The following is a 56043-nucleotide window of genomic DNA, read 5'->3' as shown; positions in this document are numbered from 1 at the left end:
GACCGACATTCCCGTGCTCGAAGAGCATGGCTCCGGCCGACTGGCGGCCTGCTACCACCCCGAAAGCTGGCCGAACCTGCGAACCGTCGCTGCAGCGAGCTAAAAACCTCGACCTTGGATAGTTTCTCGCGGCCGCGGGCCTGCCAATTTCACATGGAGAATACAATGCGTGTCGCCATTGCCGGCGCGGGAGGCATCGCCTTTGCCGCTGCAGCCTTTCTCAGCGAGAACGGCCATGACCCGATCCTCTGGTCGCCATCGGGGCAGCGAACGGGAGAACTGGCCGCCGGGCAGGCCCTGACAGCAACCGGTGCGGTTTCCGGCACCTATCGCCCGAAGGTGGCCTCCTCGGCTTCGGAGTTGGTCTCCGGCGCCGATGCAGTCCTGATCGCGCTTCCTGCCTATGGCCATCGTACGGTCATGGACGCCATCGCACCCCATGTGACAGGCGAGCAGGTTGTGATCATCAGCTCTCACGCATCGTTCGGAGCGCTCTACCTGTCCAAGAAGCTCGCCGAGCTGGGGACGAAGGCACCCATCGTGGCGTGGGGAACGACTGTCACCACAGGACGGCAGAAGAGTGGAACCGAGGTTCATGTTTCCACAGTGCGAAGCAAGGTCGATATGGCGACTGTGCCTCTCTCGGCCAGTGAGCGGGGGCTGGCCATGTGCCGCGCGCTGTTCGGTGATCGCTTCAATGAAAAGGACGATCTGCTCGCCATTGCGCTGAGCAACCTGAATCCGCAGAATCATATGGGCATCGCGCTGTGCAACCTGACGCGCATGGAGCGAGGCGAGACCTGGGGTCAGCACCAGAACGTGACAACGGCCGTCGGGCGCCTCTTCGAGGCCCTTGACGAGGAACGTCTGAACATTGCCCAAAGCTTCGGCCTATCGGTACGGACGGTTCGCGAGCACTATCATTTCTCCTACGGAGTCCCTGTGGGGCCGGTCGGTGAAATGGCCCAGGTCCTGGCGGAGCGAGGCGGCGGCCCCATGGGCCCCACCACTCTCGATACCCGCTATGTGACGGAGGATGCACCCTTCCGTCTTCTGCCGACAGTGCTGCTCGGCAAATTGACCAATACGCCCGCCACGCTTCACGAGGCTGGCTTGAACGTTTTCTCGGCCCTTTACGGCCGTGACTTCCGCAGGGAGAACGATCTTCTGCCAGAACTTGGTCTGGAGAACCTGTCGAAATCCGAGCTCCAGCGTCTTGCTCGTGAGGGGTGGACAGGCGCCACATGAGGCAAAGAGGCCTCATGCCCTTGCACGAAACCGTATCCATAGCGTTTAAGACGACGAGACATTGAAGGGTTGATGACGATGCCTATCGAAACGACGCCCTATGCTCTGATCGACTTGCGGAGCGATACGGTGACACGTCCGACGCGCCGCATGCTCGAGGCGATGAGCGCCGCGCCGGTTGGGGATGATGTCTGGGGCGATGATCCCACTGTTAGCAAGCTACAGCAGGTGGTAGCGGAGCAGGCAGGCAAGGAGGCGGCGGTCTTCTTTCCATCCGGGACACAGAGCAATCTCGCGGCTCTGATGGCCCATTGTCAGCGCGGCGACGAATACATCGTCGGACAGGACGCCCACACATACCGGTATGAGGGCGGGGGCGCAGCCGTTCTGGGCAGCATTCAGCCTCAGCCTATCGAAAATGCGCCCGATGGCACGCTGCCGCTTGAGAAGATCCGCGCTGCGGTCAAACCCGACGATTCACACTTCGCCCGAACCCAGCTACTTGCTCTCGAAAACACGATCGGCGGCAAAGTTCTGCCTGAAGCCTATGTACAGGAGGCCGCACGGTTAGTGCGGGATCTCGGCATCGGGTTTCATCTCGACGGTGCTCGAGCATGGAACGCTGGCGTTGCGAGTGGCTGCTCGATTGCTGACATCTGTGCGCCCTACGATTCGGTCTCGCTCTGCTTCTCCAAGGGGCTGGGCGCGCCGATCGGCTCCGTGCTCATCGGCAGCAAGGACTTGATGGATATTGCCCGGCGGTGGCGGAAGGTGTTGGGTGGAGGGATGCGCCAAAGTGGCTATCTCGCTGCCGCCTGTCTGTATGCTCTCGAACACCACGTTGGCCGGTTAAGTGAAGATCATGCCAATGCGCAGATCCTGGCGGCGGGTCTCGATGGAGTTGACGAGATCCGCGTAAAAGCGGTCGCGACCAACATGGTCTTTGCCGCAGTTCCCGCCGAACACTGCAATCCGCTGCGGGACTATCTACGCGACAACGGAATCCTTGCTGCGGTCGGCCAGACCACCCGTTTCGTAACACATCTGGGTGTAGGAGCGGACCAACTGCACAGGGTCGTTAGCACGATCAAGGATTACTTTCGGCTTCAGGGAAACGGACGATCCGACGGGGCAGAAGCTATGGCTCAGGCGACGGGAACATCTGGCCCGTATAGGGCCCATTGATGCAAGGTCCGTGACTGATCACCCTGATTTGGAAGCCTCACTGTGACGGAAGCTTTTCAGACCAGGACGGCATGAGCTAGTGTGGAACTGAGATCCATAGCAATCTCGTTGCTTGGTTTGTCCTCCTTCAACGGACAATCTATCTGATATCCTGTCGAATCGACTGAAGGCATTTGCACAGGACTGGCTCATGAAGAAGATCGGCTTTCTCTCGTTCGGGCACTGGTCACCCTCGCCGCAGTCACAGACGCGCTCGGCCGGCGATGTCCTCCTCCAATCCATCGACCTGGCCGTGGCGGCCGAGGAACTCGGCGCTGACGGCGCCTACTTCCGCGTTCATCACTTCGCGCGCCAGCTCGCTTCGCCCTTCCCGCTGCTCGCGGCGATCGGCGCGAAGACGAGCCGGATCGAGATTGGTACTGCCGTCATCGACATGCGCTACGAGAATCCTCTCTATATGGCCGAGGATGCCGGCGCGGCCGATCTGATCAGTGGCGGGCGTCTTCAGCTCGGCATCAGCCGCGGCTCGCCTGAGCAGGTGATCGACGGCTGGCGCTATTTCGGCTACGTGCCCAAAAAAGGCCAAAGCGACGCAGACATGGCCCGTCATCACACGGAAGTGCTTCTCAACGTCCTCAAGGGCGAGGGCTTTGCCGAGCCGAACCCACGCCCGATGTTTCCCAACCCGCCCGGCTTGCTGCGCCTCGAGCCCCATGCGGAGAGCCTGCGCGAGCGCATCTGGTGGGGATCCGCCTCCAATGCAACGGCGGTGTGGGCCGCACAGCGGGGCATGAACCTCCAGAGTTCGACCCTGAAGGAGGATGAGACGGGCGAGCCCTTCCATGTCCAGCAGGCCAAGCAGATCCGCCACTACAGGGAAGCGTGGAAGGAGGTGGGGCATGTCCGTGAGCCCCGCATCTCGGTCTCACGCTCTATCTTCGCACTCGTGGATGACCGCGACCGCGCCTATTTCGGGCATGGCAAGGACAGCGACCAGATCGGCATCATCGACAACATGCGCGCGATCTTCGGCCGCTCCTACGCCGCGGAGCCGGACAGGCTCGTGGAGGAACTGAAGGCCGACGAGGCGATTGCCGAGGCCGATACGCTGATCCTGACCGTGCCGAATCAACTCGGCGTCGATTACAACGCCCATGTCATCGAGGCCATTCTGAAGCATGTCGCTCCAGCGCTGGGCTGGCGATGACGATCCGGACAGTCGCTCGCCCGTAAGAGGGTTACAGCCCAATAGAAACGTTCGTGCCTTTGGAGCGAACGAATACCTCTGCGAGACAAGACGTGCGATTGCCAAGCCTGCTGCATGAAAACCGAAATGTCGGCTGTGGGGGTCAAACGTTCACATTCCGGCAGATCACCGGACATCGGCTCTTAGGTGCAGAAGCGGACCAAGCGCTGACGTCTAAGGAATGCCAGAAGCCGCCCTTCCAATGCAGGTTCCAAACCCACCACCGGTCGCCTCATATCTCTGACGCGCTATGTCGAACACCCGTGATTTCGCGAGGTCAGGAAAAGTTCCACGGCGAGCCATGTCATTGCTTTATGGCTGGGTTGTGCCCTACGGTGAAGCTTAGACGCTCCTAATCTGATCGGATGATGTTTGCGCCGCTTGATTTGGCGGCGCCAATCGGACGACCCGGGAGGATCTCATGAAAAACGGTCTGCTGCCCAGTCTGCTATTCGCGTCCCTGCTCACGACCACTGCACCCGTCCTCGCTCAGACCAGCGCGCCGAGTTCCGCGCTGGTCGAGCGGATCGCGGAGTTGAAGAAGAGCGCCATTGAAGGCGTCGAGGCCCGCGCCAAGCTCGCCCAGGAGATGAACGACTCGATCTTCAGCTTCGGCGAACTCGCGTTCCAGGAGTTCGAGACCTCGAAGTACATCACGGATATCCTCGAGAAGAACGGCTTCACCGTTCAGAGGAATGTCGCTGGACTGCCGACAGGATGGGTCGCCAAGTGGGGCTCGGGCGGTCCCGTGATCGCGCTCGGCAGCGACATCGACTGCATCCCGAAGGCTTCCCAGAAGCCAGGCGTCGCGTACCGCGACCCCATGATCGAAGGTGCGCCGGGACACGGCGAGGGCCACAACTCCGGCCAGGCGCTCAATGTGGTCGCGGCGCTTGCCCTGAAGGACATCATGGAACGGGAGAAGATCCCCGGCACCATCATGCTCTGGCCGGGCGTGGCCGAGGAGCTTCTCGGCGGCAAGGCCTACATGGTCCGCGACGGCGTGTTCAATGGTGTCGACGCCGTTCTCTTCACCCATGTCGGCAACAATCTCCAGACCACCTGGGGGCAGCCAACGGGCACAGGCCTGGTGTCGGTCGAGTACACGTTCAGCGGCGAGTCTGCCCACTCGGCCTCGGCTCCCTGGCGGGGACGCAGCGCGCTCGATGGCGTTGAAGTCATGAACATCGGCTGGAACATGCGCCGCGAGCACCTCCGGCCCGAGCAGCGCTCCCACTACGTCATCCCGGACGGCGGCGATCAGCCCAATGTCGTGCCGTCGGTCGCCAGCGTCTGGTACTTCATCCGCGAGCAGGATTTCGAGAACATCCGCAAGAACTTCGAGATCGCCAACACCATCTCGGAGGCCGCAGCGAAGATGACGGACACCACCGTCACCCGAAAAATCATCGGCACGGCGGCGCCCCGCCACTTCAACAAGCCGATCGCGGAAGCCGCCTACGCCAACATCCAACAGATCGGGCTGCCGCAATGGACCGAGGACGAACAGGTCTTCGCCAAGGCCGTGCAGCGTACGGTCAAGGGCAAGGAGGAAGGACTCGCCACCCAATTGAAGAAGCTCGAGCCACCCGTGGAGAAGCCCGAAAGCGGTGGCTCTGACGACATCGGTGACATCTCCTGGACGGTGCCGACGATCACGTTGAACTATCCGTCGAACATTCCCAACCTGCCAGGGCATCACTGGTCGAACGCGATGTCGATGGCGACACCGATTGCGCACAAGGGCGTCGTTGCGGGCGCGAAGGTGATCGCGATGACCACCATCGATCTGCTGTCGAAGCCGGAGCTGCTGGCGCAGGCCAAGGAGTACTTCGCCAAGGATCAACAGAAGAACCAGAAGTACGTGCCGATGATCTCGGCCGAAGACAAACCTCAGGTGCAGATCAACGCCGATATCATGGCGCAGTACCGCCCCGAGATGAAGAAGTACTATTACGACCCGTCCAAATACGCGACGTATCTCGATCAGTTGGGCATCAAGTTCCCGGTCCTCGAGAAGCCGAAGAACTGAAGCTCGCAATCGCGCCGAAGCCCCTTCGCGAAGGCCAAGGACGCAATCGACGGCGATCTCCGGAGACCGCCGTCGCTATCTCACCCGGACATACCTGGCTGAAGAAGGCTCCCTCGCACGAGTGAGCCGAGATGAAGTCATGAGGGAGGAAGTTTTATGCATATTGTGTCGAGAGCAATCCTGTCTGCGCTGACCGTCGGAACGTTGTCGGCCGGTCCCGTCCTCGCGCAGGAGGTTGCGCCAGCCCACACCGAGACTGTCAAGCGCATCATGGACAGCCAATTCTTCAAGACGGCCGTCGATGCGCTCCAGAAAGATCACGACCGCTGGGTCGGCGAGGTGATCAAGCTGACGGAAATTCCCGCTCCGCCCTTCAAGGAAGAGGCCCGTGCCAAGGCCTATGCGGAGATGCTCAAGGCCCATGGCCTGAGCGATGTCGAGATCGACCAGGAAGGCAACGCCATGGGCGTGCGGAAAGGCACGGGGGGCGGGCCATTGGTGGTCGTCTCCGCTCATCTTGACACCGTCTTTCCAGAGGGGACGGATGTGAAGGTCAAACGTGAGGGAACCCGCCTTGCGGCCCCGGGCGTTGGCGACGACAGCAGCGGCCTTGCCACCCTGCTCAGCATCGTGCGCGCGATGGATGCCGCCGGAATCAAGACGAAGAGCGACATCGTGTTCCTGGGTGACGTCGGCGAGGAAGGCCTGGGCGACCTGCGCGGCGTGCGGTACTTCTTCACGAAGGGCAAATACAAGGACCAGGCCAAGTACTTCTTCTCCCTCGATGGCGGCGGGACGACCCGGATCACGAACTGTGGCGTCGGCTCGAAGCGTTACCGCGTGACCTATAAGGGGCCTGGCGGACACAGCTTCGGCGCCTTCGGCCTCGTCAACCCCATGACGGCCATGGCCCAGACGGTCGTCGAACTCTACAAGGTCCAGACCCCGACCAAGCCGAAGACCACCTATTCGGCGAGCGTCACGCAAGGCGGAACCTCGGTGAACGCGATCCCGAACGAGGTCTGGATGGAGTTCGACATGCGCTCCGAGGACGCCAAGGAACTGGACCGCCTCGAGAAGCGCTTCCTCGCGATTGTGAACCAGTCCCTGGAGACGGAGAACTTCGGCCGGTCCACCAAGGAGGGAACGATCTCGGCCGACATCAAGCTCGTGGGTGATCGGCCTGCGGGACGCACGGACGAGAAGACGGATCTGGTGCAACTGACGACGGCAGCCTTCCTGGCGAATGGCAGCAAGCCAACCTACGAGTGCGGCTCGACCGACTCCAACATGCCGATGAGCCTGAATATCCCGGCACTGACGATCCCGCGTGTCGGCAAATCCGAGCGCTCTCACTCCCTCGACGAGTGGATCGACACGGAACCGGAGAGCAACCACGCCGTGAAGAGGACAGTTCTCACCACGGTGCTGGCCGTTGCAGGAGCGCAGTAACGATCAATGGACCGGGTGCATGCACCCGGTCCAGCCCATTGCGTCGATAGGGAGGCGAAGGCAGGTGGCAGCCGACAGCCAAAGGTCCAGGTAAATGCGCCGGATTATCATCGGCAAGGCTATTCCCCGTCACCGTTCGTAGTCTTGGTCTTGGTCTTGGAGCCATATCTTAGTCTTGGAGCCATAGAAAGTGCGCGCATCCCACACGGCTCTTCTTCAACAGCCAAGACGGACTGCAACGGAAACACGCACTTCAACTTGAACAACGAAGGCTGGCTCAGGATCAGGCAGTGAAGTTCGCCGACGTCTCGGAATATCTGGCACTCCCTGAGTGAGCGGGCATTCGATGAACTAAGTCCCGAAAAATCGGGATAGGGGGAACCTCGCGGTTCCACCCCTCCCACACCACCGTACATACGGGTCCGTATACGGCGGTTCGTCGGATTACTCGACTGGCTGGACGTGGACGGAGGCAAGACCGAGGCCTTTGAAGAAGGCATTGGGGAACGCCATGGAAAGTGCCGGGCTTTGGCTGAGCCGCCATGGGCCGTGAGGGCTACCGGCGGCTTTCGCTGCCAGGTCCTTTCCGACGCCGAGGCGACGCAGTTCCGCATAGCGGTTCGTCCCGTACTTCCATTGCTTCCAGGCGATGGCGCGGAGCCGTCGCCTGACCCATTTATCCAGACCACGCAAGATCCGTGGTGTCTCGCAGAAGCCGAAGTAGCCGCGCCACCCGATGAGATAGCGGGATAGCTCTGGAGCGATCTGCGCGAGGCTGCGCCCTCTCGTCCGTTGCGTGAGCTCTCGGACCCGCTGCCTGAACCTGACCAATGCCTGTGGTGCAATGCACCGCCTGGGTTGGTCGAGGTTGAAGAAGCTGAAGCCGAGGAACTTCCGTTCGGTTGGAGAAGCGACAGCGCTCTTGGCCGTGTTCACCCTCAGCTTGAGGCGCCGTTCGAGGAACCGGGTGACGCTGGCCATGACCCGTTCGCCTGCGCGAGGACTGCGAACATAGATGTTGCAATCGTCGGCGTATCTTGCGAACCGGTGGCCGCGCCGTTCCAGCTCCTTGTCGAGCACATCGAGCATCAGGTTTGAAAGCAGCGGCGAGAGCGGACCCCCTTGCGGGACTCCCTCATCCATCGGATCGACCATGCCGCCCACGAGCACACCTGCCGTCAGATAACGGCGGATGAGTCGGAGCAGGTGCCGGTCCTGCACCCGTTTGGCCACCAGACCCATCAGGATGTCGTGGTTCACCCGATCGAAGGAAACGCCGCCAGACTGCCCATCACCAAGATCTTCCGGCATCGGTGACAGTTACCCGCGCAGGCCATGCCTTTGAGGGACAAGTTTTGGCCTTACTCGCTCGGCTGACACTCCGCGAGAAGCCGGTGCTGCTTGTAGAACTGCCGGATGGTAGCCGTACGCACATTCCAGAGGCTTGGACCGATCTCGGCGCCATCGATGATCCTTCCACTGTTTTTGGAGCAGGCTCCGCCGATCCTGGCCGGCTCGGCGATTTCCTGACGTTGCGGAGCTTGGTGGACACTCTTCTGGAACGGCGCGGCGAGTCGCCGCCCGACGAGGAGAGGTGTCATGCAACCGCAATTGAAGCTGGACTTTCCAGAGGAACCGGCGGACGGGCAGCCGGAATTACCGCCGGCCTGGGAGAGCCTTCAGGCCGAAGCGCGCAGCAACGCCCTGTCTCGCCTGGCACACCTGATTGCTCGCATGTTGGCGGACGCCGGCGCTCCAACCCAGGAGGCGAGCGATGAATGAACACATCAAGATTACCGCCAGCCATCGCGACCGAATGGCGATTGTCTATCTACGGCAGTCGAGCGCGTCCCAGGTCGAGCACAACCGGGGATCGACCGAGCGGCAGTACGCCCTTGCCGCGCGCGCGACCGAACTCGGCTGGCCTTCGGATCGTGTCCTGGTGATCGATGAAGATCTCGGCCTGTCCGGGGCAGGTACCGTAGCCCGTTCCGGATTTGCCCGCTTGACCAGCGAAGTCGCGCTTGCCCGGGTCGGCATCGTACTCGGCTTGGAAGTCTCGCGGCTGGCCCGCAACAATGCCGACTGGCACCGGCTCATCGAGCTGGCCGGCCTCACTGACACGCTGATTGCCGATGCCGACGGCATCTATCACCCAGCGCTCTTCAACGACCGCCTGCTGCTCGGGCTCAAAGGGGCAATGAGCGAGGCGGAACTGCACGTCCTGCGTGCCCGCCTCGATGGCGGCATCCGTAACAAGGCCGCACGCGGAGAGTTGCGCCGGGGATTGCCGATGGGGTTTGTGTGGGGTGAGGATGATGGCGAGATCCTGTTCCACCCCGACGAGGCAGTGGTCCATGCCGTCCGCACCGTCTTCACCCGCTTTGCAGAGATGGGTTCGGCGCGCCGCGTCTGGTTGTGGTTCCGCGAGCACGGAGTGAAGTTCCCCTTGCGCCTGGCTCACGAGCGCGAACTGCGCTGGAGCGAGGCCAGCTACCATGCCATTCACGCTATCCTGTCCAATCCGGTCTATGCGGGAGCCTATGCCTATGGCAAAAGTCGTTTCGAGACGGTTCTTGACGAGACCGGCGCCCGCCGCAAACGGGTGCGCAAGCTACCCCGCAGAGATTGGCAAGTGTTCATCAAGGACCACCACGAGGGTTATATCGACTGGCAGACTTACGAGGCCAATCAGCAGCGCATGGCAAACAACGCCCAGCCCCGCCCACACGCCAAGGCTCAGGAACAGGCCCGCGGCGCCGCCAGAGAGGGCAGCGCGCTGCTGCAGGGACTTGCTCAGTGTGGCCATTGCGGGCGGCGCCTGCATATCCATTACCGAGGGCGTCATGCTAGACCCGGTTATCATTGTCCGGGCAAGGTCCTCGTCGCCGGACGCGGTGTCTATTGTCTGAATGTCGGGGGCCTTCAGGTCGACGAAGCTGTCGTCCAGGCCTTCCTGGCAGCACTGGAGCCTGCGCGGCTTGCCGCCGCGCTCGCGGCGGCCGAGCAGTTGGAGCACGATCGGGAAAGCGTCCTCAAGCAGTGGCGGCTCGATGTCGAGCGCGCGCACTTCGCGGTTAGCCGCGCCGAACGCCGCTATCGCGCTGTCGATCCCGACAATCGGCTGGTGGCGCGCTCGCTGGAACGCGAATGGGAACAAAGCCTCGTTGCCCTCGAAGCCGCAAAGACCGAGCTTGCTCGCCGCGAAGAGGAGCGGCCGCGCATTCTCAGCCCGAAGGAGCGCGACCGGTTGCTGACCCTCGCTCCCGATCTGGCGAGCGTCTGGGCGGCGCCCAGCACGACATCACGCGATCGCAAGGAGCTGCTGCGTACGCTGATCGAGGAGGTTCACGTCACGATTGATCGGGATAAGGCGGCCGGGCACTTGGCTCTGCGCTGGAAGGGTGGAGCGCTTAGCCACATCGACCTCGCGCTCCCGCGCTCGCGGCCTGCAACGGTTCGAACCGACGAGGACACCCTGGCACTGGTGCGGCGGCTGGCTCCTCATTATCCGGACGCCGTCGTAGCCGGCGTTCTCAACCGTCAGGGCCGCCGAACCGCGCGCGGCCACCGCTTCGACGCCAACCGCGTCGGCAATTTGCGGCGTCATTGGAACATTCCCATCTGCAATGCCGATCCGCCGGTTGCCAATGGTGAGGCGGTGACCATTCGAAAGGCGGCCGCTGCGCTCGGCGTGGCGCCGTCGACGCTTCACCGACACATCAATGACGGACTCATTCGGGGCGAGCAGATCACGCCCGGCGCTCCCTGGCGCATCCGCGTGGATGATGAACTCAAGGCGCGCTTCAGGGGTGACGTTGACGACGGTTTCCTACCGATACGCGAGGCCATGGCGCGGCTTGGCATCTCACGCCAAACCGCGTTGCAGCGTGTCAAACGCGGCGAGCTCGAAGCCATTCATGTCGTGCGCGGGAAGCAAAAAGGCATCCACATCAAAGTGATAGATGCGCACCCAGACCTCTTCGAACAAACTCCATGAACCGGGGGGCATTGTGAAAGTCGATCCAAGAATTTCTCCAGATCGATATCCACGACGATGTGGCATCCGTCAGCGATGAACTGCTGAGCAGCGGCCACGGCCTGATGCGCCGAGCGTCCGGGCCGGAACCCGTAGCTCGACGACGAGAAGGTCGGGTCCCAGTCCTCTTGCAGCACCTGCATCACCGCCTGCTGGAGGAAGCGGTCGAGCGCCGACGGAATGCCGAGGCCTCTAGTGCCTCCCGAGGCCTTCGGAATGTCGACGCGCCGCACCGGCTGCGGCTGGTAAGTGCCGTTGAGAAGTTGAGCCCGGATCTCGGGCCAGTGGTCTTTCAGGTGAGCGGCCAGATCGTCGACAGTCATGCCATCGACGCCGGGCGCGCCCTTGTTGCGTCTGACCTGGGCCAGCGCCTTCTTCAGATTGTCGCGAGCGACAATCCTCTCCAACATCGGCCCAACCGGGGCCGCCGGGCTTTCGGGGGCAGGTGCCGCCGGCAGGACTTCGGCTCCTCCGGCGAGTGGGCTCGGGGCTTCACCCTCTGCCGCATCGCCGAAAGCCAACTCGAGTTGGTGTTGCTGCCGCTTGGTCCGTCGAGACACCTGCTCTACTTGCCCTCTCTAACGTTCGGGCCTTCGGTCTTGCGACCTACTATGCCGTCTGCTGACTTCTCCGCCACGATCACGGGCCTCGCGGCCCGCTCAGTCCGGAAGACCGGACATGACGGAGACCTCCCGAGGTAAGTCGACCGCCTTCGCCGCACACCTGCCGAATTTACCACCTCGGTCCTTGATGACCGTGGACTTTGCAGCCTTTCGCCTGCTCGTCCGGCCGAGGCGGCCTCATATCCGGTTCTTGTTCATCAGGTCGCGGTTTTGCTCCACGCTTCCTTCAGACCCCACCTCGCGGTGACGCCCTTGCGCTTTGCTAACCCTTCGCCGTCATCAGGCTGGGTAGAGGACTTACACCTCCAAGCTGTCGAACATGCTCGGCACACGAAAAAAGCCGGGCTCGAAGCCCGGCTAAAGTAGAGGTCCGACAAAAGTCAAAACCTTCCAGAGGGAACGGCCGACACGGCAACGCCGGGAGGAAGAAAGCGGTGCCGCGTTTAAATCAGCCAAGGGTGATATCGGCTGCATGGCGCTTATTTGCAATGCAGCATGCCTCATAAAAGGGCTGCGTTACGGACATAGCCGTGCTCGCAGAATGCATGCATCGGTATTGTCCACCGCCTTCTGAAGTGAAGTTCTCAGATTCTGCGGCGGAGAGCCAGATTGCTGGAGGCGAGGCAAAGCAGTTCGAAGAGTACCTGTGCACCAGCTTGTGCCGTATTGCTCGTCGAATCATATTGAGGCGCGATCTCCACGACATCACCCCCTATGATGTCGATGCCAACGAGGCCGCGCAGAATCTCCAGAACCTCGCGCGGCTGGAGGCCGCCGACCTCCGGTGTTCCTGTTCCCGGCGCGAATCCCGGATCCAGACTGTCAATATCAAAGGACACATAGGTCGGCCCGTCGCCGACGACAGCCCGTGCCTTTTCAACAACAGCGGCAATTCCCATCCTTGGGACCTCCTCGGCATGAATCACCGTCATGCCGGACACATAGGAGAACTCCCACAGATACTCCGCTCCACCGCGAATGCCGATCTGGATCACGCGTTCCGGGTCCAAGGTGCCCTCCAGAACGGCCTGACGAAACGGTCCGCCATGATGAAACTTGGAGTTCTCATAAATGCCGCCGGTGTCGCAATGAGCGTCAATGTGAATCATGCCCACGGGCCGATCCCTGCCGACAGCCGCAAGGATGGCTCGGGTGATTGAATGATCGCCTCCGACCGCGAGCGGAAGGACTCCCGCACTGACAACTCTCCTGAAGAAGTCCTCGATATCGGCGTGACAAGACTCAAGACTGAACCGGCTGCGAAACGGCACATCGCCGATATCGGCTACCTTTGCATCCGCCATAGGCGTCATTCGCAGAACATGTTCATAAGGCCCGATGCGCTCGATGGCGCGCACCGCGCGAGGCCCGAGGCGAGCGCCTGCCCGGTTTGTGACACCGAGATCCATCGGCACGCCGATGAGTGCTACGTCGAGCCCACCGAAATCGGGCAGTTCAACGACATCTGGGCGAAAAGGCGCGTCCAGGAAGGTCGCCGGATCGGCGAACGGCCATTTGCGCCGGTCACTTTCCGAGAACTGGAGGCTTGCTGCCTTACGGAAGTCCGCATCATCAATGTCGCCGCCGGTTGCTCCTTGGTAGCGGGCCCGTAGAGCTTCGAGCTTGTTCTGGTCCACGATCGTCTTCTCCACTCGCTAAGAACATCATCGAAAGATCTTCGGGCGCGTTTGATCGGAGCGCACTGCGTCCTCCAGCCATCGAACATCGTCCTGCTCCCACAGGCCAAGCACGCCGTCGATCAAGCGCTGGGTGCGAGTATCATCGAGAGCCATGGCAGCAAGGCTGCGGATCTTCGCGAAATAGGCCTCGTCCGTGACCGGATTCGCCGGAGAGCCGAGCGCCATCGGCACCCGTGTTTCGTCCGTACGGCCATCACGCGTCACCACCTGCACAAAGGGTTCGTCATTGGCCTCAATGGTGGGATCGACGATCTGGTTGACCCGATTCATGGCGGCCAGAAGCGACGGATTCTGCCGCTCACTCGCCGCATAGGCCGTCAGACCGGCATGTCCCAGGACAAGGCGCGCCGCAAGGGCGTAGGGCAGGCTCATCTGCGCAAACGGCAGTGTGACGACATCCTGGCCGCCGCACATCTCGAAGAGGAAGGGACTGAGCCGCACGTCGATCCGCTCGACATCGTCCGCCGTCAGGCCATTGCGTTCAAGGAGCATTCCCAGCGCGTCGATCGACGAATGCGTACCGCGGCAGGAGGCGTAAGGTTTCAGCGATACCCGTTCCAGGCGCCAGCCTTCGCTGAGCCCGACCGTCAATGCGTCCGGTTGGACCGAAGCGGATGCGAAGGTCGTCAGAAAGCCGCCCCAGACGTCCTCGAAGATCCGGGAAGGGCCAGTAACGCCGGCGCGTGCCAGAAGCGCCGCGAACAGACCGCCCTCGGCAGCCCTCCCCGCATGGATCCGCTTGGTCTGGCTGCCGTCGTGAATGAAGGCCCAGAGGCCGCCACTGAAGCTTGCCGCATGCCCGAGGGCATGCATCACGCCTGCGGCATCAAGCTGAAGAATGCGTGCCGCGGCGACCGCTGCGCCGAAGGTGCCGCAGGTGGCCGTGGAGTGCCAACCGGCCTCATTGTGTGGCGCATATCCCCCGCAGGCTTCCAGGACACGACGCGCAATCTCGTATCCGAGAACGATCGCGTGCAGGAACTCCTCGCCGCTGGCTGGGCGACCCGCGAGGCTGAGCGCCGCCAATGCGGCGGGAAGAACGACGGCGCCCGAATGGTCGCATCCGCCGGTATCATCCAGCTCGAAGGCATGACAGGCGATGCCATTGACGAGGGTTGCGGAGCGAACCGACAGAGTCTCGCTCGTTCCCCAGACAGGAACTGTCCCCTGTGGTTCGGTAGCCCGGATCAGGTCGAGCGCCGCCTGTGCTTCCTGCGAAGCGGCGCCTGCGATCCCGCATGCGAGCGTATCGAGGGTGTGACGCGCCGCCTTCGTTCGAATGGCGAGCGGAAGATCCGATGGAGCGGTCGTGGTGACGAACTGGGCGAGCGTGGCCGCGCGCGGCGTCCCGGCATGCGTGCTCATGAGCTTTGGCGGTCCTGCTGATCCTGTGAGGCCGACAAACGGGCGATTATCAGCGAACGTGACGCCAGTCTCGTGAGGAACCGGCGCCACGACGGATGTTATTTCGCCGGAGCGGCTTCACCGTTGATCATGACGCCGTCGACTTTGGCGGAGGACAGTTCCCACTTCTTGAGCACCTCCGCGTAAGTGCCGTCCTTGATCATCTCGGCGAAGGCCTTGGCGACCGCATCGCGAAGCTGAGTATCCTTCTTGGCGAAGCCCATGCCCTGATGGACAGAAGTGAAGGGCTCTCCGATGATCGCATAGGTATTCGGCTCAAGGCCCATCAGATAGGGCAGCGTCTCGGAGCCCTGCACGGCAGCGTCCAGACGCTTCTGGCGAAGCTGCGTGCGCGCATCCGCCGAACCCTCCGTGCCGACGATCTTCAGAGCCGGTTTTCCGGCCGCCTCACAGGCGGTCTTGCTCCAGGTCTCCATCTCCTTGGGGAACGAGGTGCGGCGGCTCGCGCCGACGGTCTTGCCGCACAGATCAGCCGGGGTCTTGTACTCATCCTTGCGGTCGGCCGTCGTATAGAACTGTGCACCGGATTCCAGGTAATCGACGAAGTCAAGTGTATCCCGGCGAGTAGGCAGATCGCTCATGCCCGATAGGATCATGTCGGCGCGGCCCGTGGTCAGGGCGCTCACCATCTGCTCGAAGCTGATCTCTTCCCATTTGATCTCGACGCCGAGTTTCTTTGCGAGCGCATTGCCGAGGTCGATATCGAGGCCGGTGAGCGTGTTGGTCTTCGGATCCTTGAACTCAAGCGGCGGGTAGTTCGGCACATTGGCCACGATAATGGTTTTCTTGGATGCTATCCGCTCCGGCAGCTCCTGCGCCATTGCGACGCCGCCGGCCGCTATGAGAGCGATGACGGAGCAGAGGATGGTTCTTGATGTCATTGTAGGTTCCCTTCACTTTTGTGGTTGCTGACAATCTCATTTATGCACGGCCGAGATGAACTCCCGGGTGCGCGCCTGTTGCGGGCTTGCGAGGATGGAACGCGAGTCCCCGATCTCCACGAGCTGCCCCTGATCCATGAACGCCGTCCGGTGGCTTACTTCGCGGGCGAAGCCCAATTCGTGCGTCACGACGATCATCGTCATTCCGGTCTGCGCCAGATCCCGCATCACATTCAGGACTTCGCCGACGAGCTCCGGATCCAGCGCCGAAGTCGGCTCGTCGAACAGCAGCAGTTGAGGGCGCATGGCGAGCGCACGGGCGATTGCGACGCGCTGCTGCTGGCCGCCGGAGAGATGTGCCGGATAGACGTCGCGCTTATCGATGAGGCCGACACGGTCCAGCAATGCGTGGGCGCGGTCCCTCGCCTCGTTCCTGTTCTCCTTCAGCACCTGCACGGGGCCTTCGATGATATTCTCGGTGACCGTGAGGTGCGGAAAGAGATTGAAGCGCTGAAAGACCATGCCGATGGATCGCCGCTGCCGGGCGATCTGCGCATCGTCAAGTTCGTGGAGGTTATTGCCTTCGCGCCGGAAGCCGACCAGTTCACCACCCACCCAGATGGCACCACCATCGATGCGCTCGAGCTGGTTGATGCACCGCAGGAAGGTGCTCTTGCCCGAGCCCGACGGCCCGATGATGCACAGCACCTCGCCCTTCTGCACTTTGACGTTGATGCCCTTCAGGACCTCCAGCGGGCCGAAATGCTTGCGGACATCGGCCGCGACGACGAGCGGGGCATCAGGAGAGAGATTCTGAACATCCATATCCTGCTCCTCTTCACTTCGCATTGCCGGCGGCGGCCACGCCCTTGGAGAAATATTTTTCGATTCGTCCCTGGATCAGGCTCAAGATCGTGACCACGACGAGGTACCAGATCGCCGCCACGATCAGGAGTTCGATGACGCGCGAGTTGGCGTAGTAGATGTTCTGCGCGCTATGGAGGATCTCGGCGTACTGAATGACGCTCGCGAGAGACGTGAGCTTGACCATGCCGATGAACTCATTGCCGACCGGCGGGACGATCACGCGCATCGCCTGTGGCATGATGATCCGGCGCAGCATCTGCAACCGCGTCATGCCGATGGTCTGCGCCGCCTCGTATTGCCCCCGGTCGACCGAGAGCAGGCCAGCGCGCACGACTTCCGCCGTGAAGGCCCCCTGCTGAATGCCGAGCCCGAGGAGCGCCGCCACGAAAGGTGTCATGACTTCGACGGTTTTCACCGAGAACAGGCCAGGAATTCCGATGGTCGGGAAAACCAGCGCCAGGTTGAACCAGATCAGCAATTGCAGCAGCGCGGGGATGGCACGGAAGAACCAGACATAGCCCAAAGCCGTCGTCGAGAGGACCGGGTTCTCGGACAGGCGCATGATGGCGAAGACAATCCCGAGGACGATGCCCAGAACCATGGCGAGGATGGCCATCACGATGGTGTTGACGAGGCCGCTCATGATGGCCGGCACCGTCAGGAACTCACCGACGAACCTCCATTCGATCTGCCCGACCGCAAAGGCATGGACGATGACGGCAAGCGCGGCAATCACCAATGCGGCGGCGAGCATCCGCCCGTAGTGGCGGCGCGGGACGAGCGTGAGGTGACTGACTTGATAGACTGTATCGGTCATGGGCCTGTTCTTTCTTCGCTGTTCTTCTTCATGCCTGCCAATCTTTTACGCTCACAACGATTTTTCCAACATGGCTGCCGCTCTCCATGTAGCGGTGCGCCTCGGCCATCTCGGCCAGGGGAAAGATTCGGTCAACCACCGGCGTGATCGCCCCGCGTTCCACATGGGGCCACAAATCCCGCCGCACTCCCTCGACGATCCGGGCCTTAGCGTCGAGCGCCCGGTCCCTGAGAGACGTGGTGTAGAGAGAAGCGCGCTTGGCCATCATGCGGCCCAGCGGGATTTCCGCATCGCGTCCGCTCTGCAGGCCGATCATTGCGATTCGACCATCGGGCGCAAGCGCTTCGATGTTACGGACGAGGTAGGCTGCGCCCATATTGTCGAGGATGATGTCGGCGCCGCGCTGTCCGGTTGCGTTCTTGACGACAGCCACGAAGTCCTCGTCGCGGTAGGAAATGGCGCGCTCGGCCCCGAACTCGACGCAACGTTGCATCTTCTCGCCACCGCCCGCAGTGGCAAAGACCCGCGCGCCGATCGCGCGGGCTGCCTGGATGGCGAAGGTGCCGATCCCGCCCGCGCCGCCATGGACGAGAAGAACGTCGCCTGCGCGGAGCGCCGCGATATCGACGAGATTGGACCACACGGTGCACGCCGCCTCGGGCAATGCCGCCGCCGAGACGAGATCGACATTACGCGGGCGTCGAAGGAATTGGGTGGCGGGAACCGCCACCCTCTCGGCATAGGTGCCACCGGAAACCAACGCGCAGACCTCATCTCCCACGTTCCAGCCCTCGACGTCAGATCCGAGGGCGAGGATCGTCCCGGAACATTCGATGCCGAGGATGCCCGGCAGCGTCGCCGGTGTTCCGTAGGTTCCCTTCCGCTGCAGGAGATCGGCGAAGTTCAGCGCGGTCGCGTGAACGTCGATGACGACCTCGCCTGAGGAAGGGTGCGGATCGGGGACTTCGACCAGAACCAAGGCCTCTGGTCCACCGATATGGGGCAGAACGACAGCACGCATGACGGTCTCCGAAGCAAGCCGGCTCAGGTGCCGGCGTCGATCTTCACTTCGGTCACGGCCTGGCGTTCAAGGCCGAACTTCTGCAGCGCCTGCTTGTAGGCTCCGCTCTTGATCGTCGCCGTCAGGGCCACAGCGACGGCGTCCCGCAAGGCGGCGTCGTTCTTGTTGAATGCGAAGCCGAAGAGCGTCTTGGTCAGAGGCTCGCCCGCCAGGACATAGGTGTTCGGTTCGTCTGCCATGAGATAGGCGACATATTCGGGGCCCAGGACCGCCGCATCGAGGCGTCCCTGCTTGAGGTCGAGGCGCGTCGCCGTGGCGCCGGCCGTGCCGTTGACGCTCGCGGCAGGTTTGCCGGCAGCGACGCAGTTCTTCTCGCTCCAGGCCTGCAGGACCGGGAAATAGTTCGTCGTGCGCGGCGCACCCACGGTCTTTCCGCACAGGTCGGCTTCAGTCTTGATGCTGTCTTTCTTCGACGTAACGGTGAAGGGTTGTGAACCGGTCACCAGATAGTCGACGAAAGTCAGCTTTTCCCGCCGCGACGGCAGATCGCTGATTGCGGTGCCGATCATGTCGATACGGCCGGTGGTGAGAGAGGTCATGAGCTGCTCGAAGCTCATCTCCTCCCACTTCACCTTGACCCCGAGTTCCTTGGCGATGCTTTCGACGAGATCGATGTTCACGCCGATCCGCTCGTTGGTCTTCGGATCCTTATAGGCCATGGGCGGATAGGTGGACTCGATGCCGACCGTGATGGCGCCGGCAGCCTTCACCTTCTCCGGGAGGTTGGCGCTCTGTGCCGATGCGACCGCCGGCACGAGCATTGCGAGAGCCGCTCCGAACGCAGCATGGCAGAAGGTCCGAGCGGACCGATTTCCTCTTGTCATCATATGGTTCCCTTTGGCTAGCGAAAGGCTGCGGTTGCTCCGCGGCTCGTTGCTTTTGTTAAGGGGAGTTCGGGCCCGGTGTGCTTCCTCCACGCCGGATCCGATCAGACATCGATCAGATTTGGGCCCAGGCACGCTGGCGAGTGACGGTCTCCTTCAGGCGTGCGATCTGTTCTGCAACCCGTATCGGCGCAGTTCCGCCATAGCCCGCGCGCGCGGCGACGGCAGCCTCCGGCGTGAGACAGCCGAGCATCTCCTCGCCCAAGCGCGGATCGACGGCCTGGAGATCGGCGGGCGCCAGATCCGAAAGCTCGATATTCTTCTCCTCGCAGTAGCGCACCAGCGCGCCGGTGATCTCATGCGCTTCGCTGAAGGGCACTCCATTGCGGGCAAGCCAGTCGGCGACCTCCGTCGCGAGCGTGAAGCCCTCTGTCGCCTGGGCCCTGATACGGGAGACATCGACCCGCATGGTCGCAATCATGCCCGACATGGCCGGCAGAACCACTTCAAGGGTATCGATGGCCTCGAAGGCGGCCCATTTGTCCTCGGAGAGATCGCGGTTATAGGCGAAAGGAAGCCCTTTCAGGGCCGTCATCATCGCATTGAGACCGCCGATCAGGCGTGCGGCCCGGCCACGGGTCAGCTCCGCGATATCCGCATTCTTTTTTTGCGGCATGATCGAGGAGCCGGTCGCATAACCGTCGTCGAGAACGACCCAGCGGAACTGGCGCGACGACCAGAGGAACACCTCCTCAGCCAGACGCGAGAGGTTCACGCCGATCATTGCGGAGACGAACAGGAATTCCGCCACATGGTCGCGGCTCCCGACCGCATCGATCGAATTTTCGCAGGCCGATTCATAACCGAGTTCTTTGGCCGAGAGTTCCGGATGGAGCGCGATGGCGGAACCTGCCAGCGCCGCAGCACCGAGCGGCGAGCGCGACGAGCGACGGTCCCAATCCTGCAGACGCTCGATATCCCGCGAAAATCCCTGGGCATGAGCCAGGAGCTGATGGGCGAACGTGACCGGCTGGGCGGGCTGCAGATGTGTGAACCCCGGAGCGAGCGTGTTCTGGTGTTCGCTGGCCTGCGCGATCAACGCCTCCTGAAGCGCAAGCAGATCGTTCGCGATCCGCTTCGCCGCACGGCGCAGATGGAGCTTGAGATCGTTGGCGGCCTGATCGTTGCGCGACCGGCCCGCCCGCAGCTTGCCGCCGAGCGGACCGAGGCGCTCCACGAGGACGCGCTCGAGGAAGGTATGCACGTCCTCATCGGCGGAGGACGGCGAGATGTTTCCTTGAGCGAAGTCCTCACCGATCACTGCGAGGGTCTCGCTGATCCTGTCACCTTCGTCCTGCGTCAGGATACCGGTGCGCACCAATTCGCGTGCATGGGCGATGGAGGATTGGAGATCTTCCGGAACGAGACGAAAGTAAGTCTCGGGTGCGCGTGAAAGGCGCATCAGGGCGGCGGAGGGAGGTGTCCGGAACCTTGCTCCCCAGAGTCGAACGGGTTGGGTCATTGGTATTCCTCTTGACTGAGGAATGCTTGCACCCGTTTCCCATATGGACAATTGAATTGATTTCCCCGACGATAGTCCAAAATGGAATAGAAACTCTGTAGCGTAAGAGGACGACGGAGTTCGATGTCTAGGACGCACCTACCGAGTACGATCGGATTGCGGGTTGTGGCTGCGCTGGCGCAGCACGGCACGGTGTCCTCCGCGGCGGACGCGCTCCATCTCACCCAGAGCGCCGTGAGCAAGCAGCTCAAGAATATCGAGACGCTTGTAGGAGTGGCGCTCTTCGACCGCACGAGTCAGGGGCTGTCTCCCACGGAAGCCGGGATGGTCTATATCGAGCAGGCCCGCATCGCGCTCGGTGCGATGGAAACCGCCGCGGTCCGCGTGGCAACCTTGCGTCGCTCCGAACCGGCAATCCGCCTTCACGTCCTTCCCATTCTCGGCGATCGATGGTTCATGCCCCGCTTCTCGCGGTTTGCGGAGCTTCATCCACAGATCGAGGTCGAGTTCACGACCTTCGCATCGAGCGATATCGTGGAAGAAGCGGATGCAGTCTTCCGCTTTGGTGACGGAAATTGGCCAGGCTGGAAGGCGGACTACGTCCTGGGACGCGACGTGATCCTGGTCGGCGCCCCTCAGCTCATTACCCGAGGCGGTGGTATCAGTTCGCTGGAGGATCTTCGTCGTTATCCGGTGCTCGAGCACCGTCAGACTCCGTTGCGCTGGAGCGATTTTGCCCAGGCATCACACATCGACGAGTTTGTGCCGGCGCGGATCACCCGCTTCGGCTATTATTCTCTCGTCATTCGTGCCGCCATCGGCGGCCAGGGCCTCGCCCTTGTGCCGCGCAGCCTCATCCCCGACGAGCTTGCAGGCGGCCAGCTGATCAATCCGCTTAGCCTCGGATATGTGAGCCGGAATTGTTATTGGCTGACGACGCCTGCGAACAAACCGCTCAGCGCAGGTCTTGTCATTTTGCGTGATTGGCTTCTCAAGGAGGCACGGCAATCGGAACCTCTGGAGGAGGCGACACTCCTCCAGGATATCGCCTCCTGAAGACTTATCGCGCCGCGCGTTCGCAACCCTCGAAATGTTCCGTGATCTCGCGCCCCGTCGTCCACCATACGTCGTCGTAACGCCGGACATATTGCAGGAACTCTTCGAGAATACGGTAACGCATTGGGCGTCCGGAGACCTGTGGATGCATGATCATCGTTGCGACGCCGCCCCACTCCCGCGTCTGGTCGAACTCGTCGCGCCAGATGGACAGCACTTCCTCGCGCCCGAACAGAGCGCGAGAGCTCATGCGGTGCGTGATGCCGAAATTCCAATCGTCGAAGCTGTAATTGACCGGGATTTCCAAGGGTCCCGGTCCGTCCGGCAGGACATGCCGATACGGCCGGATATCGTCGCGCCATGAGCTGGAGTAGCGGATGCCGCGGTCTCGCAGCAGAGCGAGGAGCTCGGTGAAACTTTCGCCCGATGGGGCACGATAGCCGATCGGCATCACCCCGAGAACGCGCTTGATGGCGTCAAAGCCGCGATCCACCTCCTCTACCATGGTGGCGAGATCACCGGGTTCCGGCCGCAGATGCCAGTAGCCGTGATGACCGATCTCGTGGCCTGCCTTGAGGATGGACTCGCAGGCGGCCGGATGCGCCTCGACGGTCCATCCTGTGATGAAGAAAGTCGCCTTGACCTCGTAACGGGCTAGCAGCTCGAGGAGTTTCGGAATACCGACTCGGGCCTCGTACCCCCCATAGGACATGGTGACGAGGCGGTCGACGTTGCGGCGATCCATGCCGAGCCAGACGGATTCGGCATCGACATCGAAGCCCGGGAACAGCGCGCATGTCTTGCCATCCGGCCATGGGAAGTCAGGGGCAGGAGGGGCCAAATTCGCGGGACGTGGAGCGGGGTCGATCGCCATGGTGTTCTCTTTTCAACGACCTTGATGCTGACAACCTGAGGGCATTTGGCAATTGAATAGTTTTCCGCTCTGCCAGTCGCGAACGGAATAGGCCGCTTTCAGGTCTCCGACCATCCGGCCGCGAGAGCACCCAGCACCTCCGTCGGAAGTGTGTAGTAGACCTTCTCCTTCACGACACCGCCCAATGCGCTATAGAGCCTCTGCGCCGAGGCATTGTCGCGATCCGTCGTAAAATCTATCCGCCCGATCTCGTTCTCGATCGCGAAGGCGGCGAGAAATTGGATGATGCGGGTGCCGATGCCCAGCCCCCGGGCGGCCTCGACCACATAGAGGTCCTTCAGATACAACAACCCCCGTAAGTCTCGACCTGGCCGCATGATTGCCACACAGGCCAGACCAACATCCTGCCCCCCTGCATCCCGTGCGAGCACAAATCGAGTGCCTTCATCGTTGGCGATCGTTTCTTCCATGATCCGGCGATAGTCAGCCTCAGGCCGGAGATTCTCGCCTGGACGATAATGACGGTCCATGGCCCGCACCAACTGCGCCACAGCAGCGACGTCTTCAAGGTTCGCAATCCGGATATCGCCAGCCATGGCTCGGCCTCCATGGAGGAATCGAAGCTATGCTTAGTCAGTCACCTGAAGGACTGCAAAGGGCCCAAGGCGTTCCTTAAGCGCAACGCTGTGAACGCCCGCTTGTCTATCCATCTCAGACAGTGACTTGAGGTAACTCGATCCACGAAGCTGTGAGGCAAAGACAAAAGCGGAGATTTCTGCCGTTGCATGCCGCCTTGGTACTAGCCCGCGGCCTGTGTATCCACCGTGCCTGCAGGAGAGGGGTGTTGTTGAGAAGTCGCGGAAGGTTGCCGAACTTCGAATCGGGCACCGCACCGCGAAGAATGGGACCTGAACAGTCCTTGAGGAACCTGATGGGACCGCAAGATCAGTGGCAGAACGTCGAAAAGCCTTACCGATCAAGGGATTGATTGGAGCGGGCGATGGGAATCGAACCCACGACATTCAGCTTGGGAAGCTGACGTTCTACCTCTGAACTACACCCGCGTTCCTTTATTCATATCCGGCCTTGCCGCGATCCGGCAAGGGGGCAGCGGAATTGCCAAGAGAGTTACCGGAAGTGTTTCGAGAGCTTCAGGCCTTGCGCCTGATAGTTCGAACCTGCGCCTGAGCCATAAAGCACCTTGGGCCGCTCGGCCATGCGCTCGTAGACGAGTCGTCCCACGATCTGCCCGTCCTCCAGGATGAAGGGGACGTCGCGGGAGCGGACCTCGAGCACGGCGCGGGCCCCCTCCCCTCCTGCCTCCGCGTGGCCGAAGCCCGGATCGAAGAAGCCGGCATAGTGGACCCGGAACTCGCCCACGAGGGGGTCGAAGGGCACCATCTCGGCGGCGTAATCCGGCGGCACATGCACTGCCTCCTTGGAGGCGAGGATGTAGAACTGGCCGGGATCCAGGATCAGGGTCCGGCTCGCATCGGCATAGAGCGGCTCCCAGAAATCCGCGACGCGGCAGGAGCCGGGCTTGTCGACGTCGACGAGGCCCGTATGGCGCTTGGCGCGATAACCGATGAGGTTATCGGAGCCGAACCCTGAGAGATCCACGCTGACAGCGACACCGTCCTGAATGGATGGCTCGGCCGAGGTCACGACCCGCTCCTTCTCATGAACGGCCTGGAGCTCGGCGTCGCTCAGGCGCACATTGCCCTTGCGCAGGCGCAGCTGCGACAGGCGCGTGCCGGTCCTGACCAGCACCGGAAAAGTGCGCGGCGAGATCTCGGCATAAAGACGGCCGCGATAGCCGGCGCCGATGGTGTCGAATTCCTGGCTGCGATCGGTGATGACCCGGGTGAACACGTCGATGCGGCCGGTGGAGCTTTTGGGATTGGCGGCTGCGGACAGGTCTTCCGGCAAAGCCAGTTCCTCCTGCAGTTCGGCGATATAGACACTGCCCGTTTCCAGGATGGCGCCTTTGCCCAGGTCGATCTCGTGAAAGCTCAACTGGTCGAGGCGATCTCGAACCGTGTGATTGCGGCCCGGCAGGAAGCTCGCGCGAACCCGGTAGGCACGGCGGCCCAGCCTCAGATCGAGGCTTGCCGGCTGGACCTGGTCGGACGCGAAGGGCGTCTCCGGTTTGATGACGCCTGTTTCCGCAAGGCGCATGATGGCATCAGCCGATTGGATTCCATCCTTCAACGCAACCATGTCCGTTTTCCGAGGGACCTGCCCTCATTGAATTGTTGAGCCCGGCAGTATCTGTAAGGGTTGTTACGGAATTCTCAATCGCTTTCCTTAAGCCTTGGGGATGTTCTGACGCGCCGGTCTAAACCCCTTCCCTTCGATTGACGAGATCCGAAGGTCGCCGTACCACGGTCCATAAACTCCTCGACCGGCGTGAGACAGGCTCATGTATCAAGCTGTGACCCGCGGCATCAGCGTGACAGTGACACCCCGTTACATGCCGGAAGAATCCTCTCCCGAGCAAGGGCGCTACTTCTTTGCCTACACGGTCGAGATCATCAACACGAGCCTGGAGCGGGTTCAGCTCCGCGCCCGTCACTGGCAGATCACCGACGAGCATGGCCAGGTGCAGGAGGTGCGCGGCGCCGGCGTGGTCGGAGAGGAGCCGGTGCTGGGGCCTGGCGAGAGCTTCAGCTATACGAGCGGCTGTCCCCTGCCGACGCCGAGCGGCACCATGCAGGGCACCTATCTGATGGAGACCGCCAGCGGCGAAACTTTCGACGCCGAAATTCCCGCCTTCTCGCTCGACATTCCCCGCACCAAGCGCGTGCTGCACTGAGGTTTTTGATGTCCCCTACCGGTCAGCGGCTGACGCCGCTCGAAATGCTGGCGAAGCTTGTGTCCTTCGACACCGTGAGTTCGAAGTCCAACCTGCCCTTGATCGAGTTCGTCGAAAACTATCTGCAGAGCTGGAACGTGCCTTACGTGCGCGTGCCGAACGAGACGGGCGACAAGGCGGCAATCTATGCCACGATCGGTCCGCAGGACCAGGGCGGGATCGTGCTCTCCGGCCATACGGATGTGGTGCCGGTGACGGGGCAGGCCTGGACGTCCGATCCCTTCACCCTTCGCGTGGAGAACGGACGAGCCTATGGGCGCGGCGCGGTGGACATGAAGGCCTTCGATGCGCTGGCGCTCGCCATGGTGCCCGAATTCCAGGCAGCCAACCTCACGACGCCGATCCACATCATGCTCTCCTACGACGAGGAGACGACATGCTTCGGCGTCGTCGACACCATCCGTCGCCTCGGACATGACCTGCCCTTGCCGAAGGCCGTCATCGTTGGCGAGCCGACGATGCTGGAGGTGGTGGATGCGCACAAAAGCGTCGTGACCTTCTCTACCACGGTGCATGGTTTCGAGGCGCACTCGTCGAAGCCCTATCTCGGCGCCAGCGCCGTGATGACGGCGGCCGAACTGATTGCGGAACTGAACCGCATCGGCGACGAGATGATGGAGCGCGGCGACACCAGTGGGCGCTTCGATCCCCCCTACACGACGGTGCATGTGGGCACGATCTCGGGCGGCACGGCGCGCAATATCCTCTCGAAGAGCTGCACCTTCCATTGGGAATTCCGCGGCCTGCCGAGCCTCGATCCGCAGGAGATTCCCAACCGGTTCAACAAGTTTGTCGAGGAGGTTGCCCTGAAGCGCCTCAACCGCTTCGGCGAGTTCGGGCGGATCGAAACCGTTCTTCACGCAGACGTGCCGGGCCTTGCGCCGGATCCCGGTTCGGAGGCGGAAGTCCTGACTCTGCGCTTGGCGGGCAAGAACCACACGCAGACGGTGCCCTACGGCACGGAAGCGGGCCATTATCAGGCCGCCGGCATTCCTACAATCGTCTGCGGCCCCGGTTCGATCAATCAGGCACATCAGCCTGATGAATACATTGCGCTGGAGCAGTTCGAGGCAGGTCTGGCGTTCATGCGCAGGCTCGCAGCGATCTGCGCGAATTCCTGACGATCAGCACACCGTCATGCCCGCACTTGTTGCGGGTATCCACGTCTTGTCAGCACTGTGCCTCGAAGACGCGGATGGCCGGGACAAGCCCGGCCATGACGAAGGTGAGATGAGACAGTTGCGGCAGATTGCGGACTAAGCTTCCGACTTCGCGATCTCGGCCTCGACTTCCGCCGGATCGAGATCGTAGAAGCGCGAGCAGAACTCGCAGGTGATGCCGATGCGTCCGTTGTCGCCGACCATGTCGCGGCGATCCTCGACTGAGAAGCGGCGCATCATGCCCATGATGCGCTCATGCGAGCATGTGCATTCCTCATGCACGTGCTGGCCTTCGAAGACGCGCACGCCGCGCTCGTGGAACAGGCGATAAAGAAGCGTCTCGCTGGAGACGGTCGGATCGACCAGTTCGTGGTCCTCGACCGTGCCGACCAGGGATTTGGCCTCAAGCCAGGCATCATCCTCGGACGGCGATGCCAGATCGTTCGAGGGATGTCCCTCCGGGATGTCGCCTGGATGCAGATCGGCCTGCCGCAGCCGCTCCGACGAGGAAGGCAGGAACTGGATCATCAGGCCGCCGGCGCGATAGGTGTGGCGGCCGTCCTCGAACTGCTCGGCCACGGCCAGGCGCACCTGCGTCGGGATTTGCTCGGACTGGCGGAAATACTGATGAGCGGCCTCTTCGAAGCCCTGGCCATCGAGCGCGACGACGCCCTGATAGCGGCTGCGCTCGGAACCCTGATCGATGGTCATGGCGAGGTAGCCGGACCCTAAGAGTTCGCCAGTTCCCGGCGAATTCTGCCCGAGCGCCTCGAGCCTGTCCTTGTCGAAGCGGGCAGTCGCGCGCAGGCGGTCCGGTGCATTGAAGTCGACCACCACCATGTCGATGATGCCGTCGGTCTTGGTCTGCAGCTGGAAGCGTCCCTCGAGCTTGAGGGACGCGCCGAGCATGGCCGTCAAGGCTGCCGCCTCGCCGATGACGCGCGCAACGATGTCTGGATAGCCGTGACGGGAGATAATGGTGTCGATGGAGGCTCCGAGGCGCACCACACGCCCGCGCACGTCGAGAGGCTCGACCGCGAAAGGCAGAACGACGTCATCGATTCCTTCAAGCGAAGCTGAACTCATGCGTTTGCTGCTCCGAGGCACCACGCCAGGATGCCCTTTTGTGCGTGAAGCCGGTTCTCGGCCTCGTCGAAGACCACCGATTGCGATCCGTCCATGACCTCATCCGTCACCTCCTCACCGCGATGGGCGGGAAGGCAATGCATGAAGATCGCATCCTTGTTGGCCACGCCCATGAGCCTGCCATTGACCTGATAGGGCTTCAGCAGGTTCTGGCGGCGGAACTCGTCGTCGTCGCCCATGGATACCCAGCAATCGGTGACGATCGCATGGGCTCCCTCGGCGGCCTCGAAGGCATCGGTGGTCACGCTGATCCGAGCCCCTTCCTTTTTCGCCCAGGACAAAAGCTCCGGGCGCGGGGCAAGTTCCGGCGGAGACGCGATGTTCAGCGTGAAATTGAGACGCGCAGCCGCATGGATCCACGAGGCGAGCACGTTGTTGGCATCGCCCGTCCAGGCAATCGTCCGGCCTTCGATGGAGCCGCGATGCTCCTCGAAGGTCATGATATCGGCCATGATCTGGCACGGATGCGTCACCTTGGTCAGGCCGTTGATCACGGGGATCGAGGCGTACTCGGCCAATTCCGTCACCATCGCATGATCGAGGGTGCGGATCATGATGGCATCTACGTAGCGCGAGAGAACGCGCGCCGTATCGGCGATGCTCTCGCCGCGGCCGAGCTGCATCTCTTTGCCCGTGAGCATCAGCGTCTCGCCGCCAAGCTCGCGCATGCCGACATCGAAGGAGACACGGGTGCGGGTGGAGGGCTTGTCAAACACCATAGCCAGGACCTTGCCCTCAAGCGGGCGGTCCTTGGCCTTCTCGCCGCGGCGGCGCTTGGACTTGATCTCCAGGCCGACATTCAGGAGGTGCCGGATCTCCGCGCCGGAAAAATCGCTGAGATCGAGGAAATGGCGGGTCTTCATTGAACTGCTCCCGACTGAGCGGCGGTTTTCTGCTCAGCTTCGATGGCTGCGCAGGCGGCATCCAGACGATTGATGGCTTCCGCGAGATCGGCCTCCGTGATGATCAGCGGCGGCAGAAGTCGAACGACATTGTCGCCAGCCCCGATCACGATGAGCTTCTGATCGCGGGCGGCTTTGACGAAATCCGTGTTGGGCACGACCGTGCGCAGGCCCACGATGAGCCCCTGTCCCCTCACCTCGGCGATGACGCTGGGATGACGGTCCTTCAGCTCGGCGAGGCGCTGCTTGAGCAGCAGGCCCTTACGCTCGACGCTCTCCAGGAAGCCCGGCTCCAGGATCACGTCGAGCACGGCATTGCCGACCGCCATGGCGAGCGGATTGCCGCCGAAGGTCGTGCCGTGAGTGCCGAGCGTCAAGCCCTTGCCGGCCTCTGCCGTGGCAAGGCACGCCCCCAATGGGAAGCCGCCGCCGATGCCCTTGGCGACCGTCATGATGTCAGGCGTCACACCACTCCATTCATAGGCGAAGAGCTTGCCGGTGCGGCCGACCCCGGTCTGGATCTCGTCGAAGATCAGAAGCAGGCCTTGGCTGTCGCACAGGGCGCGCAGTTCGCGCAGGAAGGCGTTCGACACGTTCCTGACACCGCCTTCACCCTGGATCGGCTCGATCATCAGGGCCGCGGTGTGCGGGCCGATGACGGCCTTCAAGGCCTCCAGATCCTCGGCGGGAACCTGATCGAAGCCCTGCACCTTGGGACCGAAGCCCTCCAGATACTTGGCCTGACCGCCGGCCGCGATGGTGCCGAGCGTGCGACCATGGAAGGCGCCCTCGAAGGTAACAATGTGGAAGCGCTCAGGGTTGCCGTTCACATAATGATAGCGGCGCGCCATCTTGATCGCGGCCTCGTTCGCCTCTGCGCCGGAATTGGCGAAGAACACGTAATCTGCGAAGGTGTTGTCGACGAGCCGCTGGGCAAGGCGCTCACCTTCCGGGATCTGGAACAGATTGGAACTATGCCAGATCTTGGCGGCCTGCTCGGTCAGAGCCTTCACCAGATGAGGATGCGCATGACCCAAGGCATTCACGGCGATGCCGGCGCCGAAATCCAGATATCGCTCGCCATCTCGGCCGTAGAGCCAGGGGCCCTCTCCCTTTTCGAAGGAAAGCTCGGCGCGGGCAAAAGTCGGCAGCAATGGCGATGTCACAGGTTGTCTCCGCCTAGAGAGGCCCAAGGTCGCACCCGGGCCCGAAAAAGAAAGCGCCGCCCCAGCGGGGGCGGCACGGCTGGGGATTCTAACGAGGTGCGAGACCCTGTCAATTCAAGAGAAATGAAGTCACTCATCACAAGGAATTTTTGCCGGTTTTGGGGCCTCGGTGAGTTCCTTGGGGAAAACGACAGGGCCTGTCCGGGGACTCTTGCGCCGGAGTCCACCCATCCTGTAACGTTCAAGGATAGTCGAGTACGGCATTCGTGCCACGGCATTCACCCTCAGGAGCGACCCAAGCAACGCGGTCGGACATCAAAACCCTGTCCGCGAGGCATACGGGATTCTGAGCTTGAAGCCGGTCACGATGGAGGCAAGTTTAAAAATGATGGATGCGGGCGGAACTTGGACGGACGAGCGGGTCGAGCTTCTCAAGAAGCTCTGGACCGATGGTTTGAGCGCGAGCCAGATCGCCGCCGAGCTTGGCAACGTCACCCGCAACGCGGTGATCGGCAAGGTTCACCGCCTCGGCCTGTCCGGCCGCGCCAAGGATGCGAAGCCTGCCGCTTCGGCCGCTGCCCGCCCGCGCAAGGCGACCCGCGCTCCCAGCGCGCCGGCTCCGATTGCGCCGCAGCCGCACAACAACAACGTGGTGATGGCTCCGATCCCGCTGCAGGCCGTGGCCGACGAGCCTGCGGTCTTCGCCGAGGACGACATCGCCGTTCCCATGTCCGAGCGCGTGACCATTATGGATCTGCGCGAGTCCATGTGCCGCTGGCCCATGGGCGACCCGACGAAGCCGGAGTTCCGCTTCTGCGGCGCCCGCTCGATCACGGGCCTGCCCTATTGCACCCATCACGCCCGCATCGCCTACCAGCCGGTGGCCGACCGCAAGCGTGAGCGCAAGCTCGCCCGCGCTTAAAGCAAAGCTTTCCAATAAAAAGGCCGCTCTGATCGTCTTCAGAGCGGCCTTTTTGTTTGTATGTCTTCTAAAGTTTCAGGCGCTCACAGCCTGCTCTTCGCGAGCGAAGGTCTCGTCGAAGGAATAGCCGGCGCCGCGCACGGTGCGGATGGGGTCGGGCCGGCGCGGCAGGCCAATCGCCTTGCGCAGACGGCCCACATGCACGTCCACGGTGCGCTCGTCGATATAGACGTCGTGGCCCCAGACGGCATTGAGCAGGTGCTCGCGGGAAAAGACGCGGCCAGGGCTCTGCATCAGGAACTCCAGCAGGCGGAACTCGGTCGGACCCAGATGCAGCTCCTGACCGGCGCGGCGCACCCGGTGCGTCTCGCGATCGAGTTCAATATCGCCGGCCCTGAGAAGCGTCGCGATATGCGTCGGCTTCGCCCGGCGCAGGAGCGCACGCACGCGGGCGAGCAGTTCCGGCACCGAGAACGGCTTGACGATATAATCGTCCGCGCCGGTGGAGAGGCCGCGGATGCGGTCGCCCTCCTCCCCGCGCGCCGTGAGCATGATGATCGGCAGACGCTCGGTTTCCGTCCGAGCGCGGATGCGCCGGCAGAGTTCGATTCCGGACAAGCCGGGCAGCATCCAGTCGAGCAGCACGATGTCGGGCACCTGCTCCCGCAGACGGATCTCGGCCTCGTCACCGCGCGATACGCTGTCCACCTCGTAGCCTTCGGCCTCGAGGTTGTAGCGCAGGAGCAGCATCAAGGGCTCTTCGTCCTCGACGATCAGAACGCGAGGTCCCATGGTCAGGCTCCGGTCCCAACCGTCGCGTCGATGGAGCGGTCGTTCTTGGGCCGATCGATGGCCAAAGTCTCGGCCGTGACGAGGTAATGGACCGTCTCGGCGATATTGGTGGTGTGGTCGCCGATGCGCTCGATGTTCTTGGCACAGAACAGGAGATGCGTGCAGAACGAGATGTTGCGCGGATCTTCCATCATGTAGGTCAGGAGCTCCCGGAAGAGCGACGTATAGAGCGCATCTATGGCGCCGTCCCGCTTCCAGACATCGAGCGCCTTCGCCGTGTCCTTCTGCGCATAGGCGTCGAGCACATCCTTGAGCTGTCCCAGCACCAGATCGTTCATGTGCCGGAGCCCGACGACGATCTTGTGCGGCTGGAAATCGTCACCGATGGCGAGCGCCCGCTTGGCGACGTTCTTGGCCAGATCGCCGATCCGCTCCACGTCGCCGGCGATGCGGATTGCGGAGATGGTCTCGCGCAGGTCGACCGCCAGGGGCTGGCGCCGGGCGATGGTGAGGATGGCGTTTTCCTCGACCTCGCGATGAAGAACATCGAGGCGAGGGTCGGATGCGATCACCGTCTGGGCCAGGGGCTTGTCGTGGCGGGCCAGCGCATCGACGGAATCCACCAGCATCTTCTCGGCAATGCCGCCCATCTCGGCGATGCGCTGCCGGAGCCCCTGGAGGTCGGCGTCGTAGGAGCGGACGATATGCTCTGACATGGAGGTCCTCCGTGAACCGCTTCTATCAGCCGAAGCGGCCCGTGATGTAATCCTGAGTTTGTTTCTTGGTCGGGTTCATGAACATCTTGGTCGTAGGGCCGAACTCCACGAGCTCGCCGAGATACATGAACGCCGTGAATTGCGAGATACGCGCCGCCTGCTGCATGTTGTGCGTGACGATCACGATGGTGAACTCGGAGCGGAGCTGCTCGATCAGCTCCTCGATCTTGCCGGTGGAGATCGGGTCGAGCGCCGAGGTCGGCTCGTCGAGCAGGATCACCTCCGGACGCTGCGCGATGGTGCGCGCGATGCACAGGCGCTGCTGCTGACCGCCCGACAGGCCCATGCCGGACTGACGCAGCTTGTCCTTCACCTCGTCCCACAGGGCGGCCTTGCGCAGCGCCTCCTCGACACGCCCGTCGAGCTCGGATTTCGGCAGCTTTTCGTAAAGGCGGATGCCAAACGCGATGTTGTCGTAGATTGACATGGGGAACGGCGTCGGCTTCTGGAACACCATGCCGACACGGGCGCGAAGCTCGTTCACGTCGATGGACGGCGAGAGCACGTTCTGGCCGTCGAGCAGAATCTGGCCGTCGGCGCGCTGTTCCGGATAGAGGCTGTAGATGCGGTTGAAGGTGCGCAGCAGAGTCGACTTTCCGCAGCCAGAGGGACCGATAAGGGCCGTGACCTGACGATCGTGGAAGTCGAGCGAGATGTCCTTCAGACCGCGAAAATCGCCGTAGTAGAAGTTGAGACCTTTCACGGCGATGCGCACGGGAGCGCCGGTATCCGCAGCCGCCGCATTTCCGATGGCGCTGCTCGTGTTGAGGGCGATCGTGCTCATCGGGCTTTATCCTTCCTCAGGAGGAGGCGCGCCACGATGGACAGCGCCAGGATCGACATGGTGATGATGAGGGCGCCGGCCCAGGCGAGTTCACGCCAGTTCGGATAAGGCGCCAGTGCGAATTGGTAAATCGTGACCGGCAGGTTCGAGACGCCGCCCATCAGGGTCGGGCTGAACCAGAAAGTGTTGTTGAGGGCTGTGAAGAGCAGAGGCGCGGTTTCGCCCGCAATACGCGCGGTGGCGAGGATCACGCCCGTGACCATGCCCGCACGCGCTGCCTTCCAGCTGATCTGCACGATCACCTTGGACATGGGAGCTCCAAGAGCGGCCCCGGCTTCGCGCAGCGAACCCGGCACAAGGCGGAGCATGTCCTCCGTCGAGCGGACGATGACCGGGATGGCGATGATCGCCAACGCTACGCCACCAGCCCAGCCTGAATAGCCGCCCATGGGCTGCACCATCATGATGTAGACGAAGAGGCCGATGAGGATGCTGGGCGCGGCGAGCAGAATGTCGTTCACGAAGCGGATGATTGTGGCGAGCTTCGAGCCCTTGCCGTATTCAGCCAGATAGGTTCCGGCGAGCACGCCGATAGGCGTTGCCACGACGATGCCAAGGAAGGTCAGGACCAGGCTGCCCACGATGGCATTCGCGATGCCTCCCCCCTCGGTTCCGGGACCGGGGGTCGTCTCGGTAAACACCGCAGGCGAGAGACCGCCGATACCTTCCACCAGAAGCATCAGCAAAATCCAACCGAGTACGAAGGCCCCCAGCATGGTGAACAGGGTGCAGGCGATCTTGAGCGCGCGATCGGCCAGATAGCGGCTACGGCGCACGCGACCCCAGGGAGCGGGTGCCGCAATCGTGGCCTGGTTATAGAGGGCGGTATCCATCCTTCACCTCTTAAGGAGTCTTCACGCGGGCGATCAGAAGACGTGCAAGAGCAAGAACAATGAAAGTGACCACGAACAGAATGCAGCCGAGTGCCAGCAAGGCGCTCATATGCATTCCGGATGCTTCATTGAACTCGTTCGCGATACGGGAAGCGATCGTCGAACTTGGGTCGAAGAGCGAGAGGGACAGGCGGTTCGCATTACCGATCACGAAGGTGACCGCCATCGTCTCGCCAAGGGCGCGCCCGAGGCCGAGCATGATGGCGCCGATGATGCTGACGCCGGCCTGAGGAATCAAAACGTAGCGCACCACTTCCCAGGTGGTGCAGCCAATGCCGTAGGCGCTCTCGCGCAGGATGCTGGGGATCTGATCCAGCATGTCGCGTGTGATCGACGCGATGAAGGGAATGATCATGATCGCCAGAATAATTCCTGCCGTCAGCATGCCGACACCGGACGGCACGCGCGCATAGAGAATGGTTCCGAGGATCGGAATGCCCTCCACGATGGTCGTGAGAGGAATCTGGACGTAGTTGGCGAAGAGCGGAGCGAAAACGAAAAGGCCCCACATGCCGTAGATGATGCTCGGCACCGCAGCCAGCAGCTCGATGACGGTCGAGACTGGACGCCGGAGCCACGGCGGACAGAGCTGCGTCAGGAAGATCGCAATGCCGATGGAGATCGGCACACCAATCGCAAGAGCGATTAGAGCCGAGGTCAACGTGCCGGTGATGGCAACCCAGGCGCCGAATTGTTCCGCTCCCACGTTCCAGATGCTGGACGTGATGAACCCGAAACCGAATTCCTGGAAGGCGGACCATCCACCATAAACCATCGTGCCGAGGATTCCGGCGAGGACGGCAAGAACAATCAGGGCAGAGCCGTAACTTGCCCAGCGAAAGCCCTGATCGAAGACAGGTGAAGAACGGCGGCGGACGGTCTGCATGTTGTTCGACACGACGATCTCATCAGACAAAACAGCCATCCGCCTTACTCCACGATTAAGTCTGTGACCAGCTTACATCTTGTAGACGGGCTGACCGGAGCTGGTCTTGATGTCCTTCGACCAGATTGCGCGGATCTGCTCGACGACGTTGTCCGGCAGCGGGACGTAGTCGAGGTCGGACGCAAGCTTGTCGCCGCTCTTGAAGGACCAGTCGAAGAACTTCAGCACCTCAGCCGCCTGCTCCGGCTTGTCCGCAGTCTTGTAGACCAGGATGAAGGTCGGGTTCGTGATCGGCCAAGCATCATCGCCTGCCTGGTTGGTCAGCGAGATGCCGAAACCGGGAGCCGACGACCAGTTGGCGCTGGCGGCAGCGGCCTGGAACGACTTGATCTCAGGCTGCGGATACTTGCCGGCCTTGTTCTGAAGCAGAGTGTGAGGAATGTTGTTCTGCTTGGCATAGGCGTATTCGACATAGCCGATCGAGTTCGGAACCTGCTTCACCGTAGCGGCCACGCCCTCGTTACCCTTGCCGCCCTGACCGATCGGCCAGTTGACCGTGGTGCCGGCGCCGAGCTCGGACTTCCAGGCATCGGAGACCTGCGACAGGTAGGTAGTGAACACGCTGGTCGTGCCCGAAGAGTCGGAGCGATAGACCGGGGTGATATTGGCGTTGGGGAGGTTCACGCCGGCGTTCAGCTGAGCGATCTTGGGATCGTTCCACTTGGCGATCTTGCCTTGGAAGATATCCGCCAGAACCTGGCCTGTGAGCTTGAGCTGACCGGGCTGGACACCCTGGATGTTCACGACGGGAACGACAGCACCCATCACGGTCGGGAACTGCAGAAGGCCGTTCTTCTCAAGATCCTCGCCCTTCATCGGGGCATCGGTCGCGCCGAAATCGACGGTCTTGGCCTGGATCTGCTTGATGCCGCCGCCAGAACCGATCGACTGATAATTCATGCCGTTGCCAGTCTCCTTCTTGTAGGCCTCAGCCCACTTCGAATAGACCGGGAAGGGGAAGGTCGCGCCTGCGCCGGTGATGTCAGCAGCAGATGCCGTGGTCGTAAGGCTCGCGACGGCAAGGCCAGCCGCAATGGCGTAGGACAAAATCTTCACGGTAAGTCTCCTGTTCATAAGCGCGACAGGCCGCTTTGAAGCCTGGGCCGCGTCACGCGATGGGACAGCTAGGCCCGACGGATGTCTCCTCTACGACAGTTGGATGACAATTACATGACACCCCCAAAGGATCCTTGAGAGGCCTGGATTTGTGCCAGTGGATGACAGTTGGCGTGACAGGATCGGCCGCTAAGGACGAGGCGCTGCCTCCGGGAGCCGCACGGTAAAACGGGCGCCCTGCCCCGGTTCGCTGGCAATATCGAAATGGCCCCGATGGCGGTTGACGATATGCTTGACGATGGCAAGGCCGAGGCCCGTCCCTCCCTTGTCCCTGCTCTGGACGACATCGACCCGGTAGAACCGCTCGGTCAGGCGCGGCAGGTGCTCTGGCGCGATGCCAGGGCCGTAATCCTGCACGGAGAAGGCAACCTGCGGAGTCGGCCCCTCGATACGGGCGACCTCGACATCCACCCTCCCGCCGCTCTCGCCGTATTTCACAGCGTTCTCGATCAGGTTCTCGGCAACGCGCAGAAGTTCGTCCCGGTCACCGAACACGAAGACGGGCCGGTCCGGCAGCGTGACTTTGATAACCACCCCCCGCTCCTTCGCCAAAGGCGAGAGGGTTTCCACCATCTGGGCGGCGATGGAGGCAAAGTCGAGGGTCTGAGTCGGCGAGAGGTGGGCGCGCATCTCGATGCGCGACAGGGACAAAAGGTCGTCGATCAGGCGCTTCATACGCTGCGCTTGCCCCTTCATGATGTCGAGGAAGCGTTCTCTCGCCTTGACGTCGTCGCGAGCCGGGCCCTGCAGGGTTTCGATAAAGCCGAGGACCGAGGCCAGCGGGGTGCGCAGTTCATGGCTCGCATTGGCGACGAAATCGGCCCGCATGGCCTCGAGCCGCCGGGCGGAGGTGAGATCGCGGAAGAACAGGACGACGCCGGCCTTGACCTCGGGATCGGCCACATCGGCCTGGAGGGGGCCGATATGCACCTCGAAAGTCCGCTCGGTCGGAATTCTCTCGGAATACTCGACCTTCAGGGCCTCGCCGCTTTCCAGGACCTCCTGAATGCCGTCGAGTACGTCCGGGGTGCGCAGGGCAAAGGACAAGGGGTGGCTCGTCTTCAGCCCCGTCAGGAGATCATAGGCGGCCCTGTTGGCCTCGATCACCACCGACCGCTGGTCCACCAGAATGACCGGATCGGGGATCTGGGCGAGAACTGCCTCGGCGACGCTGGAGCGCCGGGCCGCCCTCGGCTGTGATGTAATTCCGGCACCGAGTCCGAGGCTGCGCTTGGGGCCGGCGACGAGAAAACCGGCGAGAATGGCCACCATGGCCCAGAACAGGAGCCATGCATCCCCATAACCCCGCACCAGCGCGACGACGACCAGCACGAAACAGGTCACGACAGCACCGCGCAAAGCGGCGTCACGGATCGGAGTGGCGCTCTGCCGGCTAGGGTCCGGCGTGAGGTCGTCGGGATTGCTCATGGGAAAATGTCTTGGAGGCGCTGCCTGCACTCTTTAGGACAGGCTCCGCCAAGTGTCATCTCCCGCCAAGCTCGACCTCGCCAGGGACATCGTTCTCATCCGGCTTGAAAGCCAGCCGGGCCGACCGGATGCGATTGCGGATCTCGTAGGCGCCGAGGATCGCAAGGGCGATCACGAAGGGGATGAGGTAATAGCAGAGGCGGTAAAGAAGCAGCGCGCCCAGCACCGGCTCGCGGGGATAGTTCGACAAGGCCAGCAGAATGGTTGCCTCGAAGACTCCGAGCCCTCCCGGCGCATGACTTGCGACACCCAGCATGACGGCGAAGATATAGACCGCCAGGAAGGTCTCGAAGCTGAGATTGTGCCCTCCGGGCAGGAGCACGAAGAGAACGCCGGCGCCAGCACAGACATCGCCCGCGCCGATCAGGATCTGGGCAAGCGATAGGCGAAAGCCCGGCAGCTCCAGCTTCCAGCCCTGAATCTTCACGGCGCGGCGCTTGATCGAGACCCACACCATGTAAGTGAGGACAAAGACGGCGGCACCCAGGCCCAGAAGCTGGTTCATCCAGATATGGGTATAGACGAGGCTCGCCAGCTCGTCGGCCATCCTGATCAGGCTCCAGGCCAAAACCAGGGCCATGCCAAGCCAGAAGGTCACCCCGGCGATCACCGTGAGGCTCGCCACCCGCCCCGGGCTCACTCCCTTCGGGGAATAGATCCAGTAACGGACCGTGCCAGCCGTCAGAAGCGGGAACCCGAGAGTAAAGCTCACCGCATAGCTCGTGAAGGACGCGAGAGCGGTCGTGCGGTAGGGAATCTGCAGCTTGAGCTGCCGCAGAGCGATGGCATCGTAGCAGGTCAGCAGGCTGTAGCTGATGGCGGTGAAGAGGATTGCGAGACCGATCTGGCGCAGGCTGGCAGCCGTGAAAGCGGCTTTCAATTCATTGACATCGATTTCTGACACGATGTGCCAGAGAACCACCAGTGACGCACCAAACAGGATGATGCTCGCCGCCATCCCGATCCAGGCGAACCGACGGGAGCGACGCTCCTTCGGATGAAGGGCTTCGGCAGAGGACATCTCCGGTGGCGATACCGGCTGGGGACTCATATCATTCATGAAAGCGGTCAATCAGCCTCAGCGTGGAAAAGATCGCATCGGGGTACGAGGGCTGTCCTGCATCTATGCGCTGGCAGGAGGAACTGCCAGACGCCGCCGGCCTTTTAATGGTTTCGCAAGGCCGGCGCTACTCTTTCGCCGGAGAAATCGCCACTGGAACCCGATGTGGGTTGTCAGCCTCGAAAAAGGCCTACAACAATGATTCCCTTGATCGGAGACTTGGCCACAGGGGCGGCCTCAGGAGTTTTGAGTGGATTTCAAGGAAACAGAAACGCAATTTGCTGTTCTGGCGGAGTCTCTGCCTCAACTCGTCTGGTCGACCCGCCCTGATGGATCTGTTGATTACGTGAATCGCCGATGGCGTGAGTTTACCGGACTTTCAGGCGAGCAATTTTTAGGAAACGGCTGGGAAGTTACCATTCACCCTGACGATCTGCCTCAGGTCCGGGAGCAATGGCGTCGTTCCCTTGAAACCGGACAGGCCTATGAATGGGAATATCGGGTCAGGAACGCCGCCGGAGGCTACGAATGGTTTCTCAGCCGGGCCATTCCGATCCAGGACCTGACCGGAAAGATCACCCGCTGGTTCGGCACGAGCACCAATATCGATGCTCAGAAGACGGCGGAAGAAGCCGTTCGTCTGCTTGAGAGCCAATATCGGCTCGCACTCGAGGCCGCCGATCTCGGGACCTGGCAGATCGATCTGGAAAAGAGCCTGATCACCTGGGACGAGGGTACTTGCACCCTCTACCATCTTCCCCATAACGGATTGTATAGCCTCACTCTCGAAGAGGCTTGGCAAATGATCCATCCGGACGACGTGGAGGCGGTCAAGGCGCGGATTGCGGCGGCGGCTGCTCCCGGATCCGACGGTCAATACGACAGCCAGTACCGCGCCATCCTGCCCGACGGAAAGCTCCGCTGGTTCCGCTCGCACGGACAGGCCCTTTATTCCAATGAAGGCGGTACCTATCGCGCTATCAGTCTCTATGGCGTCGTCAGCGATATCACTGAGCGCCATGCCCTGGAAGAGGGCCAGAAGCTTCTGACACGGGAACTCAACCATCGCGTCAAGAATCTGTTTGCCATCGCAAACGGCATGGTCTCGATGACCGCCCGCACGGCCAAGGATCCCAAGGATATGGCGAATGCCCTACGTGGGCGCCTGAGTGCGCTCTCGCGGGCGCATGAACTGGTTCAGCCTGCCTCAGCAAGCGAGATAGGCGCAGGTGCGGATGTGGAACTTGCCCGGCTGATCGAAGCGGTCCTCGAGCCCTATCGACAGGCCGGCCAGAACAAGATCACGATCGAGGGACCAAGCGTTCTCGTCGGCTCCAATACAACCACCAGCCTTGCTCTCGTGCTGCACGAACTGGCTACGAACGCCGCCAAATATGGCTGCCTGTCCTGCCCGGAGGGCGAGTTGTCCATTCAGTGGACGTTGCAGAATGAGAATGTCGATTTTCTCTGGACCGAGGCTTGTGGTCCGCGGATTGAGAGCCCTCCCACCTTTGAAGGGTTTGGCACCCAGCTGTCGCAGCGAAGCATCACCGGACAGCTCGGCGGTACGCTCGATCGGGACTGGCGCCCGGAAGGCTTGCGCGTTCATATGATCCTGCCGCTCAATCGCCTGACAGCTTGATCGACCATGACCTTCTATCGTCGCGTCCTTGTGCTGGGCGGAGCACGCTCCGGAAAAAGCCGCACAGCCCTTCAACTGGCCGAAAGCACGTCGCCAGATCGAACCTACATCGCCACGGCCCAAGCCTTCGACGATGAAATGCGCTCGCGCATCGCGCAGCATCGAGCCGAGCGCGATCAATCCTGGCAAACGATCGATGCTCCGTTGGATCTTGTGCAAGCCGTTCAGGCTCAGGCCGCACCTCGAAAAGCCGTGCTGGTCGATTGCCTGACGCTCTGGCTCTCGAACATCGTCCTGGCCGAGCGCGATCCTACCCATGAGGCGGACCGACTGATTCAGGCGGTACGGGAGGCACAGGGTCCGTTGATCCTGGTCTCGAATGAGGTCGGCCAGGGCATCGTGCCGCCGACGCCGTTGGGACGTACATTCCGCGACGAGCAGGGCCGCCTCAATCAGCGGATCGCGGAGGCTTGCGACGCGGTCGTCTTCGTGGCTGCGGGCTGCCCGATCCTGCTCAAGCCGGCCCCTCCCCTGCGGCTGAGGCTGGAGTAAAGCTTCCTCGCTCAGCGTACTCTGGCCCGGACTTCGGCGCTCAACGTATCGATGGCGACGGGCGTTGAGATCCCACCGCAGATCGTGAGCTTGCCCGGCAGTGCCAGGCGCCGATCCAAAGGCACGGCCTCCGCAAGGGCGGGGTGAGCGAAGAGCGCGGTACCGTTGTCGACCGCTTGGCGTGATGCCGCATCGACGAGCATGAAATCCGGCGGCGTCGTGACAATGGCTTCGAGACGCGCGACACCGCCCTGAGCCAGCTCCAGGGCCTCTTGGTGCAGCCGAAAACCCATGTGAACCAGAATCTCGCCGAGTGGCGAATGGGGAGCCATGACCCATCCGCCTCGCTCATAGACCAGGATGCTGCGCTTTGCCGGGACGATCCCCCTCGCCCGCTCCAGGGCCGCATCGATCCGGGCGATCAGTGCCTCGCCGCGGTCCGGATGCCCAAGCCTGCGGGCCAGGGTACGGATCTGCCCACGGCCATCCTCCAGGCCCGCCCAAGGCCCGAGAGGCAGCACGTCCAATCCTTGCCGTCTCAGCAAAGCAACCTGTTCCTGCTGGCCATAGGTGCCCGCCAGCACAAGGTCCGGCCGGCTGAACAGGATCGTTTCCGCGCTGCTGTCATTCAGGGGAATCTCGGCGGCCTGATCGCTTAGGAAGGCCATTGACGGGTCTCGCGCGAGACGGCTCAAGGAGGCAATCTGATTGCGATCCGCTAGGGCGAGAAGCAGTTGATCCGTGCAGAGATTAAGGGAAGCGACCCGCTCAGGTTTCGATTGAGCCTGTGCTGGGCCGACAATCGTCAGTGTCAGGCCGAGCCGTAGGACATTTCCAAGCAGGCACCTGAAGCCTTGTCGAGACATGAGCGATATTCCGGGCCAGGGAGCAGATCTGGTCTTACCTATTGCATCATTAAGATTGCGACATTTCGCCGTCAAAAGATTAAGATTTGTTCAGATTATTTCCTTCCAAATTATAGATGTTCGATGGTAACCCTGTGTAGATGAGTAGGCACAAAAGGTCGCACACTGGAACAATTTCAGAAATTTAAGGCCAAGCTGACCTATTCTGGACATAACGACCTACCACATACTTGCCTCAGTTGAACGAAGAACGACCGTGCACCCGCCGTGGCGGAGAAGCGGTGCATTCCTGGGGGCTTATTCATATGCAAATCGCTCTGACAGCGTCTCAGGACGCGTGCCAGCAGACGGCTATTTGCCTCAAAATTGAGAAGCAGAACGGGCCCAAGTCCCGTGTTGAATCCCGCCAGCGCTCACGCTTGCAGGGAGGAAGAACCCTGCTGGACCTCACCAAGTGCTTCGGTCTCGGCGCCTGCCTGACGATTGCTATCGGCACGGCGGTCCACACGCGCTCCGCCTCGGCAGCGGAACCGTGGACAACGCTGCCGGCTGCCCTCGATGCCAGTCAGAGGGCCATTCAGATGCCATCCGCCCCCGCGGCGACACCGTTCACTATGTCCACGGAAGAAGCTGCCCCTGCCGATCCTCTCGAAGCGATCGTTCCAGTTGCAGCTGTCGAGGCGACGCCGGCCGAACTGCAGAAGCAGATCATCCTGTCCATTCCCCTATCCGATGCACCGTCCCCGGAGACCCGCAAGGACGAGGAACCCGTTTCCCGCGAACTCACCGAATTCATGGAATTCGAGGAGATGCGGGTGCCTGTCTGGATCGTCGACACGATCATGCGCGCCTCCAAGCTGACCGGTGCCGATCCGGTCTATATGATGGCCCTGGCGGACAAGGAATCGAGCTTTCTGCCCGGCAATAAGGCTTCGACATCGTCTGCCGTCGGTCTGTTCCAGTTTATTTCCAGTACATGGCTCGAAGCCGTGCGGTCGTTTGGCCCCTTGCATGGCCTGATCGCCGAAGCAGAAGCGATCGTCGGCGCGGGTGCGAAGATCGATGTCGCGGATACAAGCATGCGCCAGCACATTCTCGGTCTGCGCCGCAATCCTTACATCTCGGCTCTCATGGCCGCCGAGATGATGAAGCGTGATAAGACGAAGATCGAAGCCAAGCTCGGGCGCAAGCTGAGCCGCTCGGAATTCTATCTGTCCCATTTCTTCGGGGTCGACAGCGCAAGCAAGTTCATCGCGCTGGTGGACGACACTCCGAAGAAGAGCGCCCCTGACGCCTTCCCGGCCGCCGCGAAGTCCAACAAGTCGCTGTTCTTCACCAAGGACGGCAAGAAGACCCGCCAGCTCAGCGTGGCCGAGGTCTACGACAAAATCGACGATATGATCGACAAGCGCCTCAACCGTTACGAGGCGGTATCGGCCCGGGCCACTGCAGACGCTTCGGCCTTCTGATTGGACTCGTCCACCTCGCCCGAATTGCTCGATGTCGGGACCGGATCCTCAACAGCATTGATGTCTGCGCGAGGCGTCAGGCTGGCCGTAGCGGAGCTGGTGGGTGCGATGTCCGCAAAGCCTCCCTTGGCAGGAGAACGCTGAACCTGAAGGATCCGCATCACGATGAAGACGACGAGTCCCAGCGAGGCCAAGGCGGAGTAGATGAACAGCCCCTTCGGCCCCATCATCTCCATCGCCGCAGCACCGAACAGCGGCCCCACGGTGACGCCGGCAGCCCAGGAAAACAGCAGAGTACCGACGGTAGAAACGATCTGCCCTGGCTCCACGATATCGCAGGCATGGGCCACGCAGACGGAATAGATACAGAGGGCCAAACCACCCCAGGCCGCGAAGGACCATAGGATCAGCAAGTTCACGCCCTGCGCGCTCGCCCACAAGATCAGAAGCGAAATGAGACTCGTTCCCGCCGCGAGCCCGGCGATCACATAGCGGCGATCCGCCCGGTCTGAGAGCCACCCAAGCGGCCATTGCATCGCGAGGCTGCCGGCCTGCAGCGCAAACAGAAGCGCGGCGGCCTGATCCTGGCTCAATCCGATGCTGACGCCGAAGACGGGTGTGATGGCGATGACGGGGCCGTTGACCAAGCCGACCACGAACGCTCCGACTACCGCTGAGGGAGCCGTCGCGAACAGCTTTCTCACCTCGATCCGCACGCCCTGCGGCGCAGGCGGTTCCTTCGTCATCGTCGCGGCGATGGGCAGGAGCGAGAGCGTGATCAGCGCGCTCACCGTCATGAACAATCCGTCCGTGCGGATATCCCCAAAGCTGATCCCGAGCGGCGACAGCATCAGGGCGACCTTTGTGCAGATCATGTAGATCGACAGGATCCGCCCGCGATGGCTCGATGTGGCGCGGGCGCTGATCCACCCGTCAGTGACGGTGAAGATGCAGGCCAGTGTCACGCCCGTCAGCCCACGCAGGATGATCCACGCCAACGTCGAGTGAGCCTGGGTCATGACGAGGATCAGGACGGACACCATCGCTGCAAGGCTGGCAAAGGCCCTGATGTAGCCCACGTGACGAATGAAACTCGGGGCTAGGAAGCAGCCTGTCGAGAAACCAAGTCCGTAAGCCGCTGCGACGACGCCGATGGAGGCGACGGAGATTCCCTCCGCCTGCATGCGCAAGGGCATCAGGGCCTGCAGCAGACCATTCCCAGCCTGCAGCAAGGTGGTTGCGGCCGTGATAGTCCAGATGAGGGCGAGGGAGGAGTTCACAATCGAATCGGTGATACGAAGCGGCGAAGACGCAAGTCAGTAAGATAGAAAACAGGTGCCGCCCAAGATCAAGAGTCGATCCGAACCGAGTGGATGTTCTTTAGTCGGTTCGGCATACCCGGCCGAATGCGCCGGACATGCGGCAAAGATCGTCAGTTCTCACTAGCCTGGACGATCCTTCTGAAAGCTTGCGAAAAGATAGAACCCGTTGAAGCGCACGCCTTCCACGGCGGCCTTCCGGTCGAAGCCGAGGGGCGCTTCCTGGCTCTCGATCCGTCCGCCGAATTCCCAATGCGGTTCGACGACGAACGAAGGAACCGAACGCTCTTCCGGAACAGCACAAACCAAACCGTCCGGCTTCGTACTTCGGAACAGATTATATGAGTACATGTCCTGCTCCCTTATTCGCATCACGAATCGCACCCTGCCGGAAAAGAGTGACAGGAGTGTGATATTGCAGCGCAACAAAAGCAGAATTTCTTCTTCTCTTTGAAACGATGGAAGTGGCGCAAAGGGATGGTCCTTTGTTAGGCTCATCTCCAGCCCGTTGGGTTCAACGACAGAAGAGGGAGTATATTAGTATGATCACTCGGAGTGCTCTTCGGCGAGGTCTTGTTGGCCTCGGCCTTCTTGCCAGCCTTCCCTTATCTGCACCGGTTTTCGCCCAGGCTCTCGCTCCTTCCCCCGAAGCTCCCACGGGGCGTACGCTCAAGCCTGCAGGCACGGCGACGAGGGACATGGTTGCCGCTGCCAATCCCCTGGCCGCGCAAGCGGGCCGGGAAATTCTTGCTGCTGGCGGCAGCGCCGTCGATGCGGCCATTGCTGTTCAGCTTGTTCTCAATCTCGTCGAGCCGCAGAGCTCCGGCATCGGCGGCGGCGCCTTCATGGTCTTTTGGGACGGAAAGACCATGACCACGCTCGACGGTCGTGAAACGGCTCCCGCTGCGGCAAAGCCCGAACGCTTTCTCGGGCCTGACGGCAAGCCGATGAAATTCTACGATGCCGTGGTCGGCGGCCGCTCAGTGGGTGTGCCGGGCACTTTGCGCCTGCTGGAAACGGCTCACAGGAACTGGGGCAAGCTCTCCTGGCCGCAGGTGATCGAACCAGCGGCACGTCTCGCCGAGGAAGGCTTTGCGATTTCACCGCGCCTCAACGGCCTTCTGACCCAGGAAAAATATCTCCAGAGCGATCCCACCGCGCGCGCCTATTTCTACGAGGCCGACGGCAAGCCGAAAGCAGTGGGAACCGTTCTCAAGAACCCGGCCTTCGCCGAGACCCTGCGCACCATCGCCGACAAGGGTGCCGACGCCTTCTACACGGGCGAGATCGCACAGGACATCGTGAGGACCGTGACCGGCCATGCCACGAACCCGGGCGACATGACCCTGGACGATCTGAAAGGCTACAAGGTCCAGGAGCGTGATGCCGTATGCGGCAACTACCGAACCTACAGGATCTGCGGCATGGGCCCGCCGAGTTCCGGGCAGGTCGCGGTGCAGCAGATCATGGGCATCCTGGAAACGCAGGACATGGCGGCTCTGAAGCCCGGGCCTGATGCGGTGCATTGGATCGCGGAAGCGGGCCGCCTCGCCTACGCGGATCGGGCACTCTTCCTGGCTGATCCCGCCTTCGTGAATGTGCCGGTCAAGGGCTTGACCGATCCCGGTTATCTCAAGAGCCGCGCGGCTCTCGTCGATCCGAACAAGTCCATGGGCAAGGCGAAGCCCGGCGATCCGCCGTTCCAGAAGACCTTCCTGTGGGGCGCATCGGACGGTATCGAGTTCGGCACGAGCCACATGTCGATCGTGGATCGCAACGGCAATGCGGTGTCGATGACGACCACGATCGAAGACGGCTTCGGCGCGAGACTGATGGCGAAGAGCGGCTTCCTGCTCAACAACGAGCTGACCGACTTTTCCTTTGCCACAACGGAAGACGACAAACCCATCGCCAATCGCGTCGAGGCGGGCAAGCGTCCCCGCTCCTCCATGGCGCCGACCATCGTGCTCGACGGCAGCGGCAAGCTCTATGCGGTTGTGGGCTCGCCAGGGGGCAGCCTGATCATCAACTACGTGGCCAAGACCCTCGTGGGCATCCTGGACTGGAAGCTCGATCCTCAGGTTGCCGCCGATCTTCCCAATGTAGGCAGCCGCAATGGCCCGACGGAACTTGAGGCAGGAACGGAAGCCGAAGGATGGAAGGCTGGGCTGGAAGCAAAGGGCCACGAGGTCAAGCTGATCGACCAGAATTCCGGCATTCATGTTATCGTCGTGACGCCTGCAGGACTGGTCGGCGGCGCCGACAGCCGCCGCGAAGGCGTTGCCATCGGTAACTGACATGGCTTAAGCGGCTCTGTCCCGATAGGGCCGCTTACCCTATCAAAGTGAACTGCAAAGAGGATTGCGAGTGTCCATGCGTATCATCGTCGTCGGCAAGGAAGGACAGGTCGCGCGTGCCCTGGCAGAGCGTGCGAAGGCCCATGGGGCGCAAGCGGTACTCGTCGGCCGTCCCAAGCTCGATCTTGCCGATCCGTCAGGCATCGAGGATGCCCTGATCGAGACCGGCGGCGACGTGATCGTGAACGCCGCCGCCTATACGGCGGTGGATCAGGCGGAATCCGATCCCGAGCTCGCGGATGCCATCAATGGCATCGGCGCGGGCGTCGTCGCCGGCGCGGCAACTGCCATGAACGTCCCCGTCATCCATCTGTCGACCGATTATGTCTTCGACGGCACGTCCGACCGCCCCTACCGCGAGGACGATCCGGTTTCCCCGTTGGGAGCCTATGGTGCCTCCAAGCTCCTGGGCGAGGAGGCCGTGGCCGCCGAGGCGGAGAATCATGTCATCCTCCGCACAGCCTGGGTCTACAGCCCCTTCGGCAAGAATTTCGTGAAGACCATGCTGCGCCTCGCCGCCGACCGTGAGGAACTCGGGGTGGTGGGCGATCAACACGGCTCGCCCACGAGCGCCCTCGACATTGCCGACGGCATTTTCGCAGTCAGCCGCAATCTGCTCGAAAAGCCAGACGACCGGAGCCTGCGCGGATTGTTTCACATGACTGGAACCGGCTTTGCGAGCTGGGCGGAATTCGCCACGGAAATCTTTGCGCTGTCGGCCCGGTTCGGTGGCCCCTCGGCGAAGGTCCGCCCAATCGCAACGGCAGATTATCCGACGCCGGCCAAACGGCCCGCCAATTCCAGGCTCGATTGCAGCAAGCTGAAGGAGGCCCACGGCGTGGTACTCCCGCCCTGGCGATCCTCTCTTGAGCCCTGTGTGAAGCGCCTAATCGAGGAAGCCCGTAAGGAAGTCGCTCGCTGACCGCCCAATCGGAGAATGAAATTATGAAACTTTCCGTGGAAGAAGACGATTGTTCTTTTTAAAGAACAATCGTAGGATCGGTTCATGACCTCGCCTCAGCATCCCGATTATCGTTTGGAAACCCGCCTCGTTCATGAGGGCCATCAGCGCACACCGTTCGGTGAGACGTCCGAGGCGCTCTTCCTAACCCAAGGCTTTGTTTACGAAAGCGCGGAAAGTGCCGAGAGGCGCTTCCTGAACGAGGAGCCGGGGTACAGCTACAGCCGCTATTCCAACCCGACCATTGATGCCTTCGAGCAACGCATCGCCTCGCTTGAGGGGGCCGAGGCGGCCCGCGCCACGGCGAGCGGCATGGCTGCGGTCACGGCAGCCATCGTCGGGCAGGTTCAAGCCGGCGACCATGTGGTGGCGGCCCGCGCCCTCTTCGGCTCCTGCCGTTGGGTCGTGGAGGATCTGCTGCCCCGCTTCGGCGTCGGCTGTACCCTTGTCGATGGGGCGGATCTCAACCAATGGCGCGACGCGGTCCGGCCGAATACCAAAGCCTTCCTGCTCGAAACGCCGACCAATCCGAGCCTCGAGATCATCGACATCGCCGCCGTTGCCGCCATCGCGCATGAGGTTGGCGCAACCCTGACCGTCGACAACGTTTTCGCCACTCCCCTCTTCCAGAAGCCCCTCGCGCTGGGTGCCGATTGCGTCGTGTATTCGGCGACTAAGCACATTGACGGGCAAGGCCGATGTCTGGGCGGCGTGATCCTGGCCTCGACCGAATTCATCGAGACCAAGGTGCAGCAGTTTCTGCGTATGACGGGGCCGTCGATCTCGCCCTTCAATGCCTGGGTGCTCCTGAAAGGGCTGGAGACACTTCCACTTCGCGTCGAGAAGCAGACGGCGACGGCGGGCTATCTCGCGGACGCCCTCCACGATCATCCCAAGCTTCAGCGGCTGACCTATCCGGGACGCCCGGATCATCCTCAGGCCGAGCTGATCCGGCGCCAGATGAGCGGCGCCTCCACCATGATCGCCCTTGAGGTGAAGGGAGGAAAGGCCGGAGCCTTCCGCTTTCTGAATGCGCTGAAGCTGATCCGGATCTCGAACAATCTGGGCGATGCGAAAAGCCTCGTCACCCATCCGGCGACGACCACGCACCAGCGCTTTACTCCTGAACAGCGGGCCGAGATGAGTATCCCGGATGGTCTCGTACGCCTGTCAGTGGGGCTGGAGCATCAGGAAGATCTGTTGGCAGATCTCATCAATGCACTTGAAAGGGTCTGACGCGCACCGCGTTTGTCCGACCAAATGTCGGAGCAGCGAAGCGTGACATCACGGCCCTGATCGTAAAACCGCTCACTGAGGCGGCTGAGCGGGAGCCGGGGTTGACGGTGCTCGGGTGGTCGTACCCTGTGAGGACTGCATCCGGTCGAACATGCGTAAAGCCGCGTCGACACAGGATTGTGTGGATTCCCGATTGCCGCAGACGACGCGAAGCTGTGTATCGCCGCTGCGCAGGAAGAAGCGGGCGCCGCGCTCATAAAGACCGCGCCGGTCGTCCTCGTCGTCATCCCGCATGATCGGGCTGCGCCGGCGATCTCTATCGCGATCCCAGCCGTCGCGACTTTCGCGCCAGGCACCGCGACCGAAGTCATCACGATCTCGCGACGATTCCTGACCCAAGGCACCTGTTGCGAAGAGAACAAGACCGGCGGCCAGAATGAAAGCACTTTTCATATGAATCTCCCTGCGGAGACGCTCGATAGAGGAACCCGATTATCTCTTCGAGGCACTCTAGCGGTTGCGCGTCATGACGCCTGAAGTGAACAGGCCACAGGGCTCATGGTTCCTGATCCTGGATGCACCTGCTGCAGCTGCCCACCGCCTGTAAAGGAGCGCATATACGACTAACGTCGTAGCATCTACTTGATGTTCGAAAGTAAAACTCAGCCGCAATTCCAGCATGCCCGAGGTTTCATTAGCCCCCACTTGCACCGCCTGCCAAAATGACGCACCATCGCCCGAGGAATAACGCGTTCCAGCACAAGAAAACGCGGTCCTTCACAATAACGAGGGGTGAGGGAGGAAGCTGTGAAGAAAGACAAATCGTCTGCGTCAAAGACTTCGAATGCATCCAAGCAATCTCGTCGCCGGTTCCTGCAGGTTGCCGGCCTGGGAGCGGCAGCAACGGTCGCCGCTCCCCAGGTATCAAGAGCCCAGACGGCGACATGGAAATTCCAGTCGACTTGGCCGAACCGGGACATCTTCCACGAGTTCTGCAATGATTTCGCCAAGCGCGTGAACGACATGTCCGGAGGGCGTCTGAAGCTCGACGTTCTCGCCTCCGGTGCGGTCGTTCCTGCCTTCCAGCTCCAGGACGCCGTCCATGCCGGCATTCTCGACGGCGGTCACGGTGTTGCGGCCTATTGGTACGGCAAGAACAAGGCCTTCGCTCTCTTCGGCACGGGCCCGTCCTTCGGCTGGAACGCCAACTCGTTCCTCGGGTGGATGAACTATGGCGGCGGCTACGATCTCTACAACGAGCTGCAGAACCAGATCCTGAAGCTCAACATTGTCGGCTTCGTCTCCGGCCCTATGCCGGCTCAGCCGCTCGGCTGGTTCAAGAACGAAGTGACCTCTGCTGACGCCTTCAAAGGCCTGAAATACCGCACCGTCGGGCTTGCTGCTGACCTCAACCGCCAACTCGGCGCTGCGGTCACCATTCTTGCAGGCGGCGAGATCGTGCCGGCGCTGGAGCGTGGAGTCATCGACGGCGCCGAATTCAACAATCCATCCTCGGACCTAGTGCTCGGCTTCCCCGACGTCTCGAAAAACCTGATGCTCCAGAGCTATCACCAATCCGGCGAGACCTTCGAGCTCATCTTCAACAAGACGAAGTACGATGCGCTTCCACCCGAGTTGAAGGCCATCATCAAATACGCTGCCGAGTCGGAATCGGCGGACATGTCTTGGAAGGCACTCGACCGCTACTCGAAGGATCTCGAGGCCATCCGCGCCCGCGGCGTCAAGGTGATGAAGACGCCTGACTCGGTACTAAAGGTCCAGCTCGATGCCTGGAACAAGGTCATCGACGAGTTCTCGAAGGATCCGTTCTTCAAGAAGGTGATCGACAGTCAGAAAGCCTGGGTGCAGCGCACCTATGCCTATGAACGTCTGAATGAACCCTCGCGCGACATGGCCTACGACCACTTCTTCAAGGCGACCTGAAGAACGGCGCACAGGGAGCCTGCTCCCGTCTGAAGTGCTCTTTTTAAAACCGAGGGCGGCACAAGACATGCCGCCCTCGTGACACGTTCCGAAAGCTCGTGAAAGGGCTTCGATCCATGCGCTTCGTCTATTTCATCGACCGCATCAACACCTTCATCGGCAAGACGGTCGCCTGGTCGATCGTCGCCCTAACCCTCGCCGTCTGTTACGAGGTATTCTCGCGCTATGTGCTGCGGTCTCCGACCGAGTGGGCGTTCGATGCGAGCTACATGCTCTATGGCCTTCTCTTCATGGTGGCGGGCCCTTATGCGCTTGCCCGCAACAGCCATGTGAGAGGGGACTTCCTTTACCGCACCTGGCCGCCTCGGCGGCAAGCGGGATTGGATCTCGTCCTCTATTTCCTGTTCTTCTTTCCCGGCATCATCGCCCTCATTTATGCCGGCATCCCCTTCACGCAGATGTCCTGGCTGATGAACGAGCACTCCATGAACTCGCCCAATGGGCCGCCGATCTATCCGTTCAAGGCGCTCATTCCGATCGTGGGTGTGCTGATGGCGCTCCAGGGCGTGGCGGAGGTCATCCGCTGCATCACCTGCCTGCGCAATGGCGAGTGGCCACCGCGGCTCCATGACGTCGAAGAAACCGAAAAGCTCATTCTCGAGCAAGCAGAACAACAAGGCCTTACGAAGGGGACTGTCTGATGCTGGCATCGTGGGGGCTGGGAAACCCCGAACTGGGCGTGCTGATGCTCGGCCTGTTCGTGGTTTTCATCATGTTCGGATTTCCCATCGCCTTCACGCTGATGGCACTGGGCTTCGGCTTCGGCTACTTCGCCATGGGCGACATCGTGTTCGCGCTCGTGGTGCAGCGTGCCTATTCGGTGATGACGAACGACACCCTCGTCGCGATTCCGCTCTTCGTCTTCATGGGCTACATCATTGAGCGCGCCAACATTCTCGACCGGCTGTTCCACTCCATCCAGATCGCTGTCGGCGGGCTTCCCGGTTCGCTTGCTATCGCGACGCTGATGACCTGCGCCCTGTTCGCCACTGCAACGGGCATCGTCGGTGCAGTCGTGACCCTCATGGGTCTCCTTGCCTTTCCGGCCATGCTGCGCGCCGGCTATGATGTACGGCTTTCGGCCGGCGTGGTCTGTGCCGGCGGCTGCCTCGGTATTCTCATCCCGCCGAGCGTGATGCTGATCCTCTATGGCGCGACAGCCGGTGTGTCCGTGCCGAAACTCTATGCCGGCGCCCTGCTCCCAGGTCTGATGCTTGCGGGGCTCTACATGCTCTACGTGCTCATCCGCTGCGCGCTCAATCCGAGTCTTGCGCCGAAGCTCCCCCTGGAGGAGCGGAAGGTTCCCCTTGCGAAAATCATTTGGTCGCTGACTATCTCATTCTTCCCGCTGGCGCTGCTCATCCTCTCGGTGCTGGGCGCGATCTTCTTCGGTATTGCAACGCCGACCGAGGCCGCCGCCGTCGGCGCACTCGGCAGCCTCCTTCTCGCTGCAGCATATCGTTCGCTCTCATTCGGCAAGCTGAAGGAATCGGTGATCCTGACCGCGCGTACATCCGCCATGGTGTGCTGGCTCTTCGTCGGTTCCTTCATCTTCTCCTCGATCTTCGCCTTCCTCGGCGGCCATCAGCCGATCGAGGCCTTCGTCACGCATCTGAACCTTTCTCCGTTCTGGTTCCTGATCCTGACGCAGGTGATCATATTCGTGCTCGGCTGGCCTTTGGAATGGACCGAGATCGTCGTGATCTTCGTACCGATCTTCCTGCCGCTTCTCGACAATTTCGGCATCGACCCGATCTTTTTCGGTGTGCTGATCGCGCTCAACATTCAGACATCGTTCCTGTCACCACCGGTCGCTATGGCACCTTTCTATCTGAAGGGCATCGCGCCGCCGCATGTGAGTATCAACGACATCTTCGCCGGTGTAATGCCGTTCCTGTTTCTCGTCATCGTCGCCATGGCAATGTTCTACACCTTTCCGGAACTCGGCCTCTGGCTGCCTCGCTATCTCTACGGCTGAGATCGAGCAGCTTGACGGCCTTGAGGCTTCGCCGTGCAGCAGTCCCTCCGGCAGCGGAACCCCGACTTCCCGTCCACGTTGGCCTCCTGTTCGTATCGCATAGGAGGCCATCATGAAGTGCGAATACTGCCATCAGGATATCGAGAACCCCTGCCACAACACGCAGGAGCTGGAGCTGCGCGCGGCAAGCCATGTGGAGCGTTGCGAGCATGCTCTCCAGGACCAGAAAGGCGCGGGACCCAGCTCGCGTGGCGGTACGTCAACCAACGGCTAAGAGGGCAACCACTTCGCAAGTGATCCCCCGCTGGACCGGGAACGATCAGCCAAAAGCATTGAGAACCCGACCTTGGAATTTCGCGAGCAGACGATCACACCAATCCAGATTCGCCGAAAAGTGCTCTAGCCCCTCAGAAGTGCTCCGACGGCCCGCGAAAGCGGGCCGTTTCTTTGTCGGGCTCGCCCGACATAAAAGGCAAGGCGGCAATGAGTTTATAGAACAGCCTCCAATATAAGATCCTTAATAACATTGCTGACCAAAATAACCTTGAAAATCTGTTGTTATTTTCCACGCATCGGACATTGTGCTCGCGGTTGTAGTGAAAACGAAAACAAACCAACCCGGGAATACTTTTCAGGAGGACCTTTATGACTGCGTCGTCGCTCAGCTTTAAGCTTGCCGTTCTGTTCGTCATCGCAGGCATGGCGATGGGAATTGGAATGGCAGCATCCCAGGATCACTCGATCATGCCGGCACACGCCCACCTGAACCTGCTCGGCTGGGTGTCCCTGTTTCTCTTCGGTATCTATTACGAGCGCCGCCCGGCCCTCGACACGAGCCGTTTGGCCCTGATCCAGGTCATCGTCTGGTCGATCGGCACCGTCATCCTGACCATCGCCGTCGCCGCCCTTCATCTTGGTTACACCGCTGCCGATCCGGTTGCCGCGCTCGCGTCGCTGATCGTGCTCGCCGCAATGGTTCTGTTCGCCTACTTCGTCTTCAGGCCAACCCGTGACATCGCCTCGTCACCGAAGGCTCGCCTGACGCCGGCCGAGTAAAAGCAAGCTGATGGGGCGGCTCCTGCCGCTCCAGCACCCATCACTACCATCCGCAAGTCCCCTTTCGCGCCTGCAGAACCTGCCGCTCTTCTGAGTGGAGTTGGATCACCGATGTTCAAAAAAGCAAAAGCCCCGCACGAGGCGAGGCTGGCCTTATCGAACCTTTGGCGCTCCCTAGGGGACTCGAACCCCTGTTTTCGCCGTGAGAGGGCGACGTCCTAGACCGCTAGACGAAGGGAGCTAGCAAGGTGGAGGCCGCTCGTATAACCACCCTTCCGAATCCCTTCAAGTCCTTTTGCTGAAAAAAGCGAACGGCCCAGGTGAAATGAGGATGCGGTGAACGACGCGACCCGACAGGAATGGCTTTTGGAAGACGGTATTACGGCCGAGCGGCTCGACCGGGTGCTGGCACGGCTGCAGGCCGATCTGTCGCGCAGCCGCCTGCAGGCGCTGATCCGCGATGGTCAGGTGGCCGTCGATGGCGTGCCCGTCCTCGATCCGAATCGGAAGGTTGCGGGCGGCGTCCGGATTGCGCTGACAGTGCCGCCGCCCGTTCCCGCGGAACCTCCCGGCGAAACGATGGAGCTTGCCATCGTCTACGAGGACGACGATGTGATCGTGATCGACAAGCCGCCGGGGCTCGTGGTTCATCCGGCGGCCGGGCACGATTCCGGCACCCTGGTGAACGCCCTTATCGCCCATTGTGGGGAGAGCCTCTCCGGCATCGGCGGTGTGAAGCGGCCCGGCATCGTCCATCGCCTCGACAAGGATACCTCAGGCCTGCTGGTGGTCGCCAAGAACGACCTCGCCCATCAGGCACTCGCAGCGCAATTCGCTGATCATGGCCGGACCGGGCCACTGAAGCGCGCCTATCTGGCGATCCTCTGGGGCGTGCCCGAGCGGCGGCGTGGGACCGTCGAGGCAGCCCTTGCCCGCTCTACGCATAACCGCGAGAAGATCGTCGTGGTGGGCGAGGATCGCGGTCGCTATGCCATCACCCATTACGAGCTTCAGGAGAGCCTGCCTCCCACCCAACCCATCGCGAGCCTGGTCCGGTGCGAGCTGGAGACGGGACGCACGCACCAGATCCGGGTTCACATGGCCCATCTCGGCCACCCACTCCTGGGGGATGCGACCTACGGCTCCGGCTTCAAGACCAAGGCGAACCGACTCTCGGAGCCGCAGAAGGAGGCGCTGAACGCCCTGAACCGGCAGGCTCTGCATGCCGCGATCCTCGGCTTCGAGCATCCGCGCAGCGGGGAGTTCCTGCGTTTCGAGAGCCCCCTCCCCGCCGATATGGCTGCGCTTCTCCAGGCATTGCGGGCCGAAATTTAGCGTCAATCGGTCGCAAAATCAGGTTAGGCTGGCACCCTTGCGACCCTGAAGCGTTCACCACGTCTTGAAGCCTGACGCCTCTATTCGGACAAGGTTGAACCGCTTATATAGGGGGCAAGGCGGCCGGCCCTGGAGGGGGGCCGCCCCAGGCTTGCCTCGTGGTGAGGGAGCCAAAGGAGGAGAAGACATGGCTGCAGCGCTTCCAGTGCTTGCCAATGAAGGGGGCCTTTCGCGCTATCTCGACGAAATCCGTCGCTTCCCCATGCTTGAGCCGCATGAGGAGTACATGCTCGCCAAAAGCTGGCGCGAG

54 protein-coding genes and 2 tRNA genes (1 of these 56 only partly in view) are annotated in these 56043 nt (G+C 61.8%); 25 read left to right on the top strand and 31 right to left on the bottom strand.

Annotated features, from left to right (window positions below; translation table 11 throughout):
* The 6 genes from ACS5Q1_RS15160 to ACS5Q1_RS15135 all read left to right on the top strand — a co-directional run.
* Positions 1-103 carry the 3' portion of an ABC transporter ATP-binding protein gene (locus tag ACS5Q1_RS15160; protein WP_473098981.1) on the top strand. The gene continues 914 nt to the left of window position 1, outside the view, so only the last 103 of its 1017 coding nucleotides appear in the window; its start codon lies beyond the left edge, outside the window; it ends in the stop codon at positions 101-103.
* A 62-nt stretch (positions 104-165) separates the two neighbouring features.
* Positions 166-1248, top strand: coding sequence for an NAD/NADP octopine/nopaline dehydrogenase family protein (locus ACS5Q1_RS15155; RefSeq protein WP_473098980.1), 1083 nt, complete (start codon positions 166-168; stop codon positions 1246-1248).
* A 72-nt stretch (positions 1249-1320) separates the two neighbouring features.
* Positions 1321-2433, top strand: coding sequence for a low-specificity L-threonine aldolase (gene ltaE / locus ACS5Q1_RS15150; RefSeq protein WP_473098979.1), 1113 nt, complete (start codon positions 1321-1323; stop codon positions 2431-2433).
* A 190-nt stretch (positions 2434-2623) separates the two neighbouring features.
* Positions 2624-3640 (top strand): LLM class flavin-dependent oxidoreductase, encoded by a 1017-nt coding sequence (locus ACS5Q1_RS15145; protein WP_473098978.1) that lies wholly within the window; start codon positions 2624-2626, stop codon positions 3638-3640.
* Positions 3641-4100: 460 nt separating this feature from the next.
* Positions 4101-5711 carry an amidohydrolase gene (locus ACS5Q1_RS15140; protein WP_473098977.1) on the top strand — a complete coding sequence of 537 codons (1611 nt, stop codon included), beginning with the start codon at positions 4101-4103 and terminating at the stop codon, positions 5709-5711.
* A 156-nt stretch (positions 5712-5867) separates the two neighbouring features.
* Positions 5868-7163 (top strand): M20/M25/M40 family metallo-hydrolase, encoded by a 1296-nt coding sequence (locus ACS5Q1_RS15135; RefSeq protein WP_473098975.1) that lies wholly within the window; start codon positions 5868-5870, stop codon positions 7161-7163.
* A gap of 444 nt (positions 7164-7607) precedes the next feature.
* Here ACS5Q1_RS15135 and ACS5Q1_RS15130 read toward each other — a convergent pair whose 3' ends face one another.
* Together ACS5Q1_RS15130 and ACS5Q1_RS15125 are read right to left on the bottom strand one after the other, a co-directional pair.
* Positions 7608-8474: a group II intron maturase-specific domain-containing protein gene (locus ACS5Q1_RS15130; RefSeq protein ID WP_473098974.1), complete on the bottom strand. Its 867-nt coding sequence runs from the start codon at positions 8472-8474 to the stop codon at positions 7608-7610.
* Between the two features lie 50 nt (positions 8475-8524).
* Positions 8525-8764, bottom strand: coding sequence for a hypothetical protein (locus ACS5Q1_RS15125; RefSeq protein ID WP_473098973.1), 240 nt, complete (start codon positions 8762-8764; stop codon positions 8525-8527).
* Between ACS5Q1_RS15125 and ACS5Q1_RS15120 the strand changes: the two genes are divergently transcribed.
* Both ACS5Q1_RS15120 and ACS5Q1_RS15115 read left to right on the top strand, forming a co-directional pair.
* Positions 8763-8945, top strand: a complete 183-nt coding sequence (locus ACS5Q1_RS15120; RefSeq protein WP_473098972.1) for a hypothetical protein — start codon at positions 8763-8765, stop codon at positions 8943-8945. The two genes, ACS5Q1_RS15125 and ACS5Q1_RS15120, sit on opposite strands and share 2 nt — an antisense overlap.
* Positions 8938-11163 carry a recombinase family protein gene (locus ACS5Q1_RS15115; RefSeq protein WP_473098971.1) on the top strand — a complete coding sequence of 742 codons (2226 nt, stop codon included), beginning with the start codon at positions 8938-8940 and terminating at the stop codon, positions 11161-11163. Before ACS5Q1_RS15120 ends, ACS5Q1_RS15115 begins: the two co-directional genes overlap by 8 nt.
* Here the strand turns inward: ACS5Q1_RS15115 and ACS5Q1_RS15110 are convergent.
* The 9 genes from ACS5Q1_RS15110 to argH form a co-directional block, all read right to left on the bottom strand.
* Positions 11082-11762, bottom strand: coding sequence for a reverse transcriptase domain-containing protein (locus ACS5Q1_RS15110; protein WP_473098970.1), 681 nt, complete (start codon positions 11760-11762; stop codon positions 11082-11084). The genes ACS5Q1_RS15115 and ACS5Q1_RS15110 overlap by 82 nt on opposite strands.
* Before the next feature lie 647 nt (positions 11763-12409).
* Positions 12410-13465 (bottom strand): agmatinase, encoded by a 1056-nt coding sequence (gene speB / locus ACS5Q1_RS15105; protein WP_473099001.1) that lies wholly within the window; start codon positions 13463-13465, stop codon positions 12410-12412.
* Positions 13466-13489: 24 nt separating this feature from the next.
* The gene (locus ACS5Q1_RS15100; protein ID WP_473098969.1) at positions 13490-14890 is read right to left on the bottom strand and encodes an MmgE/PrpD family protein; all 1401 of its coding nucleotides are present in this window, start codon (positions 14888-14890) and stop codon (positions 13490-13492) included.
* Between the two features lie 98 nt (positions 14891-14988).
* A complete protein-coding gene (locus ACS5Q1_RS15095; RefSeq protein ID WP_371826896.1) occupies positions 14989-15771 on the bottom strand; it encodes an ABC transporter substrate-binding protein in 783 nt (260 codons plus the stop codon).
* Between the two features lie 96 nt (positions 15772-15867).
* Positions 15868-16656 (bottom strand): amino acid ABC transporter ATP-binding protein, encoded by a 789-nt coding sequence (locus ACS5Q1_RS15090; protein WP_473098968.1) that lies wholly within the window; start codon positions 16654-16656, stop codon positions 15868-15870.
* A 13-nt stretch (positions 16657-16669) separates the two neighbouring features.
* Positions 16670-17515, bottom strand: a complete 846-nt coding sequence (locus ACS5Q1_RS15085) for an amino acid ABC transporter permease (protein WP_473098967.1) — start codon at positions 17513-17515, stop codon at positions 16670-16672.
* Positions 17516-17543: 28 nt separating this feature from the next.
* Complete coding sequence (locus ACS5Q1_RS15080; RefSeq protein WP_473098966.1) at positions 17544-18536, bottom strand: NAD(P)H-quinone oxidoreductase; 993 nt, start codon at positions 18534-18536, stop codon at positions 17544-17546.
* Positions 18537-18559: 23 nt separating this feature from the next.
* Positions 18560-19423: an ABC transporter substrate-binding protein gene (locus tag ACS5Q1_RS15075; protein WP_473098965.1), complete on the bottom strand. Its 864-nt coding sequence runs from the start codon at positions 19421-19423 to the stop codon at positions 18560-18562.
* 112 nt (positions 19424-19535) lie between these two features.
* A complete protein-coding gene (gene argH / locus ACS5Q1_RS15070; RefSeq protein WP_473098964.1) occupies positions 19536-20942 on the bottom strand; it encodes an argininosuccinate lyase in 1407 nt (468 codons plus the stop codon).
* Between the two features lie 123 nt (positions 20943-21065).
* On the opposite strand from argH, the gene ACS5Q1_RS15065 reads away from it, so the two are divergent.
* Positions 21066-21998, top strand: coding sequence for a LysR substrate-binding domain-containing protein (locus ACS5Q1_RS15065; protein ID WP_473098963.1), 933 nt, complete (start codon positions 21066-21068; stop codon positions 21996-21998).
* A gap of 4 nt (positions 21999-22002) precedes the next feature.
* On the opposite strand, the gene ACS5Q1_RS15060 is transcribed toward ACS5Q1_RS15065, so the two are convergent.
* The 4 genes from ACS5Q1_RS15060 to ACS5Q1_RS15045 all read right to left on the bottom strand — a co-directional run bounded on the left by ACS5Q1_RS15060 (position 22003) and on the right by ACS5Q1_RS15045 (position 25092).
* Positions 22003-22872, bottom strand: coding sequence for a polysaccharide deacetylase family protein (locus tag ACS5Q1_RS15060; RefSeq protein WP_473098962.1), 870 nt, complete (start codon positions 22870-22872; stop codon positions 22003-22005).
* Positions 22873-22970: 98 nt separating this feature from the next.
* Positions 22971-23468, bottom strand: a complete 498-nt coding sequence (locus ACS5Q1_RS15055) for a GNAT family N-acetyltransferase (RefSeq protein WP_473098961.1) — start codon at positions 23466-23468, stop codon at positions 22971-22973.
* A gap of 393 nt (positions 23469-23861) precedes the next feature.
* Positions 23862-23936: transfer RNA gene (locus tag ACS5Q1_RS15050), tRNA-Gly, on the bottom strand.
* Positions 23937-24000: 64 nt separating this feature from the next.
* Positions 24001-25092, bottom strand: a complete 1092-nt coding sequence (locus tag ACS5Q1_RS15045) for a 2'-deoxycytidine 5'-triphosphate deaminase (protein WP_473098960.1) — start codon at positions 25090-25092, stop codon at positions 24001-24003.
* 202 nt (positions 25093-25294) lie between these two features.
* Here ACS5Q1_RS15045 and apaG point away from each other — a divergent pair, with 202 nt between their 5' ends.
* Both apaG and argE read left to right on the top strand, forming a co-directional pair.
* On the top strand, positions 25295-25687 hold the full coding sequence (gene apaG, locus ACS5Q1_RS15040; protein ID WP_473098959.1) for a Co2+/Mg2+ efflux protein ApaG: 393 nt from the start codon (positions 25295-25297) through the stop codon (positions 25685-25687).
* An 8-nt stretch (positions 25688-25695) separates the two neighbouring features.
* Complete coding sequence (gene argE, locus ACS5Q1_RS15035; protein ID WP_473098958.1) at positions 25696-26868, top strand: acetylornithine deacetylase; 1173 nt, start codon at positions 25696-25698, stop codon at positions 26866-26868.
* A gap of 135 nt (positions 26869-27003) precedes the next feature.
* On the opposite strand, the gene ACS5Q1_RS15030 is transcribed toward argE, so the two are convergent.
* From ACS5Q1_RS15030 to ACS5Q1_RS15020, 3 genes are read right to left on the bottom strand one after another with little or no spacing between them, the layout of a single operon-like run.
* Entirely contained in the window at positions 27004-27993 is a 990-nt protein-coding gene (locus ACS5Q1_RS15030) for an Hsp33 family molecular chaperone (protein WP_473098956.1), read from the bottom strand.
* Positions 27990-28916, bottom strand: a complete 927-nt coding sequence (gene argF / locus ACS5Q1_RS15025) for an ornithine carbamoyltransferase (protein WP_473098955.1) — start codon at positions 28914-28916, stop codon at positions 27990-27992. Before argF ends, ACS5Q1_RS15030 begins: the two co-directional genes overlap by 4 nt.
* On the bottom strand, positions 28913-30121 hold the full coding sequence (locus tag ACS5Q1_RS15020) for an acetylornithine transaminase (protein ID WP_473098954.1): 1209 nt from the start codon (positions 30119-30121) through the stop codon (positions 28913-28915). Before ACS5Q1_RS15020 ends, argF begins: the two co-directional genes overlap by 4 nt.
* Before the next feature lie 385 nt (positions 30122-30506).
* Here ACS5Q1_RS15020 and ACS5Q1_RS15015 point away from each other — a divergent pair, with 385 nt between their 5' ends.
* Positions 30507-31043: a GcrA family cell cycle regulator gene (locus tag ACS5Q1_RS15015; protein WP_473098953.1), complete on the top strand. Its 537-nt coding sequence runs from the start codon at positions 30507-30509 to the stop codon at positions 31041-31043.
* Between the two features lie 75 nt (positions 31044-31118).
* Here the strand turns inward: ACS5Q1_RS15015 and phoB are convergent, their stop codons facing one another.
* The 8 genes from phoB to ACS5Q1_RS14975 all read right to left on the bottom strand — a co-directional run bounded on the left by phoB (position 31119) and on the right by ACS5Q1_RS14975 (position 38958).
* Complete coding sequence (gene phoB / locus ACS5Q1_RS15010) at positions 31119-31835, bottom strand: phosphate regulon transcriptional regulator PhoB (protein ID WP_203441089.1); 717 nt, start codon at positions 31833-31835, stop codon at positions 31119-31121.
* A gap of 2 nt (positions 31836-31837) precedes the next feature.
* The gene (gene phoU, locus ACS5Q1_RS15005; protein ID WP_473098952.1) at positions 31838-32551 is read right to left on the bottom strand and encodes a phosphate signaling complex protein PhoU; all 714 of its coding nucleotides are present in this window, start codon (positions 32549-32551) and stop codon (positions 31838-31840) included.
* Positions 32552-32576: 25 nt separating this feature from the next.
* A complete protein-coding gene (pstB, locus tag ACS5Q1_RS15000) occupies positions 32577-33395 on the bottom strand; it encodes a phosphate ABC transporter ATP-binding protein PstB (RefSeq protein WP_473098951.1) in 819 nt (272 codons plus the stop codon).
* A complete protein-coding gene (pstA, locus tag ACS5Q1_RS14995; RefSeq protein ID WP_473098950.1) occupies positions 33392-34288 on the bottom strand; it encodes a phosphate ABC transporter permease PstA in 897 nt (298 codons plus the stop codon). Before pstA ends, pstB begins: the two co-directional genes overlap by 4 nt.
* Positions 34289-34298: 10 nt before the next feature.
* Positions 34299-35234, bottom strand: coding sequence for a phosphate ABC transporter permease subunit PstC (pstC, locus tag ACS5Q1_RS14990; protein WP_473099000.1), 936 nt, complete (start codon positions 35232-35234; stop codon positions 34299-34301).
* Positions 35235-35306: 72 nt separating this feature from the next.
* Entirely contained in the window at positions 35307-36350 is a 1044-nt protein-coding gene (gene pstS, locus ACS5Q1_RS14985) for a phosphate ABC transporter substrate-binding protein PstS (protein WP_473098949.1), read from the bottom strand.
* 189 nt (positions 36351-36539) lie between these two features.
* Positions 36540-37838: an ATP-binding protein gene (locus ACS5Q1_RS14980; RefSeq protein WP_473098948.1), complete on the bottom strand. Its 1299-nt coding sequence runs from the start codon at positions 37836-37838 to the stop codon at positions 36540-36542.
* A gap of 55 nt (positions 37839-37893) precedes the next feature.
* Positions 37894-38958: a lysylphosphatidylglycerol synthase domain-containing protein gene (locus tag ACS5Q1_RS14975; RefSeq protein ID WP_473098947.1), complete on the bottom strand. Its 1065-nt coding sequence runs from the start codon at positions 38956-38958 to the stop codon at positions 37894-37896.
* A 250-nt stretch (positions 38959-39208) separates the two neighbouring features.
* On the opposite strand from ACS5Q1_RS14975, the gene ACS5Q1_RS14970 reads away from it, so the two are divergent.
* Entirely contained in the window at positions 39209-40600 is a 1392-nt protein-coding gene (locus tag ACS5Q1_RS14970; protein WP_473098945.1) for a sensor histidine kinase, read from the top strand.
* A gap of 6 nt (positions 40601-40606) precedes the next feature.
* On the top strand, positions 40607-41152 hold the full coding sequence (gene cobU / locus ACS5Q1_RS14965; protein ID WP_473098944.1) for a bifunctional adenosylcobinamide kinase/adenosylcobinamide-phosphate guanylyltransferase: 546 nt from the start codon (positions 40607-40609) through the stop codon (positions 41150-41152).
* A gap of 11 nt (positions 41153-41163) precedes the next feature.
* Here the strand turns inward: cobU and ACS5Q1_RS14960 are convergent, their stop codons facing one another.
* Positions 41164-41955: an ABC transporter substrate-binding protein gene (locus tag ACS5Q1_RS14960; protein ID WP_473098999.1), complete on the bottom strand. Its 792-nt coding sequence runs from the start codon at positions 41953-41955 to the stop codon at positions 41164-41166.
* Between the two features lie 368 nt (positions 41956-42323).
* Here ACS5Q1_RS14960 and ACS5Q1_RS14955 point away from each other — a divergent pair, with 368 nt between their 5' ends.
* Positions 42324-43487 (top strand): transglycosylase SLT domain-containing protein, encoded by a 1164-nt coding sequence (locus tag ACS5Q1_RS14955; protein ID WP_473098943.1) that lies wholly within the window; start codon positions 42324-42326, stop codon positions 43485-43487.
* Here the strand turns inward: ACS5Q1_RS14955 and ACS5Q1_RS14950 are convergent.
* Both ACS5Q1_RS14950 and ACS5Q1_RS14945 read right to left on the bottom strand, forming a co-directional pair.
* Positions 43439-44767 carry an MFS transporter gene (locus ACS5Q1_RS14950; RefSeq protein ID WP_473098942.1) on the bottom strand — a complete coding sequence of 443 codons (1329 nt, stop codon included), beginning with the start codon at positions 44765-44767 and terminating at the stop codon, positions 43439-43441. The genes ACS5Q1_RS14955 and ACS5Q1_RS14950 overlap by 49 nt on opposite strands.
* A 162-nt stretch (positions 44768-44929) precedes the next feature.
* Positions 44930-45157, bottom strand: coding sequence for a hypothetical protein (locus ACS5Q1_RS14945; RefSeq protein WP_473098941.1), 228 nt, complete (start codon positions 45155-45157; stop codon positions 44930-44932).
* Between the two features lie 191 nt (positions 45158-45348).
* Here ACS5Q1_RS14945 and ggt point away from each other — a divergent pair, with 191 nt between their 5' ends.
* From ggt to ACS5Q1_RS14930, 3 genes are all read left to right on the top strand, one after another.
* The gene (ggt, locus tag ACS5Q1_RS14940) at positions 45349-47103 is read left to right on the top strand and encodes a gamma-glutamyltransferase (RefSeq protein ID WP_473098940.1); all 1755 of its coding nucleotides are present in this window, start codon (positions 45349-45351) and stop codon (positions 47101-47103) included.
* Between the two features lie 76 nt (positions 47104-47179).
* Entirely contained in the window at positions 47180-48085 is a 906-nt protein-coding gene (gene rfbD / locus ACS5Q1_RS14935; RefSeq protein ID WP_473098939.1) for a dTDP-4-dehydrorhamnose reductase, read from the top strand.
* An 84-nt stretch (positions 48086-48169) separates the two neighbouring features.
* Entirely contained in the window at positions 48170-49360 is a 1191-nt protein-coding gene (locus ACS5Q1_RS14930) for an O-succinylhomoserine sulfhydrylase (protein WP_473098938.1), read from the top strand.
* A gap of 72 nt (positions 49361-49432) precedes the next feature.
* Here ACS5Q1_RS14930 and ACS5Q1_RS14925 read toward each other — a convergent pair whose 3' ends face one another.
* Positions 49433-49813: a hypothetical protein gene (locus ACS5Q1_RS14925; RefSeq protein ID WP_473098937.1), complete on the bottom strand. Its 381-nt coding sequence runs from the start codon at positions 49811-49813 to the stop codon at positions 49433-49435.
* Between the two features lie 354 nt (positions 49814-50167).
* Here ACS5Q1_RS14925 and ACS5Q1_RS14920 point away from each other — a divergent pair, with 354 nt between their 5' ends.
* The 5 genes from ACS5Q1_RS14920 (at position 50168) to ACS5Q1_RS14900 (ending at position 54398) form a co-directional block, all read left to right on the top strand.
* Positions 50168-51304 (top strand): TRAP transporter substrate-binding protein, encoded by a 1137-nt coding sequence (locus tag ACS5Q1_RS14920; protein WP_473098936.1) that lies wholly within the window; start codon positions 50168-50170, stop codon positions 51302-51304.
* Positions 51305-51420: 116 nt separating this feature from the next.
* Positions 51421-52005 carry a TRAP transporter small permease subunit gene (locus ACS5Q1_RS14915; protein WP_473098935.1) on the top strand — a complete coding sequence of 195 codons (585 nt, stop codon included), beginning with the start codon at positions 51421-51423 and terminating at the stop codon, positions 52003-52005.
* Entirely contained in the window at positions 52005-53342 is a 1338-nt protein-coding gene (locus ACS5Q1_RS14910) for a TRAP transporter large permease (RefSeq protein ID WP_473098934.1), read from the top strand. Before ACS5Q1_RS14915 ends, ACS5Q1_RS14910 begins: the two co-directional genes overlap by 1 nt.
* A 112-nt stretch (positions 53343-53454) precedes the next feature.
* Positions 53455-53616, top strand: a complete 162-nt coding sequence (locus tag ACS5Q1_RS14905; protein ID WP_473098933.1) for a hypothetical protein — start codon at positions 53455-53457, stop codon at positions 53614-53616.
* Positions 53617-53987: 371 nt separating this feature from the next.
* Positions 53988-54398, top strand: coding sequence for a cytochrome b family protein (locus ACS5Q1_RS14900; protein WP_473098932.1), 411 nt, complete (start codon positions 53988-53990; stop codon positions 54396-54398).
* A 165-nt stretch (positions 54399-54563) separates the two neighbouring features.
* Here ACS5Q1_RS14900 and ACS5Q1_RS14895 read toward each other — a convergent pair.
* Positions 54564-54639: transfer RNA gene (locus ACS5Q1_RS14895), tRNA-Glu, on the bottom strand.
* Between the two features lie 95 nt (positions 54640-54734).
* Between ACS5Q1_RS14895 and ACS5Q1_RS14890 the strand changes: the two genes are divergently transcribed.
* Entirely contained in the window at positions 54735-55733 is a 999-nt protein-coding gene (locus ACS5Q1_RS14890) for an RluA family pseudouridine synthase (protein WP_473098930.1), read from the top strand.
* A 187-nt stretch (positions 55734-55920) separates the two neighbouring features.
* Positions 55921-56043 (top strand): sigma-70 factor domain-containing protein (locus ACS5Q1_RS14885; protein WP_473098998.1); only part of this gene is annotated, 123 nt, incomplete at its 3' end.

This window comes from Microvirga sp. GN3, from assembly GCF_055792825.1.
The sequence above is the reverse complement of the archived record's forward strand: the minus strand, read 5'-3'. Positions and strand labels throughout refer to the sequence as shown.

Bases quoted from the DNA above. Each gene is read 5' to 3' on its own strand.
- ACS5Q1_RS15155 (WP_473098980.1), top strand. From the start codon at position 166: ATGCGTGTCGCCATTGCCGGCGCGGGAGGCATCGCCTTTGCCGCTGCA.
- ltaE (WP_473098979.1), top strand. From the start codon at position 1,321: ATGACGATGCCTATCGAAACGACGCCCTATGCTCTGATCGACTTGCGG.
- ACS5Q1_RS15145 (WP_473098978.1), top strand. From the start codon at position 2,624: ATGAAGAAGATCGGCTTTCTCTCGTTCGGGCACTGGTCACCCTCGCCG.
- ACS5Q1_RS15140 (WP_473098977.1), top strand. From the start codon at position 4,101: ATGAAAAACGGTCTGCTGCCCAGTCTGCTATTCGCGTCCCTGCTCACG.
- ACS5Q1_RS15135 (WP_473098975.1), top strand. From the start codon at position 5,868: ATGCATATTGTGTCGAGAGCAATCCTGTCTGCGCTGACCGTCGGAACG.
- ACS5Q1_RS15130 (WP_473098974.1), bottom strand. From the start codon at position 8,474: ATGCCGGAAGATCTTGGTGATGGGCAGTCTGGCGGCGTTTCCTTCGAT.
- ACS5Q1_RS15120 (WP_473098972.1), top strand. From the start codon at position 8,763: ATGCAACCGCAATTGAAGCTGGACTTTCCAGAGGAACCGGCGGACGGG.
- ACS5Q1_RS15125 (WP_473098973.1), bottom strand. From the start codon at position 8,764: ATGACACCTCTCCTCGTCGGGCGGCGACTCGCCGCGCCGTTCCAGAAG.
- ACS5Q1_RS15115 (WP_473098971.1), top strand. From the start codon at position 8,938: ATGAATGAACACATCAAGATTACCGCCAGCCATCGCGACCGAATGGCG.
- ACS5Q1_RS15100 (WP_473098969.1), bottom strand. From the start codon at position 14,890: ATGAGCACGCATGCCGGGACGCCGCGCGCGGCCACGCTCGCCCAGTTC.
- ACS5Q1_RS15095 (WP_371826896.1), bottom strand. From the start codon at position 15,771: ATGGCGCAGGAGCTGCCGGAGCGGATAGCATCCAAGAAAACCATTATC.
- ACS5Q1_RS15090 (WP_473098968.1), bottom strand. From the start codon at position 16,656: ATGGATGTTCAGAATCTCTCTCCTGATGCCCCGCTCGTCGTCGCGGCC.
- ACS5Q1_RS15085 (WP_473098967.1), bottom strand. From the start codon at position 17,515: ATGACCGATACAGTCTATCAAGTCAGTCACCTCACGCTCGTCCCGCGC.
- ACS5Q1_RS15080 (WP_473098966.1), bottom strand. From the start codon at position 18,536: ATGCGTGCTGTCGTTCTGCCCCATATCGGTGGACCAGAGGCCTTGGTT.
- ACS5Q1_RS15075 (WP_473098965.1), bottom strand. From the start codon at position 19,423: ATGATGACAAGAGGAAATCGGTCCGCTCGGACCTTCTGCCATGCTGCG.
- argH (WP_473098964.1), bottom strand. From the start codon at position 20,942: ATGACCCAACCCGTTCGACTCTGGGGAGCAAGGTTCCGGACACCTCCC.
- ACS5Q1_RS15065 (WP_473098963.1), top strand. From the start codon at position 21,066: ATGTCTAGGACGCACCTACCGAGTACGATCGGATTGCGGGTTGTGGCT.
- ACS5Q1_RS15060 (WP_473098962.1), bottom strand. From the start codon at position 22,872: ATGGCGATCGACCCCGCTCCACGTCCCGCGAATTTGGCCCCTCCTGCC.
- ACS5Q1_RS15055 (WP_473098961.1), bottom strand. From the start codon at position 23,468: ATGGCTGGCGATATCCGGATTGCGAACCTTGAAGACGTCGCTGCTGTG.
- ACS5Q1_RS15045 (WP_473098960.1), bottom strand. From the start codon at position 25,092: ATGGTTGCGTTGAAGGATGGAATCCAATCGGCTGATGCCATCATGCGC.
- apaG (WP_473098959.1), top strand. From the start codon at position 25,295: ATGTATCAAGCTGTGACCCGCGGCATCAGCGTGACAGTGACACCCCGT.
- argE (WP_473098958.1), top strand. From the start codon at position 25,696: ATGTCCCCTACCGGTCAGCGGCTGACGCCGCTCGAAATGCTGGCGAAG.
- ACS5Q1_RS15030 (WP_473098956.1), bottom strand. From the start codon at position 27,993: ATGAGTTCAGCTTCGCTTGAAGGAATCGATGACGTCGTTCTGCCTTTC.
- argF (WP_473098955.1), bottom strand. From the start codon at position 28,916: ATGAAGACCCGCCATTTCCTCGATCTCAGCGATTTTTCCGGCGCGGAG.
- ACS5Q1_RS15015 (WP_473098953.1), top strand. From the start codon at position 30,507: ATGATGGATGCGGGCGGAACTTGGACGGACGAGCGGGTCGAGCTTCTC.
- phoB (WP_203441089.1), bottom strand. From the start codon at position 31,835: ATGGGACCTCGCGTTCTGATCGTCGAGGACGAAGAGCCCTTGATGCTG.
- phoU (WP_473098952.1), bottom strand. From the start codon at position 32,551: ATGTCAGAGCATATCGTCCGCTCCTACGACGCCGACCTCCAGGGGCTC.
- pstB (WP_473098951.1), bottom strand. From the start codon at position 33,395: ATGAGCACGATCGCCCTCAACACGAGCAGCGCCATCGGAAATGCGGCG.
- pstA (WP_473098950.1), bottom strand. From the start codon at position 34,288: ATGGATACCGCCCTCTATAACCAGGCCACGATTGCGGCACCCGCTCCC.
- pstC (WP_473099000.1), bottom strand. From the start codon at position 35,234: ATGCAGACCGTCCGCCGCCGTTCTTCACCTGTCTTCGATCAGGGCTTT.
- ACS5Q1_RS14980 (WP_473098948.1), bottom strand. From the start codon at position 37,838: ATGAGCAATCCCGACGACCTCACGCCGGACCCTAGCCGGCAGAGCGCC.
- ACS5Q1_RS14975 (WP_473098947.1), bottom strand. From the start codon at position 38,958: ATGAATGATATGAGTCCCCAGCCGGTATCGCCACCGGAGATGTCCTCT.
- cobU (WP_473098944.1), top strand. From the start codon at position 40,607: ATGACCTTCTATCGTCGCGTCCTTGTGCTGGGCGGAGCACGCTCCGGA.
- ACS5Q1_RS14955 (WP_473098943.1), top strand. From the start codon at position 42,324: ATGCAAATCGCTCTGACAGCGTCTCAGGACGCGTGCCAGCAGACGGCT.
- ACS5Q1_RS14945 (WP_473098941.1), bottom strand. From the start codon at position 45,157: ATGTACTCATATAATCTGTTCCGAAGTACGAAGCCGGACGGTTTGGTT.
- ggt (WP_473098940.1), top strand. From the start codon at position 45,349: ATGATCACTCGGAGTGCTCTTCGGCGAGGTCTTGTTGGCCTCGGCCTT.
- rfbD (WP_473098939.1), top strand. From the start codon at position 47,180: ATGCGTATCATCGTCGTCGGCAAGGAAGGACAGGTCGCGCGTGCCCTG.
- ACS5Q1_RS14930 (WP_473098938.1), top strand. From the start codon at position 48,170: ATGACCTCGCCTCAGCATCCCGATTATCGTTTGGAAACCCGCCTCGTT.
- ACS5Q1_RS14925 (WP_473098937.1), bottom strand. From the start codon at position 49,813: ATGAAAAGTGCTTTCATTCTGGCCGCCGGTCTTGTTCTCTTCGCAACA.
- ACS5Q1_RS14915 (WP_473098935.1), top strand. From the start codon at position 51,421: ATGCGCTTCGTCTATTTCATCGACCGCATCAACACCTTCATCGGCAAG.
- ACS5Q1_RS14910 (WP_473098934.1), top strand. From the start codon at position 52,005: ATGCTGGCATCGTGGGGGCTGGGAAACCCCGAACTGGGCGTGCTGATG.
- ACS5Q1_RS14905 (WP_473098933.1), top strand. From the start codon at position 53,455: ATGAAGTGCGAATACTGCCATCAGGATATCGAGAACCCCTGCCACAAC.
- ACS5Q1_RS14900 (WP_473098932.1), top strand. From the start codon at position 53,988: ATGACTGCGTCGTCGCTCAGCTTTAAGCTTGCCGTTCTGTTCGTCATC.